We start from the raw sequence: 57671 nt of genomic DNA, 5'->3' as shown, positions 1-57671 counted from the left end.
ACCAGGGAGCGCCACAGAGGCCAGTCCGAAGCAGCGGCCGTGATGACGTCGAGCAGGGGCATCCCCACGACGAGCAGCGAGGTGAAGCCCACCGAGACGATGACGATGCGCCGGGCGAAGCGGACCCTGCGGTCGCCGTCCCGGTCGGAGGCGGTGTACTCGGAGGGCGACGCGCCGTTGTCGCTCAACGTGACTCCTCGGTGTGGTGGGCCCCGTCGGACAGCGGGAGGACGGCTCCGAGCAGGAAACCGCCGTCGCCGGTACGGGTCGCCGACAGTGTGCCACCTTCGCGTGAGAGGCGTTGGGAGAGCCCGGCCCGACCGCTGGCCGAGGCCGTACCGTCCTCCGGTCCGCCGCGCCCTACGGCTGGCGGGGGTCCCACCTGAAGTAGCGGCGCACCAGCAGCGCCAGCACCCCGATCCAGGCGAGCATGACCCCGATGGAGGGCAGGGCCGCCGTCCACAGCCCCAGGTAGCTCCGCTCCTCGGCATCGGCGAATCCGCCGAAGGCGTCGTAGCCCGTGTAGGCGGCCTGCGCCATCTCGGAGGCGGGGACGGACGGAACGAAGCTCATGACCTGGCGGGCGGTCTCCGGCAGGACCTCCAGCGGGATGACCCCGCCGGAGGTGAAGAGCAGGACCATCATCGGCACCATCGCCGCCATCTGGGCCGACTCAGCGTTGCGCACCAGCGGGGTGACGAGCAATCCCATCAGGGAGTACATGACACCGCTCAGGACCACGGCCAAGACCAGCATGAGCGGGTCCCTCGGCAGCACCCGGGCGGGGGCGGCGAAGACCATCCCCACCACCAGGGCGGCGATGAGCAGGGAGAAGAGGACGACGATCCCGATGACCGCGCCGAAGATCGCCGTCTGCGGGACTCCGCTCACCCGAAACCGCTTGAGGACCAGCGACTCCCGCCTGGCGGTGAACACGTTGGAGGGGTGGCCGATTCCCAGGATGAGGCTGATGGTGCCGATGGAGGCGATCATGGCCAGCTCAGCGTTCCCGAAGCCGGGGATGACCTCGTGGTTGGGAAGCTGGAGGGTCACGAAGGCCAGGAAGAGCGGCAGTCCCAGGAACATCCAGGCGGTCTTGTACCGCACGAACAGGGTGAACTCGCTCCGGGTCAGGCGGATGGTCTGCCTGGCCCAGCTGACGGTGGGCCGGGGACGGGCACCGGTGGTGCCACCAGCGGGATCGGCGGCGGGGGCGGCGGTGTTCGCGGTCATGGGGATGTCTCCTCGAAGGGCTCTGCGGGACGGGGAAGACGCGAAGCGCGGCGGCGCGCGTCAGACCAGGTCGGCGGCGCCGTCGGCGACCCGGAGGAACACGTCCTCCAGGGAGGCGCTGCGCACCTGGAGGCTGCGCAGGACCGTGCCGTTCTCCACGGCCCAGGACACGAGCGCGGCCACCGCGTGGTGCGCCCGCTCCTCGACGTCCCCCCGCTTGACCGTGTAGGTGGCCCACAGCGCCTGGCCGCGCGTCTCCACGGAGACCTCCGCGCCCTCGACACCGGGCAGGTCGGCGGTACGCACGTTCGGGGGCAGCACGAAGCTCACCCGGTCGCCCCAGCCCGCGAGGACGTCCTGGACCGTCCCCTCCACGCGGACCTCGCCGCGGTGCATGATCGCCAGCCGGTCGGCGAGCCGCTCGGCCTCCTCCAGGTAGTGCGTGGTGAGGAGGACCGCCACGCCCTCCCGCTTGAGGTCGTTGACGATGCGCCAGGTCTCGATGCGTCCCTCGGCGTCCATGCCGGTGGTGGGCTCGTCCAGGTACAGGACCTCGGGCCTGGTCAGCAGTGCCAGCGCCAGGTCCAGGCGGCGCTTCTGCCCTCCGGACAGCTGGCGGACCGCGACCCCGCGCTTGTCGGCGAGGCCGACCAGTTCCAGCGTCTCGTCGGTGTCCCGGGGCGTGGCGGCGAGGTCGCGGGCCAGGTGCACGGTCTCGGCGACGCTCAGGTCCTCCAGCAGGCCGCTGCCCTGGAGGACGGCGTTGGTGCGCTCCCGGACTCCGGCGGGCTGGCCGTAGGGGTCGAGACCGAAGACCCGGACGCTGCCGGAACTGGGGCGGCGGAAGCCCTCCATCGTCTCGATGGTGGTGGTCTTGCCCGCGCCGTTGGTCCCGAGGAGGGCGAAGAGCTCGCCGGGGCGGATCTCGAAGGAGACCCCCTTGACCGCCTCGAAGTCGCCGTAGTGCTGGTGCAGGTCGCGGACGACCACCGCCGGGCCGGTGGCGTCCTGCCGGCCGGAGCCGGTCGCTGCGGTGCTCGCTGTCGTCGTCATGTCCCCAGGTTCCCGCGAAACGGTCCACGGGGAACAGACACCTTTGTCACCGGCCGCACTGGGGAACGTACCGACGCGCGCACTGACAAATGTCATCCGCGCGGCCCGACGGCGGCTCACCCGTGGTCGTAGCCCTGGGGGACGGGGTGCCCGGCCAGCCGGTGCACCTGGACGGCGACGTCGTCGGGGGTGCGCGCCGGGCGGGTGAAGGGCAGGTGCACGTCGTGGTACCCCCGCGCGGTCTCCACTCGCAGCCGCAGCCCGAGGCGGTCCACGCCCAGGGGGCGGGGCCGACCGCCGCGCGGAGCGCCGGGAGCGGCGGCCAGCAGGTCACCCACCAGGTCGGGGTGGTCCTGGTCGAGGTGGCGCAGCCAGGGCGCCTCCCAGAGGCAGAACGGGTCGGGGCGTGCGGCGGCCAGTTCGGCCGGTCCGAGCACGTGGGCCCCGTCGTGGTCGGAGTGGACCACCAGGGCGGTGCGCAGGACCGCCATCGTCAGGCCGTGGCCGATCTCCAGCAGCCGGTCGTCGGTGGCGGCTTCGGGCAGCCGGGCCGCGCGTGCGCGGGCGGCGGCGTGCTCCAGCACCTCCACGGAGCCGCTCACCCACAGCACCGCCCGCACCCTGTCGTGCATCAGCACGGGCGACAGGTCGGTGAACTCCGCCATCACCACGGGGCTCTCGGACCGGGGGGACGTGAGCGGATGGCCATCGGGCAGCAGGAAGCTCACGGCGCCGTCGGTGTGCACGTGGCAGGGGACGTCCTCCATGCGCACGACCCCCGTCTCGCCGAACCGGTCCGAGGCCGCCGCCACGGTCACCGGGCCGCAGCGGGCCAGGGTGGAACGGGCGCGATCGGCGGGAGGGGGAACGGGGGCGTTCACGGGCGACCACCTCAGATAGAAGACAGTCAGGTAAGGCTAACCTAATCAACCCTTCTCCGGAAGTCCCTCCCCCGCACAGCGTCCGCGGAGGCGGTACGGACGCGCGGAAGGAGGAGCGAGGAACGGCCATGGGCGACCACGAGGTCATAGCGGTGGAGCTGTCGGCCGGACCGCGCCGACGGAGCGGACGATCCCGGAGAGGGGCGCCTATCCGCGCGTGACCGCCGCGACCGCCGCCTCCACCGCCGCGCGCTGGGCGTCCATCGGGGCGCCCGGGGGCTGGCGGACGGCACTGAGCCAGATCCCGTCCACCAGGACCAGCAGGAGTTCCACCAGGGCGTCCGGGTCCTGCCCGGAGGCCAGTTCCCCCTGTTCGCCCGCCCAGCCGACGGCGGCGCGCAGAGCGGCGCGGGCCCGGACGTCGAATCCGGCGAGGACCTCCGCGAAATCGGCGTCCACGGCCGCGCGGGCGTAGAACGCCGACCAGACGCGGGCCTCGGCGAGGCGGTCGTCGTCGGTCGGCAGCAGTTCGGTGAGCACCCGCCGAAGCCCCTCGGCGAAGGACAGCCGCCCCGGACCGATCCGCACCCGGTCCAGCCGCGCGGAGACCGCCTCGACGACCTCGTGCATGGCGAAGAGGAGAAGCGCCTCCTTGGTCCCGAAGTCGCGTTGGACGGCTCCGGCGGAGAGCCCGGCCTCGGACGCCACGGTGCGGATGCTGACGCCCTCCAGGCCCTCGCGGGCGGCGATCCGGTGCAGGGCGGCGGCCACCTGTCGGCGGCGTCCGTCCTTGTCCACGTACCTGGGCACGGCCACATTCTGACACACTCCCCATTCTGATACGTTCGTATCGATACAAGCGCATCGACAACGTTCTCGAAGGGGAGACCATGAACCGACGGAACCGCGCCGCCGCGGCCGCCCGCTGGCTGGCGACCGTCCTCGCGGGTACGACCGCGCTTCTCGGCGCGGGTGCGGCCGCGCTCGTCCTGCTGCCGCCGACCTCCTGGAACGCGTGGCAGTACGGACTGCTGGTACTGGAGTTCAGCCTGGTGTTCGCCGCCCTGGCCGTCCTCGGCCTGGTCCTGGCCCTGGTCGCGGCGGGGAGGCCCCAGCCACGCACCCGGGAGGGCACCGGGCGGAGCGCGGGCGCGAGGAGCACGGGAACGGTGTGGCGTCGGCGCCTCGCCGCGGCGGCCGCCGCGGCCAACGGCGCGGTGCTGGTCGCCGCGCTCGTCCCGCCCGCGTCGGTCTGGTCCGCCGCCCGCGCGGAGGGCGCCCGGCTCGACCTCGGCGAGTACGCCGCCGGACTCGCCACCAGCGCCGACCGCGCACCCGAGACCCGCGTCTACCTGCGCACCGGCGAGTCAGCGGTCGGGGACGCCTCCGACCCGCAGGACCTGGAGCTGGACGTGTGGGAACCCGAGGAACGGGAGGGGGAGGCCCCGCTGCCGATCGTGGTGAACGTCCACGGAGGCGCGGAGGACCTGCCGCAGAGCCTCCTCCCCCGCTGGGACGCGTGGCTGGCCGACAGCGGGCACGTGGTGTTCGACGTCGACTACCGCTACTTCCCCGACGGCGACTGGTCGGTACCGGTCTCCGACGTCAAGTGCGCGATCGGCTGGGCCCGCGAGCACGCCGCGGAGTACGGGGCCGACCCCGACCGGGTCGCCGTCACCGGTCAGTCGGCGGGCGGCCTGCTCGCCCTCCTGGCCGGGTACAGCTCGGACGAGGAGATCCCCCCGAGCTGCGACGTGTCCGACACCGGCGTGGACGCGGTCGTGGCCTGGTACTCGGTGGCGGACGGGACCGCAGGGGCGCCCGAGGTGCCCTGGCGGCAGCGGAACTCCCCGATGGGCGAGGATCTCCTGGAGGAGAGCGAGCGCATGATGGGCGGCTCCCTGGAGGAGCTGCCCGAGGAGTACGCGATGAGTTCGCCCATCACGTACGTCTCGCCGGAGGTTCCGCCCACCCTGCTGGTCATGCCCGGCCACGACCTGTTCCTGGGCCCGGAGGACAACCGCCGCCTGGCCGCCCGGCTCGACGCGGCCGGGGTGCCGCACCGGCTCCTGGAGATTCCGTGGGCGGAGCACATGTTCGACCTCAACTGGGGAGGGTTCGCCAGCCAGCTCGCCCGGCACGGCCTGGCCGGGTTCCTCGACGAACACCTCGCCCCCTCAGCGTGAGCGGCTCCGCGTCCCTCCCTGTGAGCGGGCCCCTTCTCCCGCCGTGAGCGGTCGCGGTCCGGGGCGCGGAGACGGCTGGGCGGGTGCGCGCCGGACAGCCGGTGGACGGCGGAGGGGCCGGGGCACCGACCGTGTGGTCGGCGTCCCGGCCCCTCCACGGGCCCGGTGCCCTCGTAGGGGCCCTCGCGTCAGCTCTGGGCGTCGGCGGTCTCGGCCTCCTCCTGGGGGGCCTCACCCCGGACCGAGCGCAGCAGCAGCTGGGAGACGTCCACGACCTCCAGCGTCTCCTTCGCCTCGCCCTGCGACTTCTTCTCGTTGATCGCGTCGCCGAGCATGACCTGGCAGAACGGGCACGCGGTGGAGACGGTGTCGGGGTTGGTGGTCAGCGCCTCGTCCACCCGTTCGGTGTTGATGCGCTTGCCGATCCGCTCCTCCATCCACATGCGGGCGCCACCGGCGCCGCAGCAGAAGCCCCGCTCCTTGTGGCGGTGCATCTCCTGCGTCTTGACGCCCGGCACCTGCGCCATGATGTCGCGCGGCGGCGTGTACACCTTGTTGTGGCGGCCCAGGAAGCAGGGGTCGTGGTAGGTGATGTTCTCCTCCACGGAGTTGACCGGCGTGAGCCTGCCCTCCTCCACGAGCTTGGCCAGCAGCTGGCTGTGGTGCACGACCTCGTAGGTGCCGCCGAGCTGCGGGTACTCGTTGGCGAGGGTGTTGAAGCAGTGCGGGCAGCTGGCCACGATCTTGGTGACACCGGCCTCGTTCAGCGTCTCCACGTTCTGCTGGGCGAGCATCTGGAAGACGTACTCCATGCCCAGGCGGCGCGCGGGGTCACCCGTGCAGGCCTCCATGCCGCCCAGGACGGCGAACTTCACGCCCGCCATGTCGAGCAGCTCGGCGATGGCCTTGGTGGTCTTCTTGGCGCGGTCCTCCAGGGCGCCGGCGCAGCCGACCCAGAACAGGTACTCGGTGTCCTCGGGAAGCTTGTCGTCGACGACCTGGACCTCGACCGGGTTCTCCGCCCGGGAGGCCAGCTCCTCGATCCAGTCCATGCGCCGGTCCTCGGCCATGCCCCACGGGTTGGCCTTGTTCTCCAGGTTCTTGAGGAGCGTGTTGGCCTCGGACGGGAAGTTGGACTCGACCATCACCTGGTAGCGGCGCATGTCGAGGATGTGGTCGATGTGCTCGATGTCGACCGGGCACTGCTCGACGCAGGCGCCGCAGTTGGTGCAGGCCCACAGCTCGTCGGGATGGATGACGCCGTTCTCCTCCTCGGTGCCGACCAGCGGCCGGTTGAGGAGGGCGAGGACGTCCACACCCGCGTGGCTCTCGTCGGGCTTCTCGGCGAGGGTCTCCTCGGTGATGCCCTGGAGCAGGTACGGGGCCTTCTCGTAGGTGTGCTTCTGGAGGTCGAGGATGACCTTCTTGGGCGAGAGCGGCTTGCCGGTGTTCCAGGCCGGGCACTGGGACTGGCAGCGCCCGCACTCGGTGCAGGTGGTGAAGTCCAGGAGGCCCTTCCAGGTGAAGTCCTCCAGCTTGCCCGCGCCGAACGGGTCCTCGTCGGGGTCGGCCTCCTCGAAGTCGAGGGGCTTGGTGCCGGACTTGTCCATCATCTGCTTGGCCGCGCCCAGGGACGGGGACCCGTCGGCGTTGCGCTTGAAGTAGATGTTGACCGGCGCGAGGAAGCGGTGCCAGCCGATGCCCATGGTGAGCACGCGGGCGATGACCACGAAGAACAGGTAGCTGATGATCAGCTTGAACGCGGCGACCAGGGCGATGGCGGGCTCGGCGACCGCGGGGTCGCCGGGCAGGATCGCGCCGAGGCCGGTGGAGATCGGCGTCGCCCAGGCCGGGAACGGGAAGTCGCCCATGGCCGACTTGAGGCCGCGGATCACGAAGATCGAGATCAGCAGGCCCCACAGGTAGGCCTCGACGTAGTACGCGGTCCAGTGCCGGGAGTTGGTGAACCGGGACTGGCGGCCGAGGCGTCTGGGGCCGTTGAGCATGCGGTAGACGGTCAGGCCGACGATGCCGACGAGGCTGGCCGCGGCGATGAACTCGATGGCCAGGCCGTAGAGGGCCCAGTCGTGGATGATCGGCAGCTTGAAGTGCGGGTCGAAGACCTCGCCCTGGGCCTCCACCACGGTGAAGACCAGCAACGGGAACGAGACCATGACGAACCAGTGGGCGACGCCGATCCACGGCCGCTTGAGCATCCGCCCGTGCCCGAGGATCTCGATGAGCGCCATGGTGAGCCGCTGTCCGAACGGCCCCTTGCGCTCCGGCTCCACCGAGCGGCCCACACCCACGGTTCGCACGATCTGGCGGATACCCAGAGCGAACATGGTGAACGCGACCACGGCGAAGACCGAGGTGATGATGCCCAGTGTCAGGTACAGCATCGTCCGTGGCCTCCCATCCTGCTTCGTCGTCCGGTGCGCCACACACCGGGGGTCGAACTATATGTTACTAGCGAGTAATGCCGCGGTCGCCACCGGATGCCCGACCACTGGCGGAGACGGAACCCCGTGGCCGTCGCCGCAGGCCACCGGGTCGCGGAACCCGGTCGGCGCGCGTGCGTCGGTGCCGTCCGGCGCTGGTGCCGGTGCGACAGGACCGCGCGGGTGTGCCCGAGCAGGACTCGGACGCACCGCACGTCCTATATGTAGCGGACGGCGGTCGCGGGACGGTTCGACGGGGGTATCGGTGACTTCACCGTCTCTCCCCTATTACCAGGTTGCGGCATGGCCGGGAGTGGAACAACCACGGATCAGCGGCTGTGGACAACTGCCCGGGCCGTCCGCGGGAACCCTCCACGGAGGCCGTCCCCGGGAACCGCCCCCGGGGACCGTCCACGCAGGCGGTGCAGCGCCCGGGCACGGCGAAGCGCGGGACCCCGTGGGACCCCCCGTCTTCCACTCTCCCGGAGGCGCCCGACCTCCGGCAACGCCTGTCCTCTCCCTGTGGACAACCCCCGGGGCCGGGACCTCGGACGGCGCGACGCACGGGACCGCCGGGGCCGGAGCCAGCCGGAGGGGGCCGGCTGAGGCCGGGCAGGGGTCAGGCGCAGCCGCCGAGCTCGCAGATGTCGGCGCGCGAGGTGGACACCTTCAGGTCGTCGTACCAGACGTAGCTGTCGTGGGCCGGGGCGAAGCCCTCGGTGGAGCCGCCGAAGAAGGTCCAGAGGTAGGCCTTGTCCACCAGGTCCTCGTCGGTCACCAGGCGCAGGCCGGTGACCAGTGCGGCGGGCTCGCCGTTGTAGAAGACCTCGATCTCCCCGTCGGGGTTGGCCTGTCCGTCGGTGACCGTGTTGACGCGGACCCGCTGGGCGATGTGCACCCACTCGCCCCGGGGGAGGTGGACGGCGGCCCCGTCGGCGACCAGGGGCTCGGAGTCGCCGAACTCGCCCTTCTTGTCCATGTGGTAGTAGTACAGCTCCGCCTTGCCGTCGCGGCGCCAGACCACGCGCGAGCTGTAGCCGTTCTCACCGGTGCAGACGTCCCCGCCCGAGCACCCCGCGCCCCCGGCCAGCCCGAACCCCAGCTTTCCGCCGAACGAGGCGGTCCCCCAGCTGAAGTCCTCACCCAGGCGTGCCCAGAAGGACAGGTAGTACTCACGCGCCGGGGTGATCCGGAACGGTGCCAGCCCGCCGGAGTCCCGCGGGCCGATCTTCCCCGCGGGGTAGAGCACGCGCAGCGACTGACCGCCCCCGTGCGCGGGCACCGAGTCGTCGATGACGGCGCGCTCCTCCAGGCCCCTGGCGCTGGGGGCGTACCAGCCGTCCTTCTCCCATTCCGCGAGGGTGTAGGCGCTGCCCGCGGCCGGGCGCTCGAAGGTGTTGTGCCGGTACGTGGGCGAGAAGGCGTCATCAGCGTCCTCAGCGTCCTCGGCGGACGCCGGATCGTCACCGGCGGGCGCGGCAGCGCCCCCCGCGGGTTCGGCGACCTCCCCGGCGGTCTCCCCCATCGGCACCGCGACGTCCCCGTCGGGCGGTGGCGCCCCACCGACGGATGCGGTGGTGTCCCCGACCGGCCGGGGGACGTCCTCGGCGGACGCGGGGGCGGCGCCCAGCGCGGGCAGCAGCACCGCGGCGGCGAGTGCGGAGGCGAGCAGGGCCTTGGGCGTCACGGGCGTCTCCGTTTCAGGGCTTCAGCGGACGCGGCGGGGAACCGCAGCGCCGGTCGCCGCCCTGCGGTACCAGCGCGTCAGCGGCAGGGCCATCGTCGGCCGCCGACCACGGGCGTCCGGTGCTGCGACACGGGCGTTTCCCTCCGCTTGACCGGAAGGCGCCCCTCCGGTGACCGCCCACGCGCCGACCCCCGCGGTACTCCCCCGGGCCCCCGAGCCGCCGCACGCGGTGCTCCTCGATCCCCGGGCCGGGCACGCCTCCGGCCCCGCCCGGGACGGGGTACCACGGCCCTGCGCCCCGCACCCCGGAGTCACCCCAGGGGAACCCCGAGCCCCCCTGATCTTGCGGGTCAAGGTTCTCCCCGACTTGTCCCGGGGTTCGCCCATATCCCCGATCAGAGTGCCCAGGTCGGGAACATCCCGGTCCGGCCGACCGTTGTCAGGGCGTAGTAAGCAACTTGAGTCGGGTCAACTCAACTGACTTGACAGCCCTCACCCGACGAAGCAAAATTACGTCTGAACGACTCAACTTTGACGGAGGAAGCAACCATGGCACGTGCGGTCGGAATCGACCTCGGTACGACGAACTCGTGTGTCGCGGTCCTGGAGGGCGGCGAGCCCACGGTCATCGCCAACGCCGAGGGCGCCCGTACCACCCCGTCCGTCGTCGCCTTCGCCAAGAACGGTGAGGTGCTCGTCGGCGAGGTCGCCAAGCGCCAGGCGGTCACCAACGTCGACCGCACCATCCGCTCGGTCAAGCGCCACATCGGCACCGACTGGACGGTGAAGATCGACGACAAGACCTTCAACCCCCAGCAGATCAGCGCCTTCGTGCTCCAGAAGCTCAAGCGCGACGCCGAGGCCTACCTGGGCGAGGACGTGACCGACGCGGTCATCACCGTCCCGGCCTACTTCAGCGACTCCCAGCGCCAGGCCACCAAGGAGGCCGGCACCATCGCGGGCCTCAACGTCCTGCGCATCATCAACGAGCCGACCTCGGCCGCGCTGGCCTACCACCTGGAGAAGGAGGACGAGGCCACCATCCTGGTCTACGACCTCGGTGGCGGCACCTTCGACGTCTCCCTCCTGGAGGTCGGCGACGGCGTCGTGGAGGTCAAGGCGACCAACGGCGACAACCACCTGGGCGGCGACGACTGGGACCAGGCCATCGTCGACTGGCTGGTGGAGAAGTTCAAGAACTCCAACGGCGTGGACCTGTCCAAGGACAAGATGGCCCTCCAGCGCCTGCGCGAGGCCGCGGAGAAGACCAAGATCGAGCTCTCCAGCTCCAGCGAGTCGGCGATCAACCTGCCCTACATCACGGCCTCGGCCGAGGGCCCGCTGCACCTGGACGAGAAGCTCTCCCGCGCCGAGTTCCAGCGTCTGACCGCCGACCTGGTCGAGCGGACCAAGACCCCGTTCCAGCAGGTCCTCAAGGACGCCGGGATCAGCCTGGACCAGATCCACCACGTGGTCATGGTCGGTGGCTCCACCCGTATGCCCGCCATCGTGGAGCTGGTCAAGGAGATGACCGGCAAGGACCCCAACAAGGGCGTCAACCCCGACGAGGTCGTGGCCATCGGCGCCTCGCTCCAGGCCGGTGTGCTCAAGGGCGAGGTCAAGGACGTCCTGCTGCTGGACGTCACCCCGCTGTCGCTGGGCATCGAGACCAAGGGCGGCGTGTTCACCAAGCTCATCGAGCGCAACACGACCATCCCGACCAAGCGCTCGGAGATCTTCACGACGGCCGACGACAACCAGCCGTCCGTGCAGATCCAGGTGTACCAGGGTGAGCGCGACATCGCCCAGTACAACAAGAAGCTGGGCGTCTTCGACCTGACCGGCCTGCCCCCGGCGCCGCGCGGCGTCCCGCAGATCGAGGTCGCCTTCGACATCGACGCCAACGGCATCGTCAGCGTCACCGCGAAGGACCTGGGCACCGGCAAGGAGCAGTCCGTCACCATCTCCGGCGGCTCCGCGATGTCCAAGGACGACATCGACAAGATGGTCCGCGAGGCCGAGCAGTACGCGGAGGAGGACCGCAAGCGCCGCGAGGAGGCCGAGGTCCGCAACAACGCCGAGTCCCTCGTCTACCAGACCGAGAAGGTCATCAAGGACAACGAGGACAAGGTCCCGGCGGACGTGCGCTCCGAGACCGAGGCGGCCGTCGCCGAGCTGAAGACCGCTCTGGAGGGCTCCGACGTGGAGGCCATCCGCACCGCGAGCGAGAAGGTCGCGCTGGCCAGCCAGAAGATCGGCTCCGCCATCTACAGCCAGGGCCAGCAGGGCGCCGAGGGCGACGCGGCCCAGGGCGCCCAGGGCTCCGCCGACGACGCCGACGTCGTGGACGCCGAGATCGTCGACGAGGACAACAAGGGCACCCAGGGCAACCAGTCCTGATCCCAGGTCGAGCCGAGGAAGGAGGGCGTGTCTCAGATGGCACCGTCGGAGAACACGAACGGCACCGGCGACGGTGAGGAGCGCCAGGGGCCGGTGATCCGGGACAACCGCCGGATCGACCCGGAGACCGGGCAGGTCAGGAACCCCGAGGCCGAGGGCGACGCGACCGAGGAGATCCCCGAGGTCGCCGAGGAGGATGTCGTCGAGGCCGACCTGGAGGACGTCGAGGTCCCCGACACCCCGGAGTCGGTGGTGTCGGAGGCGATCAACGCGGACGAGCGGGTCGTCGAGCTCACCAACGACATCAAGCGGGTGCAGGCGGAGTACGCCAACTACCGCAAGCGCGTGGACCGCGACCGCGTGGCCGTCCGCGAGATGGCCACCGCCCAGGTCCTCGGCGAACTGCTGCCGATCCTGGACGACGTCGGCCGGGCCCGTGAGCACGACGAGCTCAACGGCGGGTTCAAGGCGGTGGGCGAGGCCCTGGAGGCCGTGGTCACCAAGCTGGGCCTGGAGCGGTACGCGGAGAAGGACGACGAGTTCGACCCCAACCTCCACGAGGCGCTCACCCTGATCCCGGTTCCGGGCATCTCGGTCCAGAGTGTGATCGAGGTGTTCCAGCCCGGGTACCGCATCGGTGAGAGGATCCTGCGCCCGGCCCGCGTGGTCGTCGGAGATCCCGTCGAGGGCGGCGAGGAGGCCGCGTCCGGTTCCGCCGCCGAGGACGAGGGTCCCGCCGGGGAGTCCCCGGCCGCGGGCGGCGCCGACGGCGGGGAAGACGACAGGTAACGGGTCCGCCCGTTGATCCTCCGGCCGCGGCCCCGCGTGAGCGGCGGCCGCGGCCGGAGCCGGACCCCGGCCCGACGCGGTGCGGGGTCACATGGAAGCATCGGACGCAACCGGCACCAGCGGGGGAAGGCACCAGTCGATGAGCACCAAGGACTACCTGGAGAAGGACTACTACAAGGTCCTGGGAGTCTCAAAGACCGCCTCGAAGGACGAGATCAAGCAGTCCTACCGCAAGCTGGCCAGGGAGAACCACCCGGACGCGAACGCCGACGACCCCGGCGCGGCCGACCGCTTCAAGGAGATCTCCGAGGCCTACAACGTCCTGTCGGACGAGAAGCGCCGCAAGGAGTACGACAACGCGCGTTCGTTGTTCGGCAGCTCCTACCGCCCCGGCGGCGGCACCGGCGCCGGCGGGTTCGACGTGGGCGACCTGTTCGGACAGGGCGCCGGCAGAACGGGGACCTCGGGCGGCGGCGAGCGGCTGAACGACCTCTTCGGCGGACTGTTCGGCGGCCGCGGGCGCGGCGGGACCACGCGCAGCAGGCGCGGCGCCGACATCGAGACCGAGACGACACTGACCTTCCGCGAGGCGGCCGAGGGGGCCACGCGCTCCTTCCAGCTGGCCGACGAGTCGGCCTGCCCCACCTGTAAGGGCACCGGCGCCAGGTCGGGCACCGCCCCGCGGATGTGCCCCAAGTGCTCCGGCACCGGGCACGAGAACACCAACCTGGGCGGCTTCTCGCTGTCCGAGCCGTGCAGCGAGTGCAAGGGCCGCGGCCTGGTCGTGGACGACCCCTGCCCCACCTGTAGCGGCAGCGGGCGCGGCAAGAGCACCCGCACCGTCCAGACCCGCATCCCCGGCGGCGTGTCCGACGGGCAGCGGATCCGGATCAAGGGCAAGGGCGCACCGGGTGAGAACGGCGGCCCGACGGGTGACCTCTACGTCGTCGTCCATGTGAAGGAGCACCCGGTGTTCGGCAGGAGCGGCGACAACGTGACGATCACCGTCCCGGTGACCTTCCCCGAGGCGGCTCTGGGCGCGGACGTGCGCATCCCCACCCTCAACGGCTTCCCGGTGACCGTGAAGGTCCCGCCGGGCACGCAGAACGGGCACAAGCTGCGGGTGCGCGGCAAGGGCGCGAACCGCAAGGACGGCACCACGGGCGACATGCTCGTCACGCTCGAGGTGGCGGTACCGAGGACTCTCGACGGAGACGCACGCGAGGCTCTGGAGAAGTTCCGCGCCGCGACCTCCGACTACGACCCGCGCGACGGACTCGAAACGCGGGCGAAGGGTGCGTGAACGACGTGAACGACTCCTTCGGCGCTGACGCTCCGGTCTACGTGATCTCGGTCGCCGCCGAGCTCGCGGGGATGCACCCGCAGACTCTGCGGCAGTACGACCGACTGGGGATCGTCTCGCCGGGCCGCGCGTCCGGCCGCGGGCGCCGCTACTCCATGCGCGACGTGCAGACGCTGCGCCAGGTGCAGCGGCTGTCCCAGGAGGAGGGCATCAACCTCGCCGGGATCAAGCGGATCCTGGAACTGGAGCACGAGGTGGAGCAGCTGCGGGAGCAGGTGTTCCACCTGGCCAACGAGTTGGAGGCGGCGCGCCGGGCGGTGGCGCGCCGGGGCCGCCCGGCCGACGGCGGTACGGGGGTGCGCGGCGAGCTGGTGCGCCGCACCCGCGTGACGATCTTCAACACCGCCGAGCCGAGGAACGACGAGGAGGGCCGGGGCAGGGGTCCCGGCGCCTCGGGCCGCACCGAGGACGAGCAGGACTGACGGAACTCCGCCACGGCGACACGGGGGCGCGGTCGGCCGTCGGACATCACCCCCCGTGACACGACTTGTGAAAGGAGTCACCGCGCATGAACTACAAGCTCACCAAGAAGAGCCAGGAGGCCCTGTCGGTGGCGATCCGCCGGGCCACCACGGACGGCAGTCCGCAGACGGAGCCCGTGCACCTGCTGGCGGCCCTGCTGGACCAGGCGGAGGGCGTCACCCGCCCGCTGCTCAAGGAGGTCGGCGCCAGTCCGGACGCGCTCCGGGACAGGGTCGAGGCGGCCGTCAGCGCGCTGCCCAAGGCGGCCGGGTCCACGGTCAGCTCGCCCAGCTCCTCGCGCCAGCTGATCGTCTCCATCAACACCGCGGCCCAGCGCGCGCAGCAGATGGAGGACGAGTACGTCTCCACCGAGCACCTGCTGGTGGGGCTGGCCGCGGACGGCGGCGAGGCGTCACGGCTGCTCACCGAGGCCGGAGCCACCCCCGACGCGCTCCTGGAGGGGTTCGAGCGCGTGCGCGGCACGGGGAAGGTGACCTCGGAGAACCCGGAGGACACCTACCAGGCCCTGGAGAAGTACGGGGTGGACCTGACCGAGCGGGCCCGCGAGGGCAAGGTGGACCCGGTGATCGGCCGCGACGGCGAGATCCGGCGGGTCATCCAGGTGCTCAGCCGCCGCACCAAGAACAACCCCGTGCTCATCGGCGAGCCGGGCGTGGGCAAGACCGCGGTCGTGGAGGGCCTGGCCCAGCGGATCGTGGCCGGTGACGTGCCGCAGTCCCTGGTGGGCAAGCGCCTGGTGAGCCTGGACCTGTCCGCGATGGTGGCGGGCGCCAAGTACCGCGGCGAGTTCGAGGAACGGCTCAAGGCGGTGCTCTCGGAGATCAAGGAGTCCGAGGGCCAGGTCATCACGTTCATCGACGAGCTGCACACGATGGTGGGCGCCGGGGCCGCCGAGGGCGCCATGGACGCGGGCAACATGCTCAAGCCCATGCTGGCGCGCGGCGAGCTGCGCATGGTGGGCGCGACCACCCTGGACGAGTACCGGGAGAAGATCGAGAAGGACCCCGCCCTGGAGCGGCGCTTCCAGCAGGTCATGGTGGGCGAGCCCTCGGCCGCGGACACGATCGCGATCCTGCGCGGGCTCAAGGGCCGCTACGAGGCGCACCACAAGGTGCAGATCGCCGACTCGGCCCTGGTGGCCGCCGCGACCCTGTCCGACCGCTACATCACCGCGCGGTTCCTGCCGGACAAGGCGATCGACCTCATCGACGAGGCGGCGTCCCGGCTGCGCATGGAGATCGACTCCAGCCCGGTGGAGATCGACGAGCTCCAGCGCACCGTCGACCGCCTGAAGATGGAGGAGATGGCGCTCGACAGGGAGTCGGACCCGGCCAGCCGCCAGCGGCTGGAGCGGCTGCGCGCGGACCTGGCCGACCGGCAGGAGCAGCTGACCGGGCTGGTGGCCCGGTGGGAGCAGGAGAAGGCCGGTCTCAACCGGGTCGGTGAGCTCAAGGGGCAGCTGGACGACCTGCGCACGCGGGCCGAGCTGGCCCAGCGCGAGGGCGACTTCGGCGCGGCCTCCCGGCTGATGTACGGGGACATCCCGCAGCTGGAGAAGCAGGTCGAGGAGGCCAGCAGGGACGAGGAGAGGGCGGCCAGCCGGGGCGGCGCCACCATGGTCAAGGACGAGGTGGGCGCCGACGAGGTCGCCGACGTGGTGTCGGCGTGGACCGGCATCCCCGTGGGGCGGCTGATGGAGGGCGAGACCTCCAAGCTGCTGCGCATGGAGGAGGAGCTGGGCAGGCGCCTCATCGGGCAGAAGGACGCCGTGGCCGCGGTGTCGGACGCGGTGCGGCGGGCGCGGGCGGGCATCTCCGACCCGGACCGGCCGACGGGGTCCTTCCTGTTCCTGGGCCCCACGGGCGTGGGCAAGACCGAGCTGGCCAAGGCGCTGGCGGAGTTCCTCTTCGACGACGAGCGCGCGATCGTACGCGTGGACATGAGCGAGTACTCCGAGAAGCACTCGGTGTCGCGTCTGGTGGGGGCGCCCCCCGGCTACGTGGGGTACGAGGAGGGCGGCCAGCTGACCGAGGCCGTGCGCCGCCGCCCGTACACGGTGGTGCTGCTGGACGAGGTCGAGAAGGCGCACCTGGAGGTGTTCGACACCCTGCTCCAGGTGCTGGACGACGGCCGCCTGACCGACGGCCAGGGCCGTCAGGTGGACTTTCGCAACACCATCCTGATCCTCACCTCCAACCTGGGGTCGCAGTTCCTGGTGGACCAGTCGCTGGAGGAGGCGGTGCGCCGCGAGCGCGTGCTCGACGTGGTGCGCGCGACGTTCAAGCCGGAGTTCCTCAACCGGCTGGACGACGTGATCATGTTCGACGCGCTGTCCACCGAGGACCTGACGCGGATCGTGGACCTGCAGGTCGACAAGCTGGCCCGGCGGCTGGCGGACCGGAGGCTGGGGCTGGAGGTGACGGCGGGCGCCCGCGAGTGGCTGGCGCTGACCGGCTACGACCCCAACTACGGCGCGCGTCCGCTGCGCCGTCTGGTGCAGTCCTCGATCGGCGACCCGCTGGCGCGCGAGCTGCTGTCGGGCGACCTGGCCGAGGGCGCCACCGTGGTGGTGGACGTGGACGAGGGCGCGGACAGGCTCCGGGTGACCTCGCACGGTGCAGAGGAGGCCCCGGTGGCCTGAGCCGGGAGCCGGGGCGCCGGGTCCTGTACGGAAAGCGCGGGGCCGTCCCGAGGGGGCGGCCCCGCGCCGTGCCCGGGGACCCATCAGGCTCCGGCGAGCAGACGGGCCTCGGCCTCCGGGTCCAGGCCCACGCGGGGGCGGTCCGTGCGCTGGGGCGCTCCGCCCTCCAGGGTCCGCAGCCACGCCCAGGTGTCGGCGACGGTCTCGGCCACCGGGCGGCAGCGCAGCCCCGTCGCGAGCGCCCTGGACACGTCCCCCTGGTGCAGGGTGTCGTACAGCTCGCCGGGTGGCACCCACACGGGCAGTTCGGTCCACGGCTGGACGCCCGCGTCGAGGATGACCCGGGGGTCGGTCCAGCGCAGTTCGGCGTTCGAGCCCGTGACCGCCACGCACGCCTCCAGGAGCCGCGCGGTGGTGGTGTGCCCGGGCGGGCTCACCAGGTTGTGGGGGCCGCCAAGTCCGGCCTCGACGGCGTCGAGGGTCCAGGCCGCCAGGTCGCGCGCGTCCACGTACTGCAACGGCAGGTCGCGCGGTCCGGGGGCCAGGACGGGACCGCCCCGGGAGATCCGCTCCAGCCACCAGGGCAGGCGGCCGATGTTCTCGTACGGTCCGAGGATCAGCCCCGCCCGCACGGACAGGGCCCGCTCGCCGAAGGCGGCCTCCGCCGCCAGTTCGCCACCCCGCTTGTCCCGCGCGTAGTCGGTGCTGGCGTCCTCGGGGGAGGCGTCCACGACCGGCCCGTCCTCGTCCAGCCCGGGCGGGGCGGGGGACACGTAGACGGAGCGGCTGGAGACGTAGGCGTAGTGCCCGGCCCGGTCGGCGAGGAGCTTCGCGGCGTCGGCCACCGCGGCGGGGGCTCCCGACCAGGTGTCGACGACGGCGTCCCAGCGCCCTTCGGCCAGGGCGCCGAGTCCGCCCGCCTCGGTGCGGTCCCCGTGCAGGGCGGTGACACCGGGGGGCGCGGAATGCCTGCCGCGGTGGAAGACGGTGACGTCCCAGTCCCTGGCGAGCGCGTCCTCCACGACCGCCCGCCCCACGAACTCGGTACCGCCCAGAACCAGAAGTCTCATGGCCGGGAGTCTGCCGGTTCCGGCCCCGACCCGCCAGGGCTGCCTGCTCAGGGCAGAACCGGGGTTCAGGTCACGTCGCGGCGGAGCGTGGTGACCGAGGCCAGTGCGACCGTCACGGCGGCGTAGCCGACCAGGACCAGGGCCGCGCCCCACACGGGGAGCAGTCCCGCGAAGCCGGGAACGATCCCGGTGTCGTAGAGCGCGGTGGACGCGCCGCCGGGCAGCCACTTGCCGAGGTCCTGGAGTTGGGGGACGACGCTCAGGAGCGGTTCCAGCATGAACACCCACAGGATGCCGAACACCAGAGCGGCGGCCTGGTTGCGGATGAGCGCGCCGACGCCCACGCCGATCATGGCGTAGGCGACGTAGGCGCCCACGGAGCCGACGAGGATGCGCGGCACCTGGTTGTCGACCAGGTTCAACCCGCCTCCCCCGGTCAGGATGGAGGCCCCGGCGGCCAGGGAGGACAGCCCGACGACGACCACGCCGAACAGCAGGCTGACCAGAGCCGCGGCCACGACCTTGGCCAGGATCACGGGCGGACGCCGCGGACTGGTCAGGAAGGTGACGTTGATCGTGCGGTGCTGGTACTCCGACGTCACCATCATGATGCCGATGACCATGACGAAGAGGGACCCCGAGGCGCCCATGGTCCAGACGGAGGCGGCGAACGCGGTGCTGTCGCGGCTGAGGCCGCCCTCCACCCCCGAGGCGAAGACCGCGAGGCCCAGGGAGAGGGCCACCCAGGCCAGTGCGGCGAGGAGCAGGATCCACCACAACCGGGTGGTGAGGACCTTGCGGAGTTCGGATCTGACGAGAGCGGTCACTGGCGGTCTCCAAACGGGTGGGCGGCCGTCCCCGAGGCGGTGAGGCGGAGGAAGGCGTCGTGCAGGCTCTCCCCGTTGCCGGTGAGTTCGCCGAGGGTTCCCTGGTGGACCAGACGGCCCCTGGCGATGATGACGACGTTGTCGACGGTCTGTTCGACCTCGGCCAGGACGTGGCTGGACACGAGGACGGCGACGCCCCTGTCGTGGGCCTGGCGGCGCAGGAACCGGCGGAGCCACTCGATGCCCTCCGGGTCCAGCCCGTTGGCGGGCTCGTCCAGGATCAGCACCCGGGGATCGCCCAGGAGCGCCCCGGCCAGCGACAGACGCTGGCGCATGCCCATCGAGTAGCCGCCGACCCGCTTGTTCCCGGCACCGGAGATCCCGACCTCGTCCAGCACCTCGTCGGCGCGGGAGAGGGGCAGGCCCGCGGCGTCGCACATGACGCGCAGGTGGTTGCGGCCGGTGCGCCCCGGGTGCAGGTTGGTGGCCTCCAGCACCGCGCCGACCTCGGTCAGCGGATTGGGCAGGCTCGTGTAGACGCGGCCGTTGACCAGCCCCTCGCCGCTGTCGGGACGGACCAGGCCGAGCAGGCACCGCAGGGTGGTGGTCTTGCCCGCGCCGTTGGGGCCCAGGAAGCCGGTGATCGTGCGGGGCTCCACCGTGAAGGAGACGTGGTCGACGGCCTGATGGCCGCGGAACGTCTTGGACACGTTCCTTATCTCGATCGCTGGCATGCATTTCGCTCTCGTCGGAGGAATACTGGAAAACACCTTCAGCGAGAGACGCGGTCATTCTCCTTTCCGCGTTCCCCGCCGGGGATCCGCGAGGAGCCTAACAAGGCTCCTTCCGTCTCACGGGCGGTGAACCACGAGCCCGCCGGGGAACCGGGGAGTATGACTTTCGTGGGTTGCACACCACTTCGCCCAGCGGATATGCGCCATCCACCGCGAGAGCACGCCGGGCGGAGAAAGCGTTCGAGAGAGAAGCACGGACCGCGCAAACGCCGGCACACCCTTCGTCAACACGCGCCCTGACTTTTGTTGTGGAACCCCGGGAGAAAAGACGCCGTCACAGCCTTCCGCGCACATCCGGAAAGGGCATCGGCCTTCGCGGGAATGGCCGCTTCCGGCCACCCGCGCGGCTACACGGTTCTCATGCTCACCTGTCCGCTGGCACCGGGAGCCTGCTCATCCTGGTACAAGCACTACCCGCGGGGGGAGGGACGGTGCACCATGGCCGACAGTGGCAGGAGGCAGCCCGCCGCCTTCCTCCGCAGCCGCCGCGAGCACCTCCTCCACGACCGCCCGCCCCGCGAACCCGGTACCGCCCAGAACCAGAAGTCCCGTGGCCGGGAGCCTGCCGGTTCCGGCCCCGACCCGCCAGGGCTGCCTGTTCAGGGCAGAACCGCGCCCGGACCCGACGCCGTGGAACCGGCCGCTCGGGCCAGTTCAGCCCTCGCAGCCGCGGGCGCGCTCCAGGAGCAGGGAGCGCTCGCGCTCGTTGCGGGTCAGGGACGCCGCGCGCTCGAACTCGGCGCGGGCCTCGGCGCGGCGGTCCAGCCGCGCGAGCAGGTCGCCGCGCACGGCGGGCAGCAGGTGGTAGTCGCCCATCTCCGGCTGGCCCCGCAGCGCGTCCACGATCCCCAGCGCGGCGTCCGGCCCCGAGGACATCGACACCGCCACCGCCCGGTTCAGCTCCACCACCGGCGATCCGGTGACCTCGACCAGGGCCAGGTACAGAGCGGCGATGACCGTCCAGTCGGTGTCGGCGGCGGTGAACGCCTTGGCGTGCTCGGCCGCGATGGCCGCCTGGAGCACGTAGGGCCCGCCGGGCTGGCTCCGGTCCGGCGGCAGCGCCCTGAGCAGGGCCTCCAGCCCGCGCGTGATGAGCAGGCGGTCCCAGAGCGCGCGGTTCTGCTCGGCCAGGGGGACGGGCTCCCCGTCGGGGCCGACGCGGGCGCGCAACCGCGAGGCGTGCAGCTCCATCAGCGCCACCAGTCCGTGCACCTCGCGCTCCTTGGGCAGCAGCTGGGCGAGCACGCGGCCCAGACGCATGGCCTCCTCGCACAGCGTGGGGCGCGTCCACTCCGTGCCCGAGGTGGCGGTGTAGCCCTCGTTGAACACCAGGTAGACGACCTCCAGGACGGAGGCCACGCGGGCGTCGCGGTCCTCGCCGACGGGCGCCTCGAAGGGCACCCTCCTCCTGGCGAGGGTGCGCTTGGCGCGCACGATGCGCTGGGCGACGGTGGACTCGGGCACCAGGAAGGCCCGGGCGATCTCCTCGGTGGTGAGTCCGCCGAGCAGGCGCAGGGTGAGCGCGACGCGGGCCTCGGTGGACAGCACCGGGTGGCAGCACACGAACATCAGCCGGAGGAGGTCGTCCCCGTAGTCCTCCTCCAGGACGGCGTCGAACTCGGCCTGCCCGTCGTGCTCGGCGATCTCGCGGCCGAGGTCGGCCATGCGCTGCTGGAAGCGCTCGTCGCGGCGCCAGCGGTCGAGCACGCGGCGCTTGGCGACGGTGGTCAGCCAGGCGCCGGGGTTGTCGGGAACCCCCTCGCCGGGCCACTTCTCCAGTGCACTGACCAGCGCGTCCTGGGCGAACTCCTCGGCGAGGCCGACGTCGCCGACCATGCGGGTGAGCACAGCGACGAGGCGGGCCGACTCGATACGCCAGACCGCCTCGACCGCGCGCGTGGCGTCGGTGTGGCTCACGGGGCAATCTCAGCACCGTGGGCCGCGCCCGCGCAAGCACGTACGGGTCAGCCGCCGTGCGAGTACCCCTGGGCGCGCAGCTCGCGCTCGCGCTCCTTGAGGTGCTCGGGCATCTCGTCACCGAAGTCGTCGGTGTCGAAGATGCGCCGCAGCACCAGGTTCATCTCGGTGTCGTCGCCCTCCGGCGGGTGCGGGCAGCGCTTGGCCCACTCCACGGCCTCCTCGTGCGAGGACACCTGGAGGACCCAGTACCCGGCGACGAACTCCTTGGCCTCCGCGAAGGGCCCGTCGGTGACGGTCGCGTTGCCGCCGCTGAAGGTGACCCGGGTCGCCTCGGAGGCGGGGGCCAGGCCGTCCCCGGCGAGCAGGACACCGGCCTTGACCAGCTGCTCGTTGTAGGCGGCCATCGCCTCGAAGATCTCCGGGCTGGGCTCGTAGTCGACGGCCTCGGACTCGGGCGTGGACATGATCGTCATCATGTAGCGCATGGTGTTCGCCTCTCGTGCGGTGTGGGGGTCCGCTCCCCCGCTCTCATCCACACGTCGAACGGCACCGCGCCGGATCGACACCTCCCCCGAAGTTTTTTCCGGGGGTTTCCCGCGTCCCCGCCGGACCGCGCACCAGGTCTCCGACACCTCCGTCCGCAGGACGGAGCCCTGCCGTCCCGGTGGCCGCAAGCGGCCAAGGGGACGCCCGCCCGCGTCGCGGACCGGGCGGTTCGGTAGAGTTCCGGCACGGTGCGGCGCGGAGGAGGATGACGGGTGGGGATGTTCCTGGACACCGCCTTCGGTTTCCCGACCGTGCTGTTCACCCCGCTGCTGGTCGTCGTCGCGGTCTACTGGCTGCTCGTCTCGGTCGGCGCCACCGGCTCCGACGTGCTCGACAGCGTGGACGACTCGGGCGAGGCCGCGGGGTTGAGCTCCCTGATGAGCCGTGTCGGCCTGGGGAGGGTCCCGGTCACCGTGGCGCTGAGCTCGCTGGTCTGCGTCGCCTGGTTCGTGAGCATGATGGGAAGCATCATGACCAGCCTCCTCCACACCACCTCCACCCCCCTGCTCATCGCCCTGGGCCTGGTGGTCCTGCTGATCGCGCTCGTGGCCGCGTGGGCGGTCACCAGCGGCCTGGTCATGTCGGTGCAGCGCTTCCTGCCCAACCGCGGCAGCGGCTCCAGGAACGAGCTGGTCGGACGCACCTGCACGATCCGCATCGGCGAGGCCAACGAGGGCTTCGGCCAGGCCGAGATCACCACCGCGGGCGGCGCGTCGATCTCCATCCCGGTCCGCACCATCGGCCAGGAGGTCCTGCCGGTCGGCAGCACCGCCCTGATCTTCGACCACAGCGCCGAGCAGGACGTCTTCCTCGTCACCCACTTCGACGCCGCGCTGGACCCCGGCCAGGGCTGACGCCTGCCTCCTTGGGGCTCCGCTCCGACCCGTGTTCAGACGCACACAGGGCGGGAACCCCCGCGGGCGTCCGAACAGGTCGCCCTCGGAACTCCGCTCCGTCCGCCCCAAGTACGGGGTGGTACGCGGAACCGTTCGCGACCGCGCCGCGTCACACCTGTCGAGCGCCCCCGATCAGGGACCGGATCCCCGCCGCCACCCCCGCTCCCCACGCGCTCTCCCCCTCTTACGCACATCCCCTTGCAGAAAGAGACCCCCACGTGTTGCTGAGTGCCACCGCGAACGGCCAGGAGGCCGCGGACGCGGCCTTCCTGACCATCGGCGTCGCCCTTGCCATCGGCGTCGTCGTCCTCATCGCCCTGCTCCTGATGGTCACCCGCCTCTTCCGCAAGGTCGAGCAGGGCAAGGCGCTGATCATCTCCAAGGTCCGCGACGTCCACGTCACCTTCACCGGCTCGATCGTCCTCCCGGTCCTGCACAAGGCCGAGATCATGGACATCTCGCTCAAGACGCTGACCGTGGACCGGCGCGGTCGCGAGGGTCTGACCTGTAAGGACAACATCCGCGCGGACATCAGGGTGTACTTCTACGTCCGGGTCAACGAGACCGCGGAGGACGTCAAGAAGGTCGCCAAGTCCATCGGCACCGAGCGCGCCAGCCACCAGGACACGCTCCAGGAGCTGTTCAACTCCAAGTTCTCCGAGGGCCTCAAGACCGTCGGCAAGCAGTTCGACTTCGAGGAGCTGTTCACGCACCGCGAGCAGTTCCGCCAGGCGATCATCTCCCTGATCGGCACCGACCTCAACGGCTACAGCCTGGAGGACGTGGCCATCGACGAGCTGGAGCAGACCCCGCTGCACCAGCACGACGCCAACAACATCCTCGACGCGCAGGGCATCTCCAAGATCACCGAGCGCACCGCGATCGAGCACAAGCGCACCAACGAGTTCGAGAACGACCGCCGCAAGGAACTCGACCGGCAGAACACCGAGACCGCCGAGACCCTCGCCGAGCTGGAGAAGCGCCGCGAGGAGGCCACCGCCAAGGCCAAGCGCGAGATCGAGATCATCCGCGCCCGCGAGGAGGCCGAGACCGCACGCGTGCAGGCCGAGGAGCGGCTCAAGGCCGAGACCGCCAACATCCGCACCTCCGAGGCGCTGGGCGTCCAGCACCAGAACCAGCAGCGCGAGATCGCGGTCGCCGAGAAGAACCGCGAGCGCGTCATCGCCATCGAGAGCGAGCGCATCGAGAAGGACCGCCTGCTGGAGGTCATCGGGCGCGAGCGCGAGACCGAGCTGAGCCGCATCGCCAAGGACAAGGAGGTCGAGGCCGAGAAGCGCGAGGTCGCCGACGTCGTCCGCGAGCGGATCGCCGTGGACCGCACCGTGGCCGAGCAGGAGGAGGCCATCAAGCGCCTGCGCGCCGTCGAGGAGGCCGAGCGCACCCGTCAGGCCGTCATCATCCAGGCCGAGGCCGAGGCCCAGGAGAACCTGGTCAAGGACATCAAGGCCGCCGAGGCCGCCGAGGCCGCCGCCAAGCACAGGGCCGCCGAGGAGCTCACCCTGGCCGAGGCCCGCCAGCAGGCAGCCGAACTGGACACCCGAGCCAAGATCCGCCTCGCCGAGGGAATCCAGGCCGAGGCCGCCGCGGCCGGACTGGCCGAGGTGCAGGTCCGCCAGCAGGACGCCGAGGCCATCGAGAAGGTCGGCCGCGCCGAGGCCGTCGTGGCCAGCGAGAAGGCCCGGGTCGAGGCCGAGGGCGTGGAGCAGAAGCTGCGCGCCGAGGCCGCCGGTCTCACCGACAAGGCCGAGGCCATGGCCGCCCTGGACCAGGTCAGCCGCGAGCACGAGGAGTACCGCCTGCGGCTGGAGGCCGAGAAGGAGATCCGCCTGGCCGGGATCAACGTGCAGCGCGAGGTCGCCGAGGCCCAGGCCACCGTGCTGGCCACCGGCCTGGAGAACGCCGACATCAACATCGTCGGCGGCGACGGCGCCTTCTTCGACCGCATGGTGGGCTCCATCGGTCTGGGCAAGGCCGTGGACGGCTTCGTCGGCAACTCCAAGACCGTGCAGGCGCTGGGCGGCAACTGGCTCAACGGCGAGGGCGACTTCGCCGCGGACATGCGCAGGGTGCTGAGCTCCGTGGACACCGAGGACGTCAAGAACCTCACCGTCTCCGCGCTGCTGCTCAAGCTGATCGGCGCGGGCGGCCCGCAGGCCGACAGGCTCGACGGCCTGCTCGGCACCGCCCGATCGCTGGGCGTGGACCAGCTGCCCGCCTCCGCCCTCGCCAAGCAGTAGGGAAACCTTCGTGACAGAGGCCCTGCCCCAGGAGACCGAGGGGCCGGACGCCGGGGACGCGCGTTCGCTGGACGCGGGCACCTACGAGGTGCTCCGCGCCCGGCTGCGCGAGCAGACCGGTGAACTGGCCCGGCGGACCGAGCAGCTCAACGCACGCCGTCTGGAGGTGTTCGGCGGCACCGAGCTGACCCTGCTCGGCACCGAGCGCGTGCGCACCGAGCACAACTGCGTGCCCCGGGACATCGTGAGCGTGGGGCGTCCGGCCGCGGACGGCGCCGACGGCGCCGTGATCCTGTTCGGCTACAACGTGTTCATCGGCATGCAGCGGGAGACCCACGTCCCCGACGTGTTCTCGCTGCACCGCCACGAGCGCACCGGTGACGGCTTCGCCTTCGCCGACGCCGACGGGGACGCCGTCACCGGGCTGCTCGACGACGAGCGGTTCCGGCAGGACTTCGGCCAGCTCTACCGGTACTACCGCGACGCGCGCCTGCTCCAGCTGCGCCGGGTCGAGGAGCGGCTGCTGGCCGTGTTCCAGACCGGCCCGCGCACCGAGGACGTGCGCGTGCTGCGGTGGTCGGTGTCGCCGACGGGCGAGGTCGCCTACCTCGACGCGCGCGGCGAGCGCGACCACGTGTTCCCGCCCTCGCACGACTTCACGTGGGTGGAGGCCACGCGCGAGGACCACGTGGCGGGCCGCCACCCGCACATCTCGATCCTCGACGAGCTGTTCGTGGAGACGGTCGGCGGCGACCTCACCATCAAGGTCGAGAACAACACCGAGGTCGGCGAGGGCGTCTACAGCGAGCCCGTGGACGAGCCGTTGCAGAGCCTGGCCGACGCGTCCGTGCACCACGCACGGGTGGGCTCGCTCATCCTGCTGCGCGTGCTGCCCTACAACGAGACCGAGTGGCGCCACCTGGTCTTCAACACGCGTACCAAGGAGGTCGAGCGCCTCGACGGCATCGGCCAGTCCTGCCAGCGCCTGCCCGACGACCAGGGGCTGATCTTCCCCGGCGGCTACTACCTGGCCACCGGGGTGGCGCGGACCTTCGACACCGACGTCACCGACCTGGAGTTCGAGCGCCTGGTGCGCTCGCCCAACGGCGAGGACGTGCTCTACGTCTTCCACTCCCGCGCGGACGGCCGCAGCCTGCTGCTGCCCTACAACACCATCCGCAAGGAGGTCGCCACCCCGATCGTCTGCCACGGGTACTCGCTGTTCGACGACGGCACCATGACGGTGTTCCGCGACAACTCGGGCGAGCCGACCCGGGTGCACCCGATGCAGGTGTGGCAGACGCCGTACGCGTCGGACGTGTACGCGGCGGCGCAGCCGGTGGGTACCGGCCCGCTGGAGAGGATCGGCAACGCCGAACTGGTGCGGGGCGTGTCCGAGTGCCTGTCGGTGGCGCGCATGGCCGAGGACATGCGGCCCTCCACCGAGGTGTTCGAGGCGCTCATGGCCGCCTGCCGCCGGGTGACGGACCGGTTCCACTGGCTGGGCGAGGAGGAGCTGGGCGACCTGGCGGCGCCCCTGTCGCAGGTGCGCGACACCGCCGCGCGGGTGCTGGAGGAGTTCGAGACCGTCCAGGCGCTGACCCGGCAGGCCGCCGACACCCTGGCCGAGGCGGAGGAGAGGGCGGCCTCGCTCATCCGCACCGCCCGCGGGGAGGCGCCGCGGACGGCGGAGGGCTGGGTGGCGCGGCTGACCGGGCTGCGCCGCGCCCAGGGCCAGACGGCCACGCTGCGCGAGACGCGTTACGTGGACACCGCGCGTCTGGAGGCGCTGGACGGCAGGCTCGCCGAGGAGGTCGACGCCACCGGCCGCCGCACGGTGGCCTTCCTGGAGCGCGACGACGCCTTCGCCGGGTACCACGACGAGGTGGCGCGGCTGGTCGCCGACGCCGAGGGGATCGGGGCGGTCAGCGCGGCGACGGCGGTCGGGGAGCGCATCGCCGAGCAGACCGAGGGCCTACAGGTGGTCACCGAGGTCGTCGGCTCTCTGGACATCGGCGACGCCCAGGTGCGCACGCGCATCCTGGAACGGGTCAGCGAGGTGCTGGCCGGGATCAACCGGGCGCGCGCCACGCTGGAGGCGCGGCGCGGTGAACTGCTCGCCCTGGAGGGGCGGGCGGAGTTCGCGGCCGAGTTCGCCCTGCTCGGGCAGGCGATCACGGGGGCGCTGGCCGCCGCCGACACCCCGGACCGGTGCGACGAGCAGCTGGGGCGGATCATGCTCCAGCTGGAGAACCTGGAGACGCGGTTCGCCGAGTTCGACGACTTCCTCGGGGAGCTGGCGGACAAGCGCGAGGACGTGTACGAGGCGTTCTCCACCCGCAAACAGGGTCTGGTGGACGAGCGGGCGCGGCGGGCCGACCGCCTGGCGTCGTCGGCCGCCCGCGTGCTGGAGGGCGTGCACCGCCGGATCGCGGCGCTGGAGACCCTGGAGGACGTCAACACCTACTTCGCGTCGGACGCGATGGTGGCGCGGCTGCGCCGCACCTCCGAGGAGTTGCGCGCGCTGGGCGAGACCGTGCGCGCGGAGGAGCTGGACGGGCAGGTCCTGGCCGCCCGCCAGGAGGCGGGCCGGGCCCTGCGGGACCGTGCCGACCTGTTCGAGGGCGGCGCGGGTGGCGAGACGATCCGGCTGGGCCGGCACCGCTTCGCCGTGAACACCCAGCCGATCGACCTCACCCTCACCCCGCACGGAGGGGAGATGTCGGTGGCGATCACCGGTACCGACTTCCGTGCGCCGGTCACCGACGAGGCGTTCGGGCGGACGCGGCACCTGTGGGACCGGGTCCTGGTGTCGGAGAGCCCGCAGGTGTACCGGTCCGAGTACCTGGCCGCGTCGGTGCTGGCCGCGGCCGAGGAGGGCGCGCAGGGCCTGACGCCGGAGCGGCTGGGCGAGGCGGAGGCGGGTGCGCAGGACGGGTCGTCGCTGCTGGACCTCGTGCGCGGCTTCGCCGAGGCCCGCTACGACGAGGGGTACGAGCGGGGCGTGCACGACCACGACGCCGCGCGGATCCTGTCGGTGCTGCTGCGGCTGCGCGCGGGGGCCGGACTGCTGCGGTATCCGGGCGGGGTCCGGGCCGCGGCGCAGGTGTTCTGGGCCTTCGGCGCCGACGAGGAGCGGCGGTCGGCGTGGCGGACCCGGGCCGGTTCGCTGGCGCGGGCCCGCGAGGTGTTCGGGATGCGCGGGTCGGCCGCGGTCGACTCTCTGCGCGCGGAGCTGGCGGCGGCCGTGGACGGGTTCCTCACCGACACCGGGCTCCACCAGGACGCCGACCTGGACCTGGTGGGCGAGTACCTGTTCGAGGAGGTCGCGTCGGAGGGGCCCGGGGAGCGGGGGTTCGTGACCGGCGCGGGCGCCCGTCTGCTGCTGGACCGGTTCCACCGGGCCATGGGCAGCGCGCGGGAGAGCACGCGCAGGGCCTTCGAGGAGGACCTGCGCGCGCTCGACGGCGACCTGTCCGCGCGGCACCAGCTGGTGTCGGCCTGGCTGGAGGCGTTCGCGACCACGTTGGAGGAGGTGGACCCGGGCGACCTGCCCGAGGCCGCCGCCATCGAGCTGACCGGCGGCGCCGTGGAGCGGTACGAGTCGTCGGCGGCCGTCGCGGAGAGCGTGGACGGGCTGCTGGGGTCGCACCCGCGCGTGCGCGAGCGCTCCCTGGAGCTGCGGCTGGACGAGTTCCTGCCGCGCACCCGCCGGTTCCGGCTGGAGGAGGTGCCCGCCTACCGGGACTTCCAGCGGCGCCGCAACGAACTGGTGGCGGCCGAGCGCGAGCGGCTGCGGCTGGAGGAGTACCGGCCCAAGGTGATGAGCGGGTTCGTCCGCAACAGGCTGTTGGACGAGGCGTACCTGCCGTTGATCGGCGACAACCTGGCCAAGCAGCTGGGCGCGGCCGGGGACGACAAGCGCACCGACCAGAGCGGTCTGCTGCTGCTCATCTCCCCGCCCGGATACGGCAAGACCACGCTCATGGAGTACGTGGCGAGCCGTCTGGGGCTGGTGTTCGTCAAGGTCAACGGGCCCGCGCTGGGACACGCGGTGACCTCGTTGGACCCGGACGAGGCGCCGGACGCCACCTCCCGCCAGGAGGTCGAGAAGATCTCCTTCGCGCTGGAGATGGGCGCCAACACGATGCTCTACCTGGACGACATCCAGCACACCAACCCCGAGCTGCTCCAGAAGTTCATCTCGCTGTGCGACGGCCAGCGCCGCATGGAGGGGGTGTGGAACGGGCGGACCCGGACCTACGACCTGCGGGGCAAGCGCTTCGCGGTGTGCATGGCGGGCAACCCGTACACGGAGCAGGGCAAGCGGTTCCGGATCCCGGACATGCTGGCCAACCGCGCCGACGTGTACAACCTGGGCGACGTGCTGTCGGGCAGGGAGGAGCTCTTCGCGCTGAGCTACGTCGAGAACGCGCTGACCTCGAACCCGACCCTGGCCCCGCTGTCCACGCGGGACAGGGAGGACGTGTACCGGTTCGTGCGGATGGCGCGGGGCGACGACTCGGTGGGCGCGGAGCAGCTCGACCACCCCTACTCCGCGGTCGAGGTGGACCGGATCGTGTCGGTGCTGCGCAAGCTGCTGCGGGTTCAGGAGGTGGTGATGACCAACAACGCGGCCTACATCGCCTCCGCGGCGCAGTCGGAGGAGGCGCGCACCGAGCCGCCGTTCCGGCTCCAGGGTTCGTACCGGAACATGAACCGGCTGGCGGAGCGGATCGTGCCGGTCATGAACGACGCCGAGGTGGAGGCCGTGATCGACGACCACTACCTGGGCGAGGCGCAGACCCTGACCTCGGGCGCGGAGGCCAACCTGCTCAAGCTCGCGGAGCTGCGCGGGGTCATGACCCCCGAGCAGGAGGCCCGGTGGGCGGAGGTCAAGGAGGCCTTCCGCCGCGGCCGGGCGCTGGGCGGCGCCGAGGACGACCCGATGACCAGGGCCATCGGCGCGATGGGCCTGCTGGCCGACCGTGTGGGCGAGATCGGCACCGCGATCGGGCAGGGACGGGGCTCCGGGCACTGACCGGATGACACGTGCGGGCCGCCACCCCCTACGGGTGGCGGCCCTTTTGCGTGGGTGCGGGTGTGAGCCCGCGGTCGGGGGAGCGGCACTTTCCCGGCCGCGCGAGCGGGAGAACGCGAGGACGGCCCGTGTGCGTGGGTGCGGTCCGTCAGGTCGAAGGGATCAGGAGGCGGACGGGTTCGCGTGGGGGGTCGGTGACCGTCCTCGGGTCGCGGTCGCGCGGGAGGGCGACGAGCGGCGCGGCGTCCACCGGCGGCCGACCCGCGCGGGGCCGCCCGGAGACCCCGAAAATCCACAGAAGGCAAGAACCACACAGCCCGTACAGCCGTCTAAAGCGCCCTCCCCCACAAGGGGGAATCCGAGAACCGCCAATAAAAGAATAAGAGTGATCTGCTTCACAGTAACAAACCAGGGGGACCGGCACCGCCCAGCCAGATCCTTTCTCTATGCCTCGAAATATTGGCCCATTCTTGACAGAACTTTTTTCGTAAAAACGCAATGTGACCGGACGGACACGCGACAAGAGAGCCGCACGCGAGACCCATACACGGCTTGAACTGGCCTTATGGGGAAAGCCGCGTTCGACCTCCCCGGCTCTTCGCCGCCAGCCCCCGCAGTGCGGGCCGCCCTGCGCCGCTGCCCGCTCCGCACTGCGGACCGCCCCGCGCCGAGACGAAAAAGGGCTTTGCAGGACAAGGGCGACCGGAATTCGGTGATACATTCAAGGAGTTGTCAGGGCGGGCGCGGTTCCCATGACCCTGTAACTCCCTCCTTCACCTTCGCCAGACGTTTCGGGAAGCCCCGGCAAACCCGCTGAAGCGGTCGACCAAAGCTCTCGAACTCCGGTGTGAACCTCTCGCGCATCCACTCCTTGAAAGAAAACGAACATGATGAGCCGCAGCACCCGTTCCTCCCTCTTCGCCCTTCTCACCGCCGGTCTGCTCACCCTCGGCGCGACCGGCTGCTTCAGCCAGGACGCGGCCGACGCGGAGCCGTTCGACGCGGAAGCCCAGAGCGCCGAGAGCGTCAGTGCGGAAGGAGTGACCACGACCCTGGCGGGCGAGGTCACCTACCTGGCCCCGAACGAGTACCTCGTCGAGAACCAGGCGTTCCACGTCGACGAGACCACGCGGGTCCTCGGCGGGATCAACGTCTGCCCCGCCGAGGACGGCGTCGACGAGACCGGTTACGGAATCGTGGAGTGCTCCTACGAGGAGCTCGACGCCGCCCTTCAGGAGGGAACCGCCGTTCTCGCCGAGGTTGCGATCGTGGACGGGTTCGCCGAGTCGATCACCGAGTACCAGACGGACGGCCACGGGGATCCCGAGAGCGGTTCCGGGGGCGGGGACTCCTCGGCCGAAGGGGTGACCACGACCCTGACGGGCGAGGTCACCTACCTGGCCCCGTACGAGTACCTCGTCGAGAACCAGGCGTTCTACGTCGACGAGACCACGGAGCACGTCGGCGGCATCTACGTCTGCCCCGGCCCGGAGGGCCTCCACGAGGACGGCCACGGAAACCTGTCGTGCCCCTTCGACGAGCTCGAGACCGCCCTCGCGGAGGGAACCTACGTCTACGCCGAGGTCGCGATCGTCAACGGGGTCGCCACGACGATCCTCGAATACCAGAACTGATCTCCGGAACCCGGGGAGGGCGGACGACCAGGTCCGCCGGGGCGGTACTCCTCCACGGGGTACCGCCCCTTCCGTGTCCTCAGCCGGTTCCCGGCACTCCGGGCGGAGAGCGGAGGCTCCGGTGGGCGGGACCGGCACCGCGATCGGGCGGGGACGGGGCTCCGGGCACTGGCCGGGTGACATGTACGGGCCGCCACCCCCTGCGGGTGGCGGCCCATCGGATCACTTTCCGTAGTGGTACCGGCAGGCGGCGATACGGATCTCGTCCTCGCTGATCCGATAGACCAACCGGTGTTCGTCGGTGATCCGCCGCGACCAGTACCCGTGGAAGCCGTGACGGAGGGGTTCGGGCTTGCCCATGCCCTCGTTGCCGTTGCGGTCGATGTCCTTGATCAGGACGTTGATACGTTTCAGGACCTTGCGGTCCTGGCCCTGCCACCAGACGTAGTCCTCCCAGGCGCCCTGCGCCCAGACGAGTTTCATTCGGCCAGGCCCCGTTCGATCCCCTGGTCGGACTCCAACTCCTCGATGGCGGTGACGAGGCGTCGCGCGTTCTCCGGGCTGCGGAGGAGGTAGGCGGTCTCCCTGAGGGTCTCGTACTCCGACAGCGCCATCATGACCACCGGCTCGTGTCCGGCTCTGGTGATCACGACCTCCTCGCGGTCGTTCACGACGGAGTCGAGCGTGGCCGCGTAGTTCGCGCGGGACTCCGAGTAGCTCATCGTCTTCATCGCTGCGCCTCCTGGTTCCGTCGTTACACCCATCATTGTACAGGATTACGTACGCAGGCCGCTGGGTTGTCGTCTCCGACGGCGTCAGAGGCGGACGGGCTCCCGCGAGGGGTCGGTGGTCATCCTCGGGTCGCGGTCGCGCAGGAGGGCGACGAGCGGGGCGGCGGTCCCCGCCTGCTGGATCGCCTCGCCCTCCTCGGCCAGCAGGCCGACGAGCTGGAAGAAGAGGACGATCCCGTTCGGGGTGTCCATGGCGCGGACCTCGGTGTCGGGGACGATGACCAGGGAGGTCATGTCGCCGTTGGCGGGCTCGCCGCCGAGCGGGGACGGGGTGACGATCCAGTGGCCCACGTCCAGGTCGATACCCGCGAGGAAGCGGTCGGCCAGGGCGTGCATGACGCGCAGGATCCAGGCGGGCACGGCCTCGTCGCCGTCCTCGCGCGGGAGGCGGCAGGTGAACTCGAAGCCCGAGCCGGAGACCCGGGCCTCCTCGCTGGTCTTCTCCCCCAGTTCGGTCAGCCCGAAGGACACCAGCAGCCAGTGGCCGTCCAGGGGGTAGGCGAGGACCCCGTCGAGGCCGTCGGCGGACTCGCCGTCCGGCGCGAACTGGATGGTCAGCGGCTGCACGTCGGGGTACCGCTCCGCCCACTCCTCGTAGATCCGGACGAGTCCGGGCAGCATCTCCAGCATCGCGTCGTCGCTCTCCACCTCGGGTGACGGGTCCGGGTCCGAGGATACGAGCGCGCCGGGAGCGCCCGGGCCAGGGCGGCAGGCGGAGGTGGGTGGAGGCGGAGGCGGGACGGCCCAGGGTCTTCCGGGGACCGTTCGGGCGACGCGGATTTCCCGGGGTCCGCTCCGGGAAATTCGCGCATTTTCCCAGTCGACAGAACCACGGATCCCGAACGCGCGTCCAAGGCACATCAGACCGGTTTCCAACCACTTCCGTGCCCGCCGACAAGAGCCGGTCGTCTCGCCGTGGACAAATCTGCGAAAACAGTACAGCCTAACGGGATATTTAGCTTCCGTCATTGATCATGGGCACAGGCGGCAGGGCACCTCCCGGACACGGAACGCCCGGGGCCGCGCCATCCTGCACGGACAGCAGCGCCGACCAGGCGAAGGGCCACCCTTCCCTCACCCGGACAGCACAAACCGCTCCACCATGTTCAATCCTTGAAATTCGACGGTTAACCCTCGGGCCGATACGACTCCGACACCCTCAGGATTCTCCCCGATATCCACGATCAGCGTTTGAGTAGCCAGCCCGGGGGCACGACCACGCATAACGCACTCATCCCCCAATCCCTGGCGAGTCCATTCACACACCGCTCCCCACAGGAAAGGAACGCGATGAATCGCGATATCCGCACCAGCGCGCTGGCCGTTCTCTCCGCTGGCCTGCTCACCCTCGGTGCGACCGGCTTCAGCCCGGCGGCGGCCGCCGAGCAGCGAGGAGCCGAGACCCAGGGTGTGGAGGCCGGTGCCGAAGGGTTCACCGGAACCCTCTCCGGCGAGGTCGTGTACCTGGCTCCGTACGAGTACATCGTCGGTGACCAGGCGTTCTACGTCACCGAGGACACCGAGATCCTCGGCGGCCTGTACACCTGCGCGCCCGAGGTCCCCAACGACGACATGACCGGGACCGTGGAGTGCAGCATGGAGGAGTTCGATGCTGAACTGAAGGACGGGACCGTCGTTCTGGCCGGGGTCGAGGTCGAGGACGGTATCGCCCAGACGATCACCGAGTTCCAGGCCTGATCTCCGACCGCGTTCCGTCTCCGGGGCCGCTCCTGTCCTCCCGGGCAGGGGCGGCCCCGGCGGCTACTCCACCAGGCTCCACCCCTCGCCGTCGTAACGCCGCTTCCGGCCGCCGCCGTCGATGGCCTCGGACGCCGTCAGTACCGGCTGCCCGTGGCGGACGGCACCTCGTCGAGTTCCCGCAGGTCCTCGGCGGACAGGACGAGGTCGGCCGCACCGGCGTTATCACGCAGGTAGGCCGACTTCTTCGTTCCGGGGATCGGGATGACGTGGTCGCCCTGCGCGAGCGTCCACGCGATCGCGACCCGCGCCGGGGTGGTGCCGTGGCGCTGCGCGACCCGCCGCACCACGTCCACGATGCGCTGGTTCTCCCGCAGCGCCTCCTCCTGGAAGCGCGGCTGGCTGGCGCGGAAGTCACCCTCCTCCAGCGAGGAAGCGGTGACCGCCCCGGTCAGGAACCCTCTTCCGAGCGGGGAGAACGGCACGAACACCGCGTCGTTCGCGGCGCACCAGCCGACCACGTCACCCGGACCCTCGGCCCCTCCCGTCAGGCCGCCTCCCCCGCCCGCGCTGCCGCCCGGCGTTCCCTGGGCGTCGCGGGTCCACAGGGACAGCTCCGACTGGACCGCCGCGACCGGGTGGATCGCGTGCGCCTCCGCGGCCTGGTCACGGGTGACCTCCGACAGCCCCAGGTGGCGCACCTTGCCCTCCGCCACCAGCTCGGCCATCGCACCCCAGGTCTCGGCGAGCGGCACCTCGGGGTCGACCCGGTGCAGGTAGTACAGGTCGACGGCGTCGGTGCCGAGCCTCCTCAGACTCTCCTCCGCCGACCGCCTCACATGGTCGGGCGTTCCGTCGCGGTGCATCGCGTACGTTTCGGCCTCGTCCATGACCAGTCCGGTCTTGGTGGCCACCACGACCTGGTCGCGCAGCCCCTTGAGCGCCCGGCCCGCCAGTTCCTCGTTGTGCCCGCCGCCGTAGGCCTGGGCGGTGTCCAGGAACGTCACCCCGAGACCGACGGCCTCGCGGATCAGCTCCACTGACCGGGCGTCGTCGCGCTCGGAGGCCGAGTAGGCCCAGCTCATCCCCATCAGACCGAGTCCTACGCCGCCGACCCGCGTCCCCTTGAACTCACGTGTGCGCATGCCGTCCACCCCTGCTTCCGTTCGGTCCGTGCGGTTGTCCGCGCGGCCCATCCTGGTACCGGGCGGGCGGAGGTGGCAGACCCGGGCCGTCCTGGCACTGCCAGTGTCACCCTCGCGGCCCTCGCGGGCCCGGCTCAGGCGCTGCGCACCAGGCGGGCGCTGCGCGCCAGGCGCTCCAGGGCCTCCATGGTGCCGGTCCCGGGACTGGGGTTGTGCAGGACCAGGGAATGGCCGGGGAGATCGGGGATGGACAGCAGCGACGCCTCGAAGACGAGGTCTCCGACGTCGGGATGGGTGACGGCCTTGACCGCGCGAGAGGCGGCGGCCACCTCGTGGCGGGACCACAGCTCGGCGAACTCGGGGCTGACCGATCTCAGGTCCGCCGCGATCCGGGCGAACCCCGGGTCGTCGGGGTAGCGGGCGGCGTCCCCGCGAAAGCGCGCGACGACTCCGGGCGCCGCGTCGTTCCAGTGCCTCATGAGACGGCGGTAGCTGGCACTGGTGAAGAAGGTCACCAGACAGTTGTGGTCGGTGCCGCCGTAGCCGAACACCTCCGCGGCCGGTCCGTTGAACGCCACCAGGTTCCAGTGGCGGTCGCGGATGTAGGCGGGGCGGGGAGCCCAGGAGTCCAGCACCCGGAGGAGCTCGTCCGGAACCCCGGCCCCAGGAGCCTCCTCGGCCACCGGGGGGTTGAGGCCGGAGAGGAGGTAGAGGTGCACACGCTCGTCCGCGTCCATCCGCAGGGTGCGGGCGACCGCGTCCAGAACGCCTCCGGAGACGTTGATGTCGCGACCCTGTTCGAGCCTGGTGTACCAGGAGACGCCGACTCCGGCGAGCACGGCCACCTCCTCGCGCCGCAGTCCGGGGGTGCGGCGGCGCCCGGCCCTCGGCATCCCGACGTCCTCGGGGCTCAGGCCCTCGCGGCGTGTGCGGAGGAAGTCGCGCAGCTCCTCGCGGCGGCGCTCCGATGACGCGGACGGCGGCGAAGGACTCATGGGCACACGATAGTCCGGCGGCGCGCGGCGGCGCGTCGCCGGACGACGGTGGAGCGGCCCCGTCGGTCTGGGCACAGGAGTCGACGGCGCTCTGAGCAGCGGCCATAGGCTCCGGTGGGTGGGACAGGCCAGCGGGGCCGTTGCTACGGCGTCGTCAACAGCCCTGCCGCGAACCTGCGCGCGTAGGGGGCCAGACGCGCGTGGACGGCGTCCCGCTCGGCCGCTTGGACGATCTCGGCGCAGATGATCAGGTGTGCCAGTCTCCCCGCGTCGGTGTTCAGCACGTCCGCGAAGACCTCACGCACCTCGGCCGCCGTCTCGGGTTGGGCCAGCGCGTAGGCGTGAAGAACGGCGGCGTCGTAGCCCAGCGGCGCCAGGCCCCAGCCCTCCCAGTCCAGAACCATCAGGGGATCGCGGGTCAGATTGGCCCAGTGCAGATCCCCGTGGGAGGCCACCCAGGTCCGGACGTCCAGATCCACGTCGGCCAACGCGATCTCGGGAATGTGGTTGGGGATGCGGTGGACGAACGCCTGGGAGACCACTTGTCGCTGTTCAGGAGCAGGAGCGGCACGAAGAACGGTCAGCGCATGGCGCAGGTCGTGCCACCAGCGGGCGTCGGTCTTCACGGGAACGGTCAGATCCGGGGTCCGTGAGACTACGGTCCCCGGCGTGTGCTCCCACAGCAGGGCTTGGAAGGCGGGGGCCGTGCCCCAGGTGTGCTCAGCGAGCAGGCGCGGCCGGGGGACATCAGCGCTTACCAGCGCATCGGCCAGGGCCGCGCCTTCCCATACCTTCCCACCTGGTTGGGGCGCGGACATGACGCGTAGCCACACGGGTGTTCCCTCGGTGGTGGTGGCCGAACCGCTGAGGGTTCGGCCACCCACCCCGGGATGCAGAGCGTCACCATCGTCATCGGGTGCGGTCAGATTCAGGGCCGCGATGGCGTGGTGCCACGCCTGGTGGAGGTCAGGCGTTGTCTCGGGAGAGGAGGAGGTCACTGATGTCCTTGAGTCGGGCCTCTTCCAGAACAGGAAGGCCGTTGCCTACGGAAGCGGCAGCGGCCAGCGCTGGTCGCTCTCGGTGGAGCCGAACCACACGTGCTGGTCCTCAGGCGTGGCGGTGACACCGAAGGCGCTCCAGTCCGGCTGACCGTTGGCGACCCACCAGCGGTGCACCTCCTCCACCCGCGTCCACAGACGGCGGGGTCCGCCCTGGACCACCGGGTATCGGCCCTCGACCGCGTCGGTGTCGATCTCGGCCCAGGCCCCGTCGGCGCCCTCCATGAAGAGGAAGTCGTCTCCGGTGTCGGCCGTCCTGAGAACGGTGTCGGCGTCCGTGGTGGCCAGTTGCGCCAGGAACGCGATCACCCGTTCCTCACGGAGGAGGGCGGGGTCCAACGTGGTCGTGCTCCGTTCCCCGGCGTCGTCCACACTGACGCGCTGACGGGGAACGCTGCTCCGTGCGGGCATGAACCCGGCCCACTGCGGAAGGAAGTGCCCCCGCGCGGTGCGGTCGTCGCGCACGTGGAGCCTGAGCATGGCGCCCCCGGTGCCTCCCGCGATGTTGACGAGGATGCTTCCTCCCGGTGCCACCTGGTTGATCCACTCCGGTGGAACGTGGGTGAAGGCCGTGGTGCTGATGATCCGGTCGTACGGAGCGCGGTCGGGAAATCCCTTGTGCCCGTCGTGCTCGGCCACGACAGGTGTGTATCCCAGGACGGAGAGGCGCCGGGCGGCGTCGGAGACCAGGCGCGGTGAGATGTCGATGCTCGTGATCCGGTCCGAACCCAGCACCTCGCACAGGACCGCCGCGTTGTACCCCGATCCGACTCCGACCTCCAGAACGCGGGGGTCGTCGTCCAGGTCGAGTTGGTGGAGCATCCGCGCCATGAGGCTGGGCATCGTGGAGGAACTGGTCCACCGGCCGGTTCCGGTGCCCCCGGGTAGGGCGTCGGTCACCGGTTCTCCGGCGATCTCGATGGTCAGAGTCTCGTCGGCGTAGACGTGGCGGGCCCACTCCTCACGCTGGTCGGGGTCATCACTCCGTACGAGCCTGTGGCGCGAGCCCTGCGGAGTGTCCTCGTGCAGGGCGAAGGCCGGGACGAACACACCCCGGTCCACGCGTCGGAACGCCTCGGTGAGGCGGTCGCCGGGCACCAGCGCGCCATCCTCGACCAGACGGGCCACGAGGGTGGACGAGGGTTCGTGAACAACTCCGGTCACATCTGTCCTTTCTCCAGTAGTTCGGCGATGCTCTGTCCAATGGGCAGGTCGCAGCGGTCCGCGAGCCATCCCCACTCACCGTTGGGGTTGACCTCCAGGAGGGTCCACCCGCCGTCCGGCGAGACCACGAAATCGGCGGCGCCGCAGACGAGCCCGAAGAAACGCATGTAGCGCCCCAGGCCGGAGCGGACCTCGTCGGGGACGTCGATGACCTCGTACCGATGGGCGTCGTAGTCACTGCGCCAGTCGATGTGCGCGGCCTCGGACTGGGCGTGGATGGCCACGGCGAACATCGTCTCGCCCACGACGGTTAGGCGGACCTCGAACGCCTTGTCCACCCACTCCTGGAAGCAGTGAGCGGTCAGCCCCACGGCGGGGTCGCGGAGTTCTTCAACGGCGGTGACGGCACTGGCGTAGATGATCCGGGTACGTCCCTGCTCGACGTGCAAGGCGCCGCCGACCGGTTTGTACACGACGGGGCCGGGGATACCGGCGGCCCAGTCGGCGGCGTGGTCGGGCACGTTCGTGATGATCGTGCGCGGCACCCTCAACCCGGCCCTGGCCGCCGCCGCGAGCTGGACGGGCTTGTACTCGGCCGCGCTCATGCGTGACGGCTGGTTGACCCACAGGCAGTCCAGTGCCAGGAGGACACCTCCGAAACCCATGCGGGCCTCGCGGTAGGCCCAGCGCTGGTCGGGGCCGGACATGCCCTCGACCAACGTGAACTGGGAGGGGCGCCGGTAGTAGACGCCGCGTACCGATCCCAGGTCCACGCTTCGGAAGGCATCATGGACCGTTCCCTCCCAGTTCCCGTCGAAGGCGGCCTCCACGGTCATCGAGGCGGGGAAGTCGCCGGGGTCCATACGCACGACGGGCACGCCGCGTTCGGACAGGTGGTGGATCACGGGGTCGGCGGTGCCGTCCTCGGTGTGGGTGAGGACGAGCACCGCCTTCCGTGCTGCGGAGGAGGCCATCAGTCGGTGGTGGTTTCCTCGGTGCTCGGCCGCGCGCTGTCGGGCTCGCCCGTGGTCTCCTTGGTGCCGCTGGAGCGCTTGCCCACGGCCGGTGCTCCGGTGAGGCGATCGGTGCCCTGCTGGGTCACGGGGTCGTAGACGTAGCGGTCCACTGCCTCGGCCACCTCGGGGCGCAGCTTCGGGGTGACAGCGCGCCGCAGTCCCCAGGGTCGGACCCGGGTCGGAGGCTCGTCGCTGGCTTCGAAGACGGCTGTGGAGGGGTCCAGGGGGAAGGCGTCGCCGAGGCGGACGATCTGCGCGCGGGACTCGCCGTCGGGCGACTCCAGCAGTGCCGAGAGGTTCGTGGAGGACATAGGGAGTTCCTTCCTTGCTTCGGATACCTCGCACCAGGTCAGCGCGGGGTTCCACCAGTTCCGCTCGGACGGTGCCCGCGGAACCGGGGAGCTTTCGCCGTGCCGCTGAGCCCGTGCTTCCCACCCGGCTCGTGGCGGCCCTACAGGTAGGGCCCGGAAGCGTCCGGCTGGTTCAGGAGTGCGGCGATGTGTTCCTTGGGGTAGCGGCGTGCTCCGCCCGGGGTGCGGAAGGGCCGGAGGACACGGTCCCAGTCGCCTCGGTGGAGGCTGCGGGGGCGGATGTTGAACAGTTGGGCGACTTCGCCGGGGGTGAAAACGTCGGGGCGGCCGTCGAGAAGGTAGCTGTAGTCGGGCATGAGGCACTTTCCGTGTTCGGCGGGTGGGCGTGGCGCGAGGCAGTGCCGTTCCTCAGGCGCTGGCGGTGAGGGCCCCGGCCCACTGGTGCCCGGTGCGGTCGATGAGGGCGCGCACCGTCAGGGGTCCGCCCGCGTTCCCTGTCCAGTCCCAGGACACCGTCAGCTCGTCCAGCATCAGCAGCCCGTTGCCGGTGGCTTCCAGCGGTTCCGTGGGCTTTCGCGGACGCGGAAAGCGGATGGGCTGGTCCGGCCTGGGGCCGTTGTCGGTGACCGTCAGGGTGTAGGTGTGGGGCTTGCGGTGCAGCGTGACCCGGACGGTACCGCCGGGGTCGCCGGATCGACTGTGCTGCTGAGCGTTGGTGACCAGCAGGCTCACGGCCAACACCAGCGGAAAGGCCGCACGGCGCGGGGAGCGGGCGTTGCGGTAGGCCCAGTCCCGGGCGATCCCGACGTGGCGGGGATCGCTGCCCAGGACGATGCCGCAGCGGTCGGAGTCGTCGAACCGCATCCGCCAGGGCGGTTGGAGCATCGGCGTTCGGCGGCTGGGGACGCCTTCCGGGGCGGACTGACGAGGGATAGCCTGGTTCATGTTCGTACCTGTTGTCGTGAGAAGCACGGGTTCCGGACCAGGTCCCGGGGTTGTCAGTACAGCCGCCGGGACTTTTCTTCGGCCGTCGTCACAGTCTCATCGGAAGGCTCGTCTGATCTACCGATCGCTGGGAAATGCGAAATTCTCAGGTAAACCCTGTTGGCGCCTGATAGCGGACTGGTAAGAAGCTGTGCATGGCGAACGAGGTCGATCCAAAGGCTCGGAAGTTCGGCGCCGAGGTGCGCCGGTTTCGCGAACAGGCGGGACTTTCACAGAGCAGGCTGGCAAGCCTGCTACCAGCGTCCCAGGCGACGGTCAGTGATATCGAGCTGGGAAAGACGCCTGCCAAAAAGGACACGGCGGAACGAATTGACCAGGCGCTTAACAGCGAAGGTCGCCTGGTCGCCGTGTGGGAGAAACAGCACGAGGCCTACACGCCGCCGGACTGGTACAGGAAACTGCCGATCGTGGAGCAGAGAGCCACCCAGATTCAGCAGTACCACCCGTTGCTCATCCCCGGACTTCTACAAACGCGCGACTACATGCGCGCCTCGATCCGGGCAGGAAACCGGGCTGACTCGCAAACAGCGGTGGAAGCGAAGGCGAAGGAGCGCACCGAGCGACAGGTCATCCTGGCCCGCGATGACGCCCCCTTCTTCTCGGTTGTCCTAGACGAGACTGTGCTGTACCGGCGTCTCGGCAGCCCTGACACCATGAGGGAACAGCTTGGGTACCTGTTGGAGGTCTCCACGCGGAGCAGAGTGGAGATCCTGGTCGTCCCCGCCGATACCTGGGACCACCCGGGACTCGACAACGGCTTCATGCTGCTGAGAGTCCCGGACGCCGGGATGCTCCTCTACCTGGAGACCGGATCAGTTGGAGGCGTGATCGTCGACGCGGACACTGTCGAAGAACACGTATCCCGCATGGGAGACCTGCGGGGATTCGCACTCCCTCCGGATCAGTCACGGTCGCTGCTCAAGAAAGCACAAGGAGAAGTTGAGTGATGATCGAAGGATCGTGGTACAAGTCCACGTACAGCAAGGCTGAAACCAACTGCCTGGAGGCCCGCTTGAACACCCCCTCGTGGCACAAGAGCAGCTACAGCATCGCCGAAACCAACTGCGTCGAGGTCGCCGAGGGTGCCACCACCGCCGTGCGGGACACGCAGAACCGCGAACTGGGGCACCTGTCGTTCGCGGCCACCGAGTGGACCGCGCTCGTGGACTCGCTCAAGAGCCTCGGCTAGCCACCAGAGGCCACAGGGCGGCACTCCTCACGTAGTGCCGCCCTTTTCAGGTCGCCGCCCGACCTCCCGCGTTCTGACCATCCGAGCCCTCGGGCGGACCAGTAACAAGTGCGACCACGGTACTGCCCTGACAGAACCTTCCTCGCGCCACCAGGTCGTAGACCCCGGCGAGCATCTTGGCCACGTAGATCCGCTCCAGCAGTACCCCGTGGCGCCCATGAAACTCCTGGATGAAGGCGGCCAGCTCAGGCGGGTACTTGGCGAACCCTCCAAAGTGGTATTCGGTCTCGATCGACCAGTTGCCGGTCACCGCACCCGCGTCCTCCTGGAACCGACGTACCTCCTCAATGAGGAAGTCACCGCCCTTCAGCACTGAGAAGCCGATGGCCTCCCGCTCCGGGGGCAGCCCTGCCGCCAGGCCAGCGAGGGTTCCACCCGTACCGCACGCGCAGCAGACGGCGTCGAAGCCCTCGTTGATCTCGTCAGCGATCGTGGCGCAGCCGCGCACGGCCAGTGCGTTGCTCCCGCCCTCGGGCAACAGGTAGAAGTCACCGAACCGCTCGCGCAACCCGCCGACGACCCCGGACGTGTGCTTGGCCCGATAGCTTGCCCGGTCCAGGTACTCCAGCCGCATCCCCTGTTCCGTGGCATACGCGAGCGACCAGTTGAGCGGCCGGTGCTCCTCTCCCCGGATGACGCCGATGGTCGAGAACCCGCACGCCCTTCCGGCCGCGGCCACCGCGCGGATGTGGTTGGAGTAGGCGCCGCCGAAGGTCAGCAGCGTGGAACGGCCCTGCTCGTGCGCCGCCTGGAGGTTGAGGTGGAGCTTGCGCCACTTGTTTCCCGGCACCTCCGCGCTGATGAGGTCATCGCGCTTGAGCAGCAGACGGACCCCGTGCTCGCGCAGGAACTCGTCGTTGACCTCCTCCAACGGCGAAGGCAGCCGTACGTCCGCATGGCCACAGCCCTCGTGCTCCATACGGGAAAGGCTAACCCCGACGCCTGGACCGAGCCAGGGGTTCTAACAGAGCTGACAAGACACCCGGCTCGCCTTTCACATCGCCACATAAGAACCGAAATTATGAGCAAAAGCAATGAATTCCGACATCAGGGTCATACAAAAGACAACCGGGGGGCCGATCAAGACCCACAAATCACCCATGAGCTGCGATGATGCGACCGGCGTGAAATTACCCGGGAGTAGTTCGCAGAAAAGTTCGCTTCCACTCCGCCCCTGCCCTTAATCTGGCACCGGACACACAACTCCATCCACACAATGACCCCGCGACGGTTACTCACCGTCCGGGGCCGTGGCCAGCAACATCAGCCCTTTAACAACAAGGATTGCCAGCATGCGCCAGTTTAGCGCTGCGGCCCTGATCCGCGCCTTCGGCATGGTCAAGGCCCTCTTCGCGCCCCCGTGCGGACGCCACTCCTCCACCGGCGGCCGTCGCCGCCGCTCCACCCGGGTCCGCCGCTACGTCCCGGTTCCCGCCCAGGTCCGCGCTCCGGTCGAGGCCACAGCGCCTCCCGCACCTCCCACACGAACCAACCGGGCCCCAGAACGCCCCGAGCGTCCCAAACTCCCCGCCGCTCCCGTCCCGGCAGCCCGTCTGGCTCCGCCGAGCGAGCACTTCCCCGCCGATGACATCGCCCTGGTCCGCCCCTACTACACGGCCCGCGAAGGAACCCGCGAGCCCGGGTCCGCGCGAGTCCGAAGCGAGGCGACCATCCGCCTCGCCCACCCGCCGGGCAGGAACGTCCCCTTCTCCGGCGACCTCCTGGCGACCGGCCCCGCGCCGGTCCCCGCGCAGGCCCTCGCCCCCGAGCCCGCCCCGGTTCCGGTACCCGCCCCTCGTCCTCCGTCCCCCGCGTGCGAGGACCCCGAGGACTGGCGCACGTTCACCCGCCTCGCCCGCGTCTGGCTCGACCAGCAGCAACAGCGCACACAGCAGACCCAAAGGGCCCAACGGACGCAGCAGACTCAGCAGCCCCGCCCGGAGCACCACCGACAGGCGGTCCCGGCATGATCTTCCTGAGCACGCCCAGGGTTCCGCACCCCCTCGTCCGCTGGGAGCACCGCGTCTACCCCGGAGCGCTGGACCAGCTCGCGCGGGTCCGCGCCGACCTCGCCGCCGACCTGGCCGGTTTCGACGAGGACCTCGTCGAAACCGTGCGGCTGTGCGCCAGCGAGCTGTTCGCGAACTCCGTCAAGTACACGGATTCGGGAGGGAGAGACGGCGAGGTCGTCCGCGCGCTGTCGATGCCCCACGCGCGAACGCTCCGGTTCTCGGTGAGCGACTGCGGCGGAGGCGGCGGAATCCCGGCCGTCCCGGAGGAGCGGACGGAGGACGAGTGGAACTGGGCCGAGGGCCAACGCGGTCTGCTGCTCGTGGAGAACCTGTCCACAGCCTGGGGACACTTCCGCCTCGCCCCCTGGGCCGACCTGGGCACCCACGTGTGGGCCACCTTCGCCGTTCCGCCGGGCGGCGCACCGCCCGCTACGCGCCCCTATCTCCTGACCAGCTGAAACCTCCACAAGGGCGGGGAGGCGGCAACTCACCGCACTCCCCGCCCCGGACAGTCCGCCCCGGACAGTCCGCCCCGCACGTCTTACGAGAACTTCGCCCCCTTTTGGTATCCCCTGGGACACAACTCCCTCCCCCTACTGGCGTAGGTGCCTACTCGGTAGTAACATTGACTTGTTACTAGTCGGTAGATCCGCGTGTACAGACACCGCGGCCAGGGACACAGCGGAGCTGTCCATGACGCATTACAAGAGCAACCTGCGCGACATCGAGTTCAACCTCTTCGAGGTCTTCAGGCGCCAGGACGTACTGGGCCAGGCCCCCTTCGAGGAGCTGGACGAGGAGACCGCCCGCACGATCCTGGACGAGGTCAACCGCCTCGCCACGGGCGTCATCGCGGAGTCCTTCGAGGACGCGGACCGCAACCCCCCGGTCTTCGACCCGAAGACGAACACCGTCGCGGTCCCCGAGAGCCTCAAGAAGTCCTACAAGGCCTACATGGACGCCGGCTGGTACAACCTCGACCTCCCCCAGGAGCTGGGCGGCCTGGGCGCCCCCCGCTCCCTGGTCTGGTCCGCCGCCGAACTCATCCTCGGCTCCAACCCCGCCGTGCACATGTACTCGGCCGGTCCGGGCTTCGCGAGCATCCTCCACGCCGAGGGCAACGAGGAGCAGAAGAGGTTCGCCGAGCTGGCCATCGAGCGCGGCTGGGGCGCCACCATGGTCCTCACCGAGCCGGACGCCGGGTCGGACGTCGGCGCGGGCCGTACCAAGGCCGTCGACCAGGGCGACGGCACCTGGCACATCGAGGGCGTGAAGCGCTTCATCACCTCGGCCGAGCAGGACATGACCGAGAACATCTTCCACCTGGTGCTCGCCCGCCCCGAGGGCGCGGGCCCCGGCACCAAGGGCCTCTCCCTCTTCCTGGTCCCCAAGTACCTCATCAACGAGGACGGCTCGCCCGGCGAGCGCAACGGCGCCTACGTCACCAACGTCGAGCACAAGATGGGCCTCAAGGCCTCCACCACCTGTGAGCTGACCTTCGGCGACAAGCACCCCGCCGTCGGCTACCTCGTGGGCGACAAGCACGACGGCATCCGCCAGATGTTCCTCGTCATCGAGTACGCGCGCATGATGGTCGGGACGAAGGCGATCGCCACCCTGTCCACCGGCTACCTCAACGCCCTGGAGTACGCCAAGGAGCGCGTGCAGGGCAACGACCTGGCCGCGGGCAAGAACTCCCCCAAGGTGACCATCACCCACCACCCGGACGTGCGCCGCAGCCTCATGACGCAGAAGGCCTACGTGGAGGCCATGCGCGCCCTGGTGCTGTACACCGCCACCCAGCAGGACGCGATCCAGATCGCGCACCGCACGGGCCAGGACGCCACGGAACTGGAGGCCATGAACGACCTCCTGCTGCCGATCGTCAAGGGCGTGGGCTCCGAGCGCTCCTACGCGCTGCTCGCCGAGTCCCTCCAGACCCTGGGCGGCTCCGGGTTCCTCCAGGAGTACCCGATCGAGCAGTACATCCGGGACGCCAAGATCGACACCCTCTACGAGGGCACCACCGCGATCCAGGCCCAGGACTTCTTCTTCCGCAAGATCGTGAGGAACGGCGGCCAGGCGCTGGGCACGCTGGCCGGGGAGATCAAGGCCTTCGCGCAGAGCGACGCGGGCAACGGCCAGCTCAAGCAGGAGCGCGCACTGCTCCTGGAGGCGGCCGAGAACGTCGAGAAGATCGTCGAGCTCATGGTCGGCCACGCGATGGGCTCCGCCGAGGACGCACGCGAGCTGTACAAGGTGGGCCTGAACTCCACCCGCCTGCTCATGGCCTTCGGTGACGTCGTCCTGTCCTGGCTGCTGCTGCGCCAGGCCGAGGTGGCCCTCAACAGCATCGACGGCGCCAGCGACGAGGACAAGGACTTCTACACCGGCAAGATCGCCGCCGCGCGCTTCTTCGCCGAGCAGTTCCTGCCGCGCATCGCCGCCGAGCGCCGCATCGCCGAGGGCGTGACGGTGGACCTGATGGACGTCCCCGAGTCCGCCTTCTAGGCGGCTCCGGAACCCGCACAACGAAACCCGCGCAAGGGCGGGGCGGCCCCGGGGCCGCCCCGCCCCTCGGTCATCCCGCCTCCGGCGGTGACCACACGTAGGGGGTCGTGGTGGTCACCTCCTCGAAGCCCAGGCGGCGCAGGATCGGCGCGCTGTCGTCGGAGGCGTCCACCTGGAGGTGGCGGACCCCGCGCGCGGCGGCGATCCGGGCGCGGGCGGACACCAGCGCCCGGTAGACCCCCCGGCCCCGCCATTCGGGCAGCGTGGAACCGCCCCAGAGCCCGGCGAAGTCCGTTCCCTCGTGGAAAACCAGCCACGCGGCGGACACCACCTCCTCCCCGGCCTCGGCGGTCATGACGACGGTCCCCTCCGGGTCGGCGGCGATCCGGGCGGCCAGGTCGTCGGCCAGCCACCCCCAGTCCTCGCCCCACAGCCGGGACTCCATGTCGGCGATCCGGCGCAGGTCGGCCGTCTCGGCCACCCTGCGCAGCACGACCCCGGCGGGCGGCGCGGACGCGGTGGCGACCGCGTCGGTCCGGCCGACCAGGACGGTCTCGCGCTCCTCGGGCGCGAACCCCGCCGCACGGAGGCGGTCGGGCAGATCCTCGGGCAGGTCGTGCCCGTGGGTCTTCCACTCCACGGACTCCCCGCGCGCCGCGAAGCGGTCTCGCTGCCGGGCGATCAGCCGGTCCAGCGCGGCCCCGCGCACGCCCGTGTCGGGCGGCGCGCAGACCAGCCCCCTGCGCTGGCCGACCAGCCGCGTCACCGGGCCGTCCGGTTCGGCACGGACCCCGGCCGGGAGGGTACGGGGTACGCCCCGCATCTGTTCGTCATAGGCCCTGAGCAGGCCCCGCTTCGTCGTCACGGGCCGACCCTACGGACTTCCCGGTGCCGGTCAACCGGTTTTCGCGCGCGGCCGGGCGGGGCTCCCCGCCCCACGGTCCCCGCACGTCCGCGCCACCGGTCCCACGTGTACGGGGGGTGGCGCTGGGTAGCCGCTCACCCGAGCGCGTGCGCCGCCGGGAGGCGCACGGAAGGGGGCAGAGCATGGCACGCGACGACCGCGTCGAGGGAGCAGAAGAGTTCGACGACTACGACCGCGTGGCGGTGGTGACGGGCGCGGACAGCGGGATCGGCCGGGCGACCGCGGTCCGCCTCGCGCAGCAGGGCTTCGACGTCGGCGTCACCTTCCACCACGACGAGGAGGGCGTGCACCGCACGGAGGCGGAGATCCGCGAGATCGGCCGCAGGGTGTCCGTGCGCCAGCACGACCTCGCCGACCCCGTGCGGGGTTCGGAGGCCGTCGCCGAACTGATCGAGGACCTCGGCGGCGTGGGCGTCCTGGTCAACAACGCGGGCACCGGCTCCGGGGAACAACTGCTGGACACCGACTACGAGCGCTGGCGCGAGGTCCTGTCCGTGGACCTGGACGCGCCCTTCCTCTGTTCGAAGATCGCGGCCACGCACATGCGCGACGCCGGTCGCGGCGGCCGCATCGTCAACATCACCAGCGTGCACGAGGAGTTCCCGCGGGTGACCGCGGGCGCCTACTGCGCCGCCAAGGGCGGGCTGAAGCTGCTCACCCGCGTCCTGGCCCTGGAACTGGGCCTGTACGGCATCACCGTGAACGCGGTGGCGCCGGGCGAGATCGCCACGCCCATGACCGGACAGCACGAGGAGGAGCCCGCGCTGGACTCGCGCGCCGGGTACCCCCTGTCCCGGCCGGGCCACGCCTACGAGGTGGCGGAGGCCGTGGCCTTCCTCGCCAAGCCGGAGGCGTCCTACGTCACCGGCGCCTCGCTGTTCGTGGACGGCGGGCTCTCCCTGATGGGCCCGCAGGCCGGAGGAGCGCTCCAGGACGCCACCTGGCGCGCGGGCTGACCTCCGGCCGCACCGGGATCCGCCGCCGCGGACGGCGGGGTGGCTCCGGCCCGCCCCGGCGTCACCTCGCCGATCGTGCGCGGCGGGCTCCCACCCACCAGGGATGATCTTGCTACCAGCGTCACCGTCGGCGGTCGACAGTGACGCTGGTAGCAAGATCACCGTCGAACGGACGCGCACCGCGCCTTCAGCGCCCGGGCCCGCCGGGCTCCGTGCCGGGCTCCTCCGAGGCCGACCACCCGGACCAGTGGTGGACCTCCACCAGGATGATCGCCTCCGCGGGGGGCGTGTCGCGGTACCGGGGATAGCGCTCCACCAGCCGCTCGCGGGCCTCGGTCCAGGCCGGGCCGTTGTGCTGGACCAGCGCCTCCCCGTCCGCGCGGACCCACCACAGCCGGTCCCAGTCGTCGGAGTACTCGTCCGCGAGCAGCGACACCCGGGGGTCGCCCTCGATGTTGCGCATCCGCCTCAACCGGTACGTGGTCTTGGGCTTGTGGTCCACGGGGATCGCGATCGTGTCGCCGTAGGCCGCGAACACCACGGGCACCAGATGGGGCTGCCCGTGGTCGCCCACCGTGGCCAGCCTGGCGACGCGGCTCCGCGCGAACATCTCCCTGGACCGCTCCGGACTCCACCTCATAACAGAGAAAGTCCCACGCGGCCCGGGGCGGCACAAGGGGCGCGCACGCCCCTTTTTCTCCCCTTGTGCTCTTGCCTCCTTGTCCTCTTGCCCTCACGCGCGCGCACGCGCGCACGCGCGGAGACCGGTCACCGGGGCAGGTGCCGCGCACCCACGCCGACGCGCGCACGCGCGCGGGGACGGGGTGGCTGCTGACCACCCGCACGCGCGCGGGGCCGCGAGAGCTAGCTCCGGGAGCGGCGGAGGACGAAGAAGTACAGCGCCGCGGTCGCGCACACCGTGGCGACGGCCATCGGCACGAACGCCAGCTGGTAGGCCTCGGGCCCCTCCGGCAGCGTCTGGAGCAGCGCGCCCGCCGCCACCGTGCACACCACGGCGGTCGTGAACCCGCTCATGTTCACCAGGCCGGAGGCGACGCCGGTCCGGCTCGCGGGGATCCCGTCGCGCGCGAAGTCGAAGGAGACCGTCGGCGCCAGGGTCTGCCCCACCGCGCTCACCGCCAGCACCGTCAGTCCCACGGCCACCGGAACTCCCCCGGGCCACGCCACCAGCAGCAGCCAGCCCAGGCTCAGCGCCGTGCTCAGGGTGAGCCCCAGCCAGCGGCGCACGCCGGGGTTGCGGCCGATCACGACGCCCGCGAGCGGGGCTATCCACAGCCCGCCCGCGGCCAGGGCGGTGAGGGTGAGGGCGGCGGTGTCCTCGGACAGCCCCAGGCCGCTCACGAGGAACGGGTAACCCCACAGCACCATCATCATCGTGAACGGGGCCATGACGGCCGCGTGGTGGGCCATGCCGATCTGCGGGCCGCGCGAGCGCAGCGCCTCCTTGAGCGCGGCCCACACCGAGATCGGGTCGGCGACCGTGGAGCGGCCCGCCGCCCCGGCCGGGCGGTCGCGCACGACCACCAGCATCAGCAGGGCCATCAGCGCGGTCAGGGCCGTGGTGGACAGGAAGGCCGCCACCCAGCCGAACCCCTCCAGGGCCCACGCCAGCGGCGCGGCGCTGGCCACCTGCCCCGTTCCGCCGACCACGCCGGTGAGCCCGCTGACGAGGGCGTAGCGCGCACGCGGGAACCACAGGGCCGCCAGCCGGATGACGTTGAGGAAGACCAGGGCGTCGCCGAGGCCGATGAGGAACCGCCCGGCCACCGCCACCTCGATGCCGGGGGCGAGCGCGAACAGGCACGACCCGACCGCCATCGCCGCCATGCCCATCACGAGCGTGTAGCGGGGCCCGAGCCGGTCGGCCAGCAGCCCGGCGGGCACCTGGAGGACCACGTACACCAGGAGTTGCAGCATCGGCAGCAGGGAAAGCAGAGCCGGTCCGACGTCGAAGCGGGCCTGGGCCTCCAGGGCGGCCACACCGAGACCGTTGCGCTGGAGCATCGCCAGGAAGTACCCGCCCACGGCGACGCCCCACACGAGCCAGGCCCTGGCACCGCCCGCGGGTTCGGAGGCCACGACGCCCTCCCGTGCAGTAGTCCGGTCACCGGATGTCTCGGTCTGTGTCACTGGGCGACTTCTCTCCGTTTCGTACGACCGTTCCAGTGTCCTCCACATACGGGACCAGCCCTTACACCGGGGTGAAAGCGCGGGCAAAACCGACAGGAACACCGGCATGTCGGGAGAGCTCGCAGACGGCAAAGCCGGGGTTTGACCGGGTCAAGGGCCCGTAACCTGCACGAAGTCGCTGAGAGTCACGACAAACACGCCAAGAGTCGCCGCAACGGGTGACACTGGCGACATCTCCCCCACAATCGGACGGACTTATCGCGGCGTCCAAAAATCGGTCGCACGTTCGGAATACACGCTCTGAGCTGCTGGTTCTTGGTTTGATGAAGTCGAGACCCATTCGTTAAATGTGATATTGGTCACTTGTAGAAGCCTCGACTACCGGGGGTCAGTTGCTGCTAGCATCCGGAGCGCAAAGAATAACTACGAGGTAACGACATCGTTCACGCCTCACCAACTTTGTGGAGGGAACCCGCCAAGGCCACCTGAGGCGGAGCACCTCGGACCGCGGCGACGTGGCCGCACAAGCGAACACGGCACCGCGGCAACCTAGACCACTGGAGACGACCTTGAGTCACTGGCGCCTGAACAACCCCCGGGCCTCCCGGGCGAAATCGGCCCTCGCCAGGCGAATCAAGCACAAGCCCCGCCACGCCTTCTGCGCCCAGCGCGCGATCACGGCACTCCTGGGCGAGCTCGCTTCCGTGACCTCCCGCCAGTTCTACTGGTCGGGCAGCTCCGAGCTGGCCGTCGTCTCGGTCCAGCGCGACGTCAACGTCTGGTGTCGCGACGGCCGCTTCTTCTGGAACGACCTGTTCCACGGCGGCCCCGTCTCGCATCCAGCGAGCGACCCCGTCGGCGCCGCCGAGCTCCTCAACCCCTTCGCGCAGGGGCCCGAGCCGGTCTACGGCCACGGCAGCGTCATCAACCACACGGTCGCCGCCTAAGGCTCCGCGTCCAACCCTGAGACCCCGCGGCCAGCGGAGCCGCTGAGGGACCGGCTCCCGCCCGTGACCCTCTCCCCGCACGCGAACCCGCCAGCGCACTCCCCTGTCCGGTGTACGGCCCCCGTACGAGCGCCGTACGCGCACTGGAGGCCTGCCAGCGGTTCCAGACCCCGCGCGCGGCCCCCGTCGCCCGCGCGGCGCCGTCGTCCCGTGAGAACGGCCCTCTCTCCCCGCACACGCTCCTCGGCCACCTTTCCGGCGCGCGTGCGGACGATTCCTTCCTTCTTCGCCCTACCCGTGCAGAAGGGCTCGACACGCCCCGATCCGGCAGAAGCCCGGGATCCCCTGGCAGACGGGCCGTCCCGCGTCCCGGTTCCGCGGGCCCCGGCGGACCTTTCGCCCGCCACGCGCCACTCCAGCCCCCTCCAGCCGAGAGATCTTCGGACCTGAGGCACCAAAAACTGACAGACTGGCACATAACCTGCCCTAACCCTCCAGAACCATTCCCCACCAGCGGTCTTCTGGGGTTACGGTGGCTGCTGACAACCACACACGCACCGGCCCGGAACCGGCGGGCCGTCCTCGCTCACCCCTGTAACACCCCCCAGAGGACCCATGCGCCCCCTCCACCCCGAAGAACCCTCACGCCTCGGGGAACGACGCCGCCGCTCCCTGCTGCGCGCGGCCGCGCTGGCCGGTGTGGTGGTGCTCCTGGTGAGTGTGGGCCTGTACGCCTTCACCGCTCCCTCCTGGGACCCCGAGGCGGCCGACGACACCGACGGCTGCTCCGCGACCGGATCGGCCGTCTCCGACCGCCTCGCGCCGACCGGGGATCCGATGACCGCCTTCCCCCGGGACGTGCCGCTCGCGCTGTCCTTCTCCCCCGACGGCTCCGTCCTGGCCGTCTCCCAGATCGACACGGTGACCCTGTGGGACTGGCGGGAGTCGCGCGCCATCGCCCGCATCGACCACGACTCCTCCGCCGTGCCGCCGACCCCGGCGGCGTTCAGCCCCGACGGGTGCCTGCTGGCCTACGGAACCCTCGACGGCGCGTCCGTCGTCGACCTGGAGACCGGCAGGAGGCGGGTCGTCGGTGAGGAGAGGGTCGTGCGGTCGATCGCCTTCAGCCCCGACGGCTCCTCACTCGCGCTGGGCGTGCGCAGCGACCCCGACGGACGGCTCCTGCACCTGCACGACACCCGCACCTGGGAGCTGGAGGCACGGCTGTCCGGCTCGGGCGTGCTGGGCTCGATCAGGTACTCGCTCGACGGCAGCGTGGTGGCGGGCGGCGAGGACGGCGGCGGGATCGCCGTGTGGGACACCGGGAGCCTCTCGTCGCGGGGTCTGGTCCGCGAGCGCGCCGGTGTCGGCGCGGCCTCGTTCGACCTCCTCCCGGACGGCTCGGCCGTGCTGCTCATCCGCTCCGGCTCCGTGCTCCTCGTCGCGCCCGGGACCGGGGCGGTCATCCGCGAGTTCGTTCCCGAATCGGACGAGGGCATCCTGGTGGACGTCGCGTACAGCGCCGCGAGCGGCCGCGTGTTCGCCGCCCGGCTGGACCCCGCCACCGGTCTCGGCGACATGGTGGCGTGGCGGTACGCCTCGGCGACCGAGGTCGCGCTGGGCCCGGACCTGCCCCGCGTGTTCCCCATGGCGCTGTCCCCGGACGGTTCCCGGGTGGCGGGCCTGCGCACGGGGACCGGCGACATCGCCGTCTACGACACCGAACTGAGCCTGCTCAACGTGCTCACGCCCTGAGTCGGGCCACGGGCGCACGGTGAACCCGTCCTCCGGACGTCCCGGGGCCGAACCGCTATCTTGGAGGGCGCTCCCCGCCCCCGGCCCAGCTGGAACAGGCACCCGCCCCGTGCCTCCACGCAGTGAGGAACACGTACCGCCGTGCTGGCCCCCCTCGCCTCCGACGAACCGCAGCGCATCGGCCCGCACCGCCTCCTGGCCCGCCTGGGCGAGGGCGGTATGGGCAGGGTGTACCTGGCCCGCACCCCCGGCGGTCACCTGTGCGCCCTCAAGGTGGTGAAGGAGGACCTCGCCCACGACACCCAGTTCCGGGCGCGGTTCGCCCGGGAGATCCGCTCCGCCCAGCGCGTCACCGGCCCCTTCACGCCCGCCGTCGTGGACGCGGACCCCGACGGGGACCCCCCGTGGATGGCCACCGAGTACGTGCCCGGCCCCACCCTCAAGGAGGCCGTGAACGACGGGGGACCGTTCCCTGCGCCGTCCCTGCTGGTCCTGGCCCTGGGACTGTCCCGTGCCCTGGTCACCGTGCACGCGGCCGGTCTCATGCACCGCGACCTCAAGCCGAGCAACGTGCTGCTGTCACCCCGCGGGCCGCAGGTCATCGACTTCGGCATCGCCCGCGCCGTGGAGGGGACCGTCCTCACCCGCACGGGCCAGACCTTCGGCACACCGGCCTACACCTCGCCCGAGCAGGTCGTCGGCGAGGACGTCACGCCGCGCAGCGACGTGTTCTCGCTCGCCGGAGTGGTGGTCTTCGCCGCCGGAGGCGACCCGCCCTTCGGCTCGGGGGACTCCGTCGAGACCCTGCGCCGGGTCATGACCGGGCACCCGTACCTGGACGCGGTCCCCGAGGGCCCGGTGCGCGACCTGCTCGCCCGCTGCTTCGCCAAGGACCCCGAGTGGCGGCCCGACGCCGAGGAGGTGCACCGCGGGCTGTCCGAGCTGCCGCTGCCCCCGGCCGAACACGGCTGGCTGCCCTCCCCGGCCGCCCGGCAGATCGACGTGCGGGAGAACGAGACCCGCAGAGCGGAGGAGGCCGAGCGCACGACCGTGCCGATGGCCGGACGCGGGCCGCGCCCGGACGCGGGCGGCGGGAGTTCCGTGGGCGCTCCGGACGGGGAGAGCCCCGCGGGCACTCCGGACAGCGGGAGTTCCGCGGGCACTCCGGACAGTGGGAGTTCCGCGGGCACTCCGGACAGTGGGAGTTCCGCCGACGCACCGGGCGACTCCTCCGAAAGCAACGACCGGCCGTGGTGGCGGCGCCGCGCCGCCGCCGTCTCCGCCGCTGCGGCCGCGCTGGTCATCGGGGTCGGCGGCACCCTCGCCCTCACCTCCTGGCCCCTCGGGGGCCCGGGGGACGCGCCCGGGGCCGACGCGGCTGACGGCGCCCCGGGGGCCCCGTCAGCCGCGCCCTCCGCGGACGACGCCCCCGAGGTCGACCTGGAGGGGTGGATCTACGACGTGGACTTCTCCGCCGACGGCGAGACCCTCTACGTGTTCGGCATGTCCCTGTCCGCGTGGGACTGGCGCACGGGCGAGCCCGTCGACGTGTTCGAGCCCGCTCCGGGGGGCGCCCAGATCGGCGCGGACGACCACGTGGCCGCCACCTACGACGACGTGATCCGCGTCTGGGACGGCGGCAGCGACGACGAGGTCAACACCTTCGGCGAGGACAACGGCGGCCGCGGCTTCTACGACATGCCCGCGCTGACCTCCGACGGATCCCGGGTCGCCGTGCTCGCCGCCGAGAGCGGCGACCCCCGCGAGGAGCGGGTGATCCAGGTCTGGGACGTGGAGTCGGGCACCGCCGACGTGGAGTTCCCGGTGGACGGGGTCCTCACCGACCTGCACTACACCCCGGACGACTCCCTGCTGGTCGGGGTGGTCATGGAGCACGGGTACGAGGAGTACGTCGGCGTCGCCGTGTGGGACCCCGCGACCGGCGAGCGGCTGCGCCTGTTCGAGGGCGGGGACCACTACGCGGTCGCGCTGTCCCCCGACAGCCGCACCATGGCGCTCCAGAGCGGAGCGCGCCGGGTCGACGTCGTCGACCTCGCCACCGGTGAGGTGGTCGTGCCCCTCGCCGAGCCCTCCGCCGACCAGGAGAGCATCAGCGGCATCGGGTTCTCCGCCGACGGCAGCCGGGTGTACGCGGGGGACTACGGCTGGGCCGACGACCGGGGCAGCGTGTGGGACGCGCGGAGCGGCGAACTCCTCCGCGACGCCGACGTGACGGTGTACTCCCCCATGGGCGCCCATCCCGGGGACGAGTACCTGGCCACCGTGGCCGACGGCGGCGGGCGCGTGCTCGTCCTCGACTCCGACTACACCGTCGTCAACGAGCTGACCTGACCGGAGGAGCCCCATGCGAGACCTCTCCCCCCGGGACCCGCGCCGGGTCGGCCCGTACCGGACCGCAGCCCTGCTGGGCGTCGGCGGCATGGGCCGCGTCTACCTCGGGCTGGACGGGGAGGGCGCCTCCGCCGCGGTCAAGGAGGTGCGCGCCGAGTACGCCTACGACCCCGACTTCCGGGAGCGCTTCGCCCGCGAGCTCGAACTCCTGCGCCGGGTGCACGGCCCCCACACCCCGCGGGTCCTGGACGCCGACCCCGCCGGGCGGACGCCCTGGATGGCCACGGAGTACGTGGCGGGACCCTCCCTGCACGACCTCGTGCAGGCCACCGGTCCGCTGCCCGAGCACACGGTGCGGTTCGCCGCCCGGGGCGTCGCCCAGGCCCTGGAGCGCGTGCACGCGGGCGGGCTGGTGCACCGCGACCTCAAGCCCGGCAACGTGATGGTCTCCGCGGCCGGTCCGCAGGTGATCGACTTCGGGGTCGCCCGTGCGCTGGGCGAGGCGGAGGACGGCCGGATCATCGGCACGCCCGGCTACATGGCGCCCGAGAACGTCCGGAGGCAACCCGGCGGCCCGCCCTCCGACGTCTTCGCGCTCGGCGGGCTGGTCGTGTACGCGCTGACCGGGACCGGACCGTTCGGCGAGGGGCACCCCTCGGCGGTCATGTACCGCATCACCCACCAGGACCCGGTGCTCACGGGGGTGCCCGGGCCGCTGCGCGACATCGTCTCGGCGTGCCTGGACAAGGACCCGGACCGGCGGCCCTCCGCCGCCCGGGTGCTGAGCGCCCTGGGCGGGCCGGTCGAACCCGCCCCCTCCGCCGACACCTGGCTGCCGCCGTCCGCGGTCGGGGTGTTGGAGGGGATCGGCCGGGAGCACCGGTCCGCCGTAGGGGCGGCCCTGCGGGAGGCGGAGGCGGAGGCCGCAGGAAACGGAGGGTTCGCGGGGGACGGGGGATCCTCGGGGGACGGGGGGTCTGTGGGAAACGGAGGGTTCGCGGGGGACGGGGAATCCTCGGGGGACGGCCGCCGACGTCCCGGGCGGCGCCTGCTGGTGGCCGGGGCCGCGGGGGCCACGCTGGTGCTCACCGCCGGTGTGGGCACGTGGGCGGCGGCCACCCTGGGCGCGGAGGAGCCGCCCGCGCCGGAGCGGCCGGGCGAGCGGGAGCGGTGCGAGATCACCGAGCACATCGCGCCGGAGTACGCGCGGGCCGCCCAGGACCCCCCGAGCCTGCCGTCGACCTCGATGGTCAGCACCGCGTTCTCCGCCGACGGCCGGATCGTGGCGGCGGGCGGCACCGAGGGGCTGGCCCTGTGGGACTGGCGCGAGGGGACCGAGATCGCCCGGATCGGGGCGGAGATCGACCCGCTGGGCGGCACGCCCGTCCTCAGCCCGGACGGGTGCCGGATCGGGTACGCCGCCCGGGACGGCGCGCACGTGTACACCCTGGAGACGGGCGAGCACACGGTCTTCCAGCAGGGCACGG

48 protein-coding genes (2 of these 48 running past the window's edge) are annotated in these 57671 nt (G+C 71.2%); 21 read left to right on the top strand and 27 right to left on the bottom strand.

Annotated features, from left to right (window positions below; genetic code table 11):
- The 5 genes from FYW99_RS00760 to FYW99_RS00740 form a co-directional block, all read right to left on the bottom strand.
- Positions 1–188, bottom strand: partial view of a sensor histidine kinase gene (locus FYW99_RS00760; RefSeq protein WP_150248809.1) — the start only. 1027 nt of this gene lie to the left of the window's left edge; the window shows 188 of its 1215 coding nt (coding positions 1–188); its start codon is at positions 186–188; its stop codon lies off the left edge, out of view.
- A 172-nt stretch (positions 189–360) separates the two neighbouring features.
- Positions 361–1233, bottom strand: a complete 873-nt coding sequence (locus FYW99_RS00755; protein WP_150248805.1) for an ABC transporter permease — start codon at positions 1231–1233, stop codon at positions 361–363.
- 60 nt (positions 1234–1293) lie between these two features.
- Positions 1294–2286: an ABC transporter ATP-binding protein gene (locus FYW99_RS00750; RefSeq protein WP_150248802.1), complete on the bottom strand. Its 993-nt coding sequence runs from the start codon at positions 2284–2286 to the stop codon at positions 1294–1296.
- 116 nt (positions 2287–2402) lie between these two features.
- A complete protein-coding gene (locus FYW99_RS00745; RefSeq protein ID WP_150248799.1) occupies positions 2403–3167 on the bottom strand; it encodes a DUF2470 domain-containing protein in 765 nt (254 codons plus the stop codon).
- Between the two features lie 207 nt (positions 3168–3374).
- Complete coding sequence (locus FYW99_RS00740) at positions 3375–3983, bottom strand: TetR/AcrR family transcriptional regulator (protein WP_150248796.1); 609 nt, start codon at positions 3981–3983, stop codon at positions 3375–3377.
- A gap of 74 nt (positions 3984–4057) precedes the next feature.
- Between FYW99_RS00740 and FYW99_RS00735 the strand changes: the two genes are divergently transcribed.
- Positions 4058–5353 carry an alpha/beta hydrolase gene (locus FYW99_RS00735; protein WP_150248793.1) on the top strand — a complete coding sequence of 432 codons (1296 nt, stop codon included), beginning with the start codon at positions 4058–4060 and terminating at the stop codon, positions 5351–5353.
- Positions 5354–5541: 188 nt separating this feature from the next.
- Here FYW99_RS00735 and FYW99_RS00730 read toward each other — a convergent pair whose 3' ends face one another.
- The gene (locus tag FYW99_RS00730) at positions 5542–7755 is read right to left on the bottom strand and encodes a (Fe-S)-binding protein (protein WP_150248791.1); all 2214 of its coding nucleotides are present in this window, start codon (positions 7753–7755) and stop codon (positions 5542–5544) included.
- A gap of 658 nt (positions 7756–8413) precedes the next feature.
- The gene (locus FYW99_RS00725) at positions 8414–9481 is read right to left on the bottom strand and encodes a polysaccharide lyase (RefSeq protein WP_150248788.1); all 1068 of its coding nucleotides are present in this window, start codon (positions 9479–9481) and stop codon (positions 8414–8416) included.
- A gap of 549 nt (positions 9482–10030) precedes the next feature.
- Between FYW99_RS00725 and dnaK the strand changes: the two genes are divergently transcribed.
- The 5 genes from dnaK (at position 10031) to clpB (ending at position 17157) form a co-directional block, all read left to right on the top strand.
- Positions 10031–11881 (top strand): molecular chaperone DnaK, encoded by a 1851-nt coding sequence (gene dnaK, locus FYW99_RS00720; protein ID WP_150248785.1) that lies wholly within the window; start codon positions 10031–10033, stop codon positions 11879–11881.
- A 36-nt stretch (positions 11882–11917) separates the two neighbouring features.
- The gene (grpE, locus tag FYW99_RS00715; RefSeq protein WP_150249804.1) at positions 11918–12670 is read left to right on the top strand and encodes a nucleotide exchange factor GrpE; all 753 of its coding nucleotides are present in this window, start codon (positions 11918–11920) and stop codon (positions 12668–12670) included.
- Between the two features lie 139 nt (positions 12671–12809).
- Positions 12810–13973 (top strand): molecular chaperone DnaJ, encoded by a 1164-nt coding sequence (gene dnaJ, locus FYW99_RS00710; protein WP_150248782.1) that lies wholly within the window; start codon positions 12810–12812, stop codon positions 13971–13973.
- A complete protein-coding gene (locus FYW99_RS00705) occupies positions 13970–14455 on the top strand; it encodes a heat shock protein transcriptional repressor HspR (protein ID WP_150248779.1) in 486 nt (161 codons plus the stop codon). The genes dnaJ and FYW99_RS00705 overlap by 4 nt, the downstream gene beginning before the upstream one ends.
- A gap of 86 nt (positions 14456–14541) precedes the next feature.
- Entirely contained in the window at positions 14542–17157 is a 2616-nt protein-coding gene (gene clpB, locus FYW99_RS00700; RefSeq protein ID WP_150248776.1) for an ATP-dependent chaperone ClpB, read from the top strand.
- Positions 17158–17240: 83 nt separating this feature from the next.
- On the opposite strand, the gene FYW99_RS00695 is transcribed toward clpB, so the two are convergent.
- From FYW99_RS00695 to FYW99_RS00675, 5 genes are all read right to left on the bottom strand, one after another.
- Positions 17241–18227: an NAD-dependent epimerase/dehydratase family protein gene (locus tag FYW99_RS00695; protein ID WP_150248772.1), complete on the bottom strand. Its 987-nt coding sequence runs from the start codon at positions 18225–18227 to the stop codon at positions 17241–17243.
- A 65-nt stretch (positions 18228–18292) separates the two neighbouring features.
- The gene (locus tag FYW99_RS00690; RefSeq protein ID WP_150248769.1) at positions 18293–19054 is read right to left on the bottom strand and encodes an ABC transporter permease subunit; all 762 of its coding nucleotides are present in this window, start codon (positions 19052–19054) and stop codon (positions 18293–18295) included.
- Complete coding sequence (locus FYW99_RS00685) at positions 19051–19788, bottom strand: ABC transporter ATP-binding protein (protein WP_223838610.1); 738 nt, start codon at positions 19786–19788, stop codon at positions 19051–19053. Before FYW99_RS00685 ends, FYW99_RS00690 begins: the two co-directional genes overlap by 4 nt.
- A gap of 714 nt (positions 19789–20502) precedes the next feature.
- The gene (locus tag FYW99_RS00680; RefSeq protein WP_150248766.1) at positions 20503–21765 is read right to left on the bottom strand and encodes an RNA polymerase sigma factor; all 1263 of its coding nucleotides are present in this window, start codon (positions 21763–21765) and stop codon (positions 20503–20505) included.
- A gap of 47 nt (positions 21766–21812) precedes the next feature.
- Positions 21813–22253, bottom strand: coding sequence for a YciI family protein (locus FYW99_RS00675; protein WP_150248763.1), 441 nt, complete (start codon positions 22251–22253; stop codon positions 21813–21815).
- Between the two features lie 273 nt (positions 22254–22526).
- On the opposite strand from FYW99_RS00675, the gene FYW99_RS00670 reads away from it, so the two are divergent.
- From FYW99_RS00670 to FYW99_RS32080, 4 genes are all read left to right on the top strand, one after another.
- Positions 22527–23168: an OB-fold-containig protein gene (locus FYW99_RS00670; protein ID WP_150248761.1), complete on the top strand. Its 642-nt coding sequence runs from the start codon at positions 22527–22529 to the stop codon at positions 23166–23168.
- A 260-nt stretch (positions 23169–23428) separates the two neighbouring features.
- Positions 23429–25468, top strand: coding sequence for a flotillin family protein (locus tag FYW99_RS00665; RefSeq protein ID WP_150248758.1), 2040 nt, complete (start codon positions 23429–23431; stop codon positions 25466–25468).
- A gap of 10 nt (positions 25469–25478) precedes the next feature.
- A complete protein-coding gene (locus FYW99_RS00660) occupies positions 25479–30509 on the top strand; it encodes a DNA repair ATPase (protein ID WP_150248755.1) in 5031 nt (1676 codons plus the stop codon).
- Positions 30510–31396: 887 nt separating this feature from the next.
- Positions 31397–32143 (top strand): hypothetical protein, encoded by a 747-nt coding sequence (locus FYW99_RS32080; RefSeq protein ID WP_223838608.1) that lies wholly within the window; start codon positions 31397–31399, stop codon positions 32141–32143.
- A 222-nt stretch (positions 32144–32365) separates the two neighbouring features.
- On the opposite strand, the gene FYW99_RS00645 is transcribed toward FYW99_RS32080, so the two are convergent.
- The 3 genes from FYW99_RS00645 to FYW99_RS00635 form a co-directional block, all read right to left on the bottom strand.
- Entirely contained in the window at positions 32366–32626 is a 261-nt protein-coding gene (locus FYW99_RS00645) for a Txe/YoeB family addiction module toxin (protein ID WP_150248752.1), read from the bottom strand.
- Positions 32623–32874 carry a type II toxin-antitoxin system Phd/YefM family antitoxin gene (locus tag FYW99_RS00640; RefSeq protein ID WP_017563364.1) on the bottom strand — a complete coding sequence of 84 codons (252 nt, stop codon included), beginning with the start codon at positions 32872–32874 and terminating at the stop codon, positions 32623–32625. The genes FYW99_RS00645 and FYW99_RS00640 overlap by 4 nt, the downstream gene beginning before the upstream one ends.
- An 84-nt stretch (positions 32875–32958) precedes the next feature.
- Entirely contained in the window at positions 32959–33564 is a 606-nt protein-coding gene (locus tag FYW99_RS00635; RefSeq protein ID WP_150249799.1) for a suppressor of fused domain protein, read from the bottom strand.
- 660 nt (positions 33565–34224) lie between these two features.
- On the opposite strand from FYW99_RS00635, the gene FYW99_RS00630 reads away from it, so the two are divergent.
- Positions 34225–34632, top strand: a complete 408-nt coding sequence (locus FYW99_RS00630) for a hypothetical protein (protein ID WP_150248750.1) — start codon at positions 34225–34227, stop codon at positions 34630–34632.
- Between the two features lie 137 nt (positions 34633–34769).
- On the opposite strand, the gene FYW99_RS00625 is transcribed toward FYW99_RS00630, so the two are convergent.
- The 8 genes from FYW99_RS00625 to FYW99_RS00590 form a co-directional block, all read right to left on the bottom strand.
- Positions 34770–35777, bottom strand: a complete 1008-nt coding sequence (locus FYW99_RS00625) for an aldo/keto reductase (protein WP_150248745.1) — start codon at positions 35775–35777, stop codon at positions 34770–34772.
- Positions 35778–35911: 134 nt separating this feature from the next.
- Positions 35912–36772, bottom strand: a complete 861-nt coding sequence (locus FYW99_RS00620) for a helix-turn-helix transcriptional regulator (RefSeq protein ID WP_150248741.1) — start codon at positions 36770–36772, stop codon at positions 35912–35914.
- Positions 36773–36915: 143 nt separating this feature from the next.
- On the bottom strand, positions 36916–37398 hold the full coding sequence (locus tag FYW99_RS33035) for a phosphotransferase (RefSeq protein WP_394350321.1): 483 nt from the start codon (positions 37396–37398) through the stop codon (positions 36916–36918).
- A gap of 417 nt (positions 37399–37815) precedes the next feature.
- Positions 37816–38994, bottom strand: a complete 1179-nt coding sequence (tgmC, locus tag FYW99_RS00610) for an ATP-grasp peptide maturase system methyltransferase (RefSeq protein ID WP_150248735.1) — start codon at positions 38992–38994, stop codon at positions 37816–37818.
- Positions 38991–39968 (bottom strand): ATP-grasp ribosomal peptide maturase, encoded by a 978-nt coding sequence (gene tgmB, locus FYW99_RS00605; protein WP_150248732.1) that lies wholly within the window; start codon positions 39966–39968, stop codon positions 38991–38993. Before tgmB ends, tgmC begins: the two co-directional genes overlap by 4 nt.
- Positions 39968–40321, bottom strand: a complete 354-nt coding sequence (gene tgmA / locus FYW99_RS00600; protein WP_150248730.1) for a putative ATP-grasp-modified RiPP — start codon at positions 40319–40321, stop codon at positions 39968–39970. The genes tgmB and tgmA overlap by 1 nt, the downstream gene beginning before the upstream one ends.
- Positions 40322–40461: 140 nt before the next feature.
- Complete coding sequence (locus tag FYW99_RS00595) at positions 40462–40677, bottom strand: hypothetical protein (protein ID WP_061079694.1); 216 nt, start codon at positions 40675–40677, stop codon at positions 40462–40464.
- Positions 40678–40729: 52 nt separating this feature from the next.
- Complete coding sequence (locus tag FYW99_RS00590) at positions 40730–41266, bottom strand: ATP-binding protein (RefSeq protein ID WP_223838606.1); 537 nt, start codon at positions 41264–41266, stop codon at positions 40730–40732.
- A gap of 194 nt (positions 41267–41460) precedes the next feature.
- Between FYW99_RS00590 and FYW99_RS00585 the strand changes: the two genes are divergently transcribed.
- Complete coding sequence (locus tag FYW99_RS00585) at positions 41461–42273, top strand: helix-turn-helix domain-containing protein (protein WP_150248728.1); 813 nt, start codon at positions 41461–41463, stop codon at positions 42271–42273.
- On the top strand, positions 42273–42515 hold the full coding sequence (locus tag FYW99_RS00580) for a DUF397 domain-containing protein (RefSeq protein WP_223838604.1): 243 nt from the start codon (positions 42273–42275) through the stop codon (positions 42513–42515). The genes FYW99_RS00585 and FYW99_RS00580 overlap by 1 nt, the downstream gene beginning before the upstream one ends.
- 46 nt (positions 42516–42561) lie before the next feature.
- Here FYW99_RS00580 and FYW99_RS00575 read toward each other — a convergent pair whose 3' ends face one another.
- A complete protein-coding gene (locus tag FYW99_RS00575) occupies positions 42562–43494 on the bottom strand; it encodes a 1-aminocyclopropane-1-carboxylate deaminase/D-cysteine desulfhydrase (protein ID WP_150248721.1) in 933 nt (310 codons plus the stop codon).
- A 373-nt stretch (positions 43495–43867) separates the two neighbouring features.
- On the opposite strand from FYW99_RS00575, the gene FYW99_RS32075 reads away from it, so the two are divergent.
- The 3 genes from FYW99_RS32075 (at position 43868) to FYW99_RS00560 (ending at position 47098) form a co-directional block, all read left to right on the top strand.
- On the top strand, positions 43868–44545 hold the full coding sequence (locus FYW99_RS32075; protein ID WP_223838602.1) for a hypothetical protein: 678 nt from the start codon (positions 43868–43870) through the stop codon (positions 44543–44545).
- A complete protein-coding gene (locus tag FYW99_RS00565; protein WP_150248718.1) occupies positions 44542–45045 on the top strand; it encodes an ATP-binding protein in 504 nt (167 codons plus the stop codon). Before FYW99_RS32075 ends, FYW99_RS00565 begins: the two co-directional genes overlap by 4 nt.
- A 235-nt stretch (positions 45046–45280) precedes the next feature.
- Complete coding sequence (locus tag FYW99_RS00560) at positions 45281–47098, top strand: acyl-CoA dehydrogenase (RefSeq protein ID WP_150248715.1); 1818 nt, start codon at positions 45281–45283, stop codon at positions 47096–47098.
- A gap of 70 nt (positions 47099–47168) precedes the next feature.
- On the opposite strand, the gene FYW99_RS00555 is transcribed toward FYW99_RS00560, so the two are convergent.
- Positions 47169–47963 (bottom strand): GNAT family N-acetyltransferase, encoded by a 795-nt coding sequence (locus FYW99_RS00555; protein ID WP_150248712.1) that lies wholly within the window; start codon positions 47961–47963, stop codon positions 47169–47171.
- 182 nt (positions 47964–48145) lie between these two features.
- On the opposite strand from FYW99_RS00555, the gene FYW99_RS00550 reads away from it, so the two are divergent.
- Positions 48146–48979 carry an SDR family oxidoreductase gene (locus tag FYW99_RS00550; RefSeq protein ID WP_017563382.1) on the top strand — a complete coding sequence of 278 codons (834 nt, stop codon included), beginning with the start codon at positions 48146–48148 and terminating at the stop codon, positions 48977–48979.
- Positions 48980–49166: 187 nt separating this feature from the next.
- On the opposite strand, the gene FYW99_RS00545 is transcribed toward FYW99_RS00550, so the two are convergent.
- On the bottom strand, positions 49167–49619 hold the full coding sequence (locus FYW99_RS00545; RefSeq protein ID WP_150248709.1) for a TIGR03668 family PPOX class F420-dependent oxidoreductase: 453 nt from the start codon (positions 49617–49619) through the stop codon (positions 49167–49169).
- Positions 49620–49843: 224 nt separating this feature from the next.
- Positions 49844–51130, bottom strand: a complete 1287-nt coding sequence (locus FYW99_RS00540; RefSeq protein WP_150248706.1) for an MFS transporter — start codon at positions 51128–51130, stop codon at positions 49844–49846.
- Positions 51131–51699: 569 nt separating this feature from the next.
- Here FYW99_RS00540 and FYW99_RS00535 point away from each other — a divergent pair.
- The 4 genes from FYW99_RS00535 to FYW99_RS00520 form a co-directional block, all read left to right on the top strand.
- Positions 51700–52077: a hypothetical protein gene (locus FYW99_RS00535; protein WP_150248703.1), complete on the top strand. Its 378-nt coding sequence runs from the start codon at positions 51700–51702 to the stop codon at positions 52075–52077.
- Positions 52078–52692: 615 nt separating this feature from the next.
- Positions 52693–53832 carry a WD40 repeat domain-containing protein gene (locus FYW99_RS00530; RefSeq protein WP_150248700.1) on the top strand — a complete coding sequence of 380 codons (1140 nt, stop codon included), beginning with the start codon at positions 52693–52695 and terminating at the stop codon, positions 53830–53832.
- Between the two features lie 144 nt (positions 53833–53976).
- Positions 53977–56184 carry a WD40 repeat domain-containing serine/threonine protein kinase gene (locus FYW99_RS00525; RefSeq protein ID WP_150249792.1) on the top strand — a complete coding sequence of 736 codons (2208 nt, stop codon included), beginning with the start codon at positions 53977–53979 and terminating at the stop codon, positions 56182–56184.
- A gap of 13 nt (positions 56185–56197) precedes the next feature.
- Positions 56198–57671: the 5' portion of a serine/threonine-protein kinase gene (locus FYW99_RS00520; RefSeq protein WP_150248697.1), read on the top strand. 674 nt of this gene lie beyond the right edge of the window; 1474 of the gene's 2148 nt are visible here — the first part of the coding sequence; the start codon lies at positions 56198–56200; its stop codon lies off the right edge, out of view.

This window comes from Nocardiopsis deserti, assembly GCF_008638355.1.
Classification (GTDB): Bacteria; Actinomycetota; Actinomycetes; order Streptosporangiales; family Streptosporangiaceae; genus Nocardiopsis; species Nocardiopsis alborubida.
The sequence above is the reverse complement of the archived record's forward strand: the minus strand, read 5'-3'. Positions and strand labels throughout refer to the sequence as shown.

Excerpts from the sequence above, each read along its gene's own strand:
- FYW99_RS00545 (WP_150248709.1), bottom strand. The coding sequence starts at position 49,619 with ATGAGGTGGAGTCCGGAGCGGTCCAGGGAGATGTTCGCGCGGAGCCGC.
- FYW99_RS32075 (WP_223838602.1), top strand. The coding sequence starts at position 43,868 with ATGCGCCAGTTTAGCGCTGCGGCCCTGATCCGCGCCTTCGGCATGGTC.
- FYW99_RS00620 (WP_150248741.1), bottom strand. The coding sequence starts at position 36,772 with ATGAGTCCTTCGCCGCCGTCCGCGTCATCGGAGCGCCGCCGCGAGGAG.
- FYW99_RS00730 (WP_150248791.1), bottom strand. The coding sequence starts at position 7,755 with ATGCTGTACCTGACACTGGGCATCATCACCTCGGTCTTCGCCGTGGTC.
- FYW99_RS00640 (WP_017563364.1), bottom strand. The coding sequence starts at position 32,874 with ATGAAGACGATGAGCTACTCGGAGTCCCGCGCGAACTACGCGGCCACG.
- FYW99_RS00550 (WP_017563382.1), top strand. The coding sequence starts at position 48,146 with ATGGCACGCGACGACCGCGTCGAGGGAGCAGAAGAGTTCGACGACTAC.
- FYW99_RS00585 (WP_150248728.1), top strand. The coding sequence starts at position 41,461 with ATGGCGAACGAGGTCGATCCAAAGGCTCGGAAGTTCGGCGCCGAGGTG.
- FYW99_RS00685 (WP_223838610.1), bottom strand. The coding sequence starts at position 19,788 with ATGCCAGCGATCGAGATAAGGAACGTGTCCAAGACGTTCCGCGGCCAT.
- FYW99_RS00575 (WP_150248721.1), bottom strand. The coding sequence starts at position 43,494 with ATGGAGCACGAGGGCTGTGGCCATGCGGACGTACGGCTGCCTTCGCCG.
- tgmB (WP_150248732.1), bottom strand. The coding sequence starts at position 39,968 with ATGGCCTCCTCCGCAGCACGGAAGGCGGTGCTCGTCCTCACCCACACC.
- dnaJ (WP_150248782.1), top strand. The coding sequence starts at position 12,810 with ATGAGCACCAAGGACTACCTGGAGAAGGACTACTACAAGGTCCTGGGA.
- FYW99_RS32080 (WP_223838608.1), top strand. The coding sequence starts at position 31,397 with ATGATGAGCCGCAGCACCCGTTCCTCCCTCTTCGCCCTTCTCACCGCC.
- FYW99_RS00625 (WP_150248745.1), bottom strand. The coding sequence starts at position 35,777 with ATGCGCACACGTGAGTTCAAGGGGACGCGGGTCGGCGGCGTAGGACTC.
- FYW99_RS00675 (WP_150248763.1), bottom strand. The coding sequence starts at position 22,253 with ATGCGCTACATGATGACGATCATGTCCACGCCCGAGTCCGAGGCCGTC.
- FYW99_RS00645 (WP_150248752.1), bottom strand. The coding sequence starts at position 32,626 with ATGAAACTCGTCTGGGCGCAGGGCGCCTGGGAGGACTACGTCTGGTGG.
- FYW99_RS00530 (WP_150248700.1), top strand. The coding sequence starts at position 52,693 with ATGCGCCCCCTCCACCCCGAAGAACCCTCACGCCTCGGGGAACGACGC.
- dnaK (WP_150248785.1), top strand. The coding sequence starts at position 10,031 with ATGGCACGTGCGGTCGGAATCGACCTCGGTACGACGAACTCGTGTGTC.
- tgmA (WP_150248730.1), bottom strand. The coding sequence starts at position 40,321 with ATGTCCTCCACGAACCTCTCGGCACTGCTGGAGTCGCCCGACGGCGAG.
- FYW99_RS00750 (WP_150248802.1), bottom strand. The coding sequence starts at position 2,286 with ATGACGACGACAGCGAGCACCGCAGCGACCGGCTCCGGCCGGCAGGAC.
- FYW99_RS00595 (WP_061079694.1), bottom strand. The coding sequence starts at position 40,677 with ATGCCCGACTACAGCTACCTTCTCGACGGCCGCCCCGACGTTTTCACC.
- FYW99_RS00630 (WP_150248750.1), top strand. The coding sequence starts at position 34,225 with ATGAATCGCGATATCCGCACCAGCGCGCTGGCCGTTCTCTCCGCTGGC.
- FYW99_RS00635 (WP_150249799.1), bottom strand. The coding sequence starts at position 33,564 with ATGCTGGAGATGCTGCCCGGACTCGTCCGGATCTACGAGGAGTGGGCG.
- FYW99_RS00580 (WP_223838604.1), top strand. The coding sequence starts at position 42,273 with ATGATCGAAGGATCGTGGTACAAGTCCACGTACAGCAAGGCTGAAACC.
- FYW99_RS00755 (WP_150248805.1), bottom strand. The coding sequence starts at position 1,233 with ATGACCGCGAACACCGCCGCCCCCGCCGCCGATCCCGCTGGTGGCACC.
- FYW99_RS00735 (WP_150248793.1), top strand. The coding sequence starts at position 4,058 with ATGAACCGACGGAACCGCGCCGCCGCGGCCGCCCGCTGGCTGGCGACC.
- grpE (WP_150249804.1), top strand. The coding sequence starts at position 11,918 with ATGGCACCGTCGGAGAACACGAACGGCACCGGCGACGGTGAGGAGCGC.
- FYW99_RS00560 (WP_150248715.1), top strand. The coding sequence starts at position 45,281 with ATGACGCATTACAAGAGCAACCTGCGCGACATCGAGTTCAACCTCTTC.
- FYW99_RS00695 (WP_150248772.1), bottom strand. The coding sequence starts at position 18,227 with ATGAGACTTCTGGTTCTGGGCGGTACCGAGTTCGTGGGGCGGGCGGTC.
- clpB (WP_150248776.1), top strand. The coding sequence starts at position 14,542 with ATGAACTACAAGCTCACCAAGAAGAGCCAGGAGGCCCTGTCGGTGGCG.
- FYW99_RS00590 (WP_223838606.1), bottom strand. The coding sequence starts at position 41,266 with ATGAACCAGGCTATCCCTCGTCAGTCCGCCCCGGAAGGCGTCCCCAGC.
- FYW99_RS00565 (WP_150248718.1), top strand. The coding sequence starts at position 44,542 with ATGATCTTCCTGAGCACGCCCAGGGTTCCGCACCCCCTCGTCCGCTGG.